At 58.9% G+C, this 57671-nt stretch carries 50 protein-coding genes, 3 tRNA genes, 1 other RNA gene and 3 pseudogenes (2 of these 57 running past the window's edge); 30 read left to right on the top strand and 27 right to left on the bottom strand.

The genetic code is table 11. The features are described from left to right. Positions 1 to 75: the end of an NAD-dependent succinate-semialdehyde dehydrogenase gene (locus tag EL217_RS08255; RefSeq protein WP_126319516.1), read on the top strand. The gene continues 1299 nt to the left of window position 1, outside the view; only the last 75 of its 1374 coding nucleotides appear in the window; the start codon falls outside the window, past its left edge; the stop codon is at positions 73 to 75. 206 nt (positions 76 to 281) lie between these two features. Here EL217_RS08255 and EL217_RS08250 read toward each other — a convergent pair. Next, positions 282 to 354 (bottom strand) — tRNA-Asn (locus tag EL217_RS08250). 251 nt (positions 355 to 605) lie between these two features. Here EL217_RS08250 and EL217_RS08245 point away from each other — a divergent pair. The 3 genes from EL217_RS08245 to EL217_RS08235 all read left to right on the top strand — a co-directional run bounded on the left by EL217_RS08245 (position 606) and on the right by EL217_RS08235 (position 2933). Then, the gene (locus tag EL217_RS08245) at positions 606 to 1322 is read left to right on the top strand and encodes a 6-carboxyhexanoate--CoA ligase (RefSeq protein ID WP_232018243.1); all 717 of its coding nucleotides are present in this window, start codon (positions 606 to 608) and stop codon (positions 1320 to 1322) included. Further along, a complete protein-coding gene (locus EL217_RS08240; RefSeq protein WP_126319514.1) occupies positions 1319 to 2488 on the top strand; it encodes an aminotransferase class I/II-fold pyridoxal phosphate-dependent enzyme in 1170 nt (389 codons plus the stop codon). The genes EL217_RS08245 and EL217_RS08240 overlap by 4 nt, the downstream gene beginning before the upstream one ends. Positions 2489 to 2549: 61 nt before the next feature. Further along, a complete protein-coding gene (locus EL217_RS08235; protein WP_126319512.1) occupies positions 2550 to 2933 on the top strand; it encodes a hypothetical protein in 384 nt (127 codons plus the stop codon). Between the two features lie 339 nt (positions 2934 to 3272). Here the strand turns inward: EL217_RS08235 and EL217_RS08230 are convergent, their stop codons facing one another. The 8 genes from EL217_RS08230 to EL217_RS11360 all read right to left on the bottom strand — a co-directional run bounded on the left by EL217_RS08230 (position 3273) and on the right by EL217_RS11360 (position 13299). Beyond that, complete coding sequence (locus EL217_RS08230) at positions 3273 to 4340, bottom strand: Wadjet anti-phage system protein JetD domain-containing protein (protein WP_232018241.1); 1068 nt, start codon at positions 4338 to 4340, stop codon at positions 3273 to 3275. 52 nt (positions 4341 to 4392) lie between these two features. Then, positions 4393 to 7764 carry an ATP-binding protein gene (locus EL217_RS08225; protein ID WP_023030434.1) on the bottom strand — a complete coding sequence of 1124 codons (3372 nt, stop codon included), beginning with the start codon at positions 7762 to 7764 and terminating at the stop codon, positions 4393 to 4395. Then, complete coding sequence (locus EL217_RS08220; protein ID WP_005278162.1) at positions 7757 to 8407, bottom strand: DUF4194 domain-containing protein; 651 nt, start codon at positions 8405 to 8407, stop codon at positions 7757 to 7759. The genes EL217_RS08225 and EL217_RS08220 overlap by 8 nt, the downstream gene beginning before the upstream one ends. Further along, the gene (locus EL217_RS08215) at positions 8407 to 9876 is read right to left on the bottom strand and encodes a DUF3375 domain-containing protein (RefSeq protein WP_126319507.1); all 1470 of its coding nucleotides are present in this window, start codon (positions 9874 to 9876) and stop codon (positions 8407 to 8409) included. Before EL217_RS08215 ends, EL217_RS08220 begins: the two co-directional genes overlap by 1 nt. Positions 9877 to 10001: 125 nt before the next feature. Then, entirely contained in the window at positions 10002 to 10421 is a 420-nt protein-coding gene (locus tag EL217_RS08210; RefSeq protein ID WP_126319505.1) for an organic hydroperoxide resistance protein, read from the bottom strand. A gap of 153 nt (positions 10422 to 10574) precedes the next feature. After that, on the bottom strand, positions 10575 to 12164 hold the full coding sequence (locus EL217_RS08205; protein ID WP_126319497.1) for a PTS ascorbate transporter subunit IIC: 1590 nt from the start codon (positions 12162 to 12164) through the stop codon (positions 10575 to 10577). Between the two features lie 10 nt (positions 12165 to 12174). Then, the gene (locus EL217_RS08200; protein WP_126319495.1) at positions 12175 to 13002 is read right to left on the bottom strand and encodes a PTS sugar transporter subunit IIA; all 828 of its coding nucleotides are present in this window, start codon (positions 13000 to 13002) and stop codon (positions 12175 to 12177) included. Between the two features lie 87 nt (positions 13003 to 13089). Then, positions 13090 to 13299, bottom strand: coding sequence for a DUF5067 domain-containing protein (locus EL217_RS11360; protein ID WP_232018239.1), 210 nt, complete (start codon positions 13297 to 13299; stop codon positions 13090 to 13092). 359 nt (positions 13300 to 13658) lie between these two features. On the opposite strand from EL217_RS11360, the gene EL217_RS08190 reads away from it, so the two are divergent. Beyond that, positions 13659 to 13732 (top strand) — tRNA-Ile (locus EL217_RS08190). Positions 13733 to 14284: 552 nt separating this feature from the next. Here the strand turns inward: EL217_RS08190 and EL217_RS08180 are convergent. After that, positions 14285 to 14824, bottom strand: a complete 540-nt coding sequence (locus tag EL217_RS08180) for a hypothetical protein (protein ID WP_126319491.1) — start codon at positions 14822 to 14824, stop codon at positions 14285 to 14287. A gap of 151 nt (positions 14825 to 14975) precedes the next feature. Between EL217_RS08180 and EL217_RS08175 the strand changes: the two are divergent. The 7 genes and pseudogenes from EL217_RS08175 to EL217_RS08145 all read left to right on the top strand — a co-directional run. Continuing rightward, a pseudogene (locus EL217_RS08175) lies at positions 14976 to 15509 on the top strand (trimeric intracellular cation channel family protein); the annotation flags it as partial. A gap of 72 nt (positions 15510 to 15581) precedes the next feature. Further along, positions 15582 to 16774, top strand: a protein-coding gene (locus tag EL217_RS08170) for an IS3 family transposase (RefSeq protein WP_126319489.1) whose coding sequence is annotated in 2 segments (ribosomal slippage) — positions 15582 to 15861 and positions 15861 to 16774 — 1194 coding nt in all. Because the reading frame shifts where the segments join, the coding sequence is not laid out codon by codon here. A 38-nt stretch (positions 16775 to 16812) separates the two neighbouring features. Further along, positions 16813 to 17337: pseudogene (locus EL217_RS08165) on the top strand (trimeric intracellular cation channel family protein); the annotation flags it as partial. A gap of 107 nt (positions 17338 to 17444) precedes the next feature. Further along, complete coding sequence (locus EL217_RS08160; RefSeq protein WP_126319487.1) at positions 17445 to 19043, top strand: mechanosensitive ion channel family protein; 1599 nt, start codon at positions 17445 to 17447, stop codon at positions 19041 to 19043. A 171-nt stretch (positions 19044 to 19214) separates the two neighbouring features. Next, a complete protein-coding gene (locus EL217_RS08155; RefSeq protein WP_035108426.1) occupies positions 19215 to 20306 on the top strand; it encodes an alkene reductase in 1092 nt (363 codons plus the stop codon). A gap of 213 nt (positions 20307 to 20519) precedes the next feature. Further along, positions 20520 to 21314 carry a serine hydrolase domain-containing protein gene (locus EL217_RS08150; protein WP_172596723.1) on the top strand — a complete coding sequence of 265 codons (795 nt, stop codon included), beginning with the start codon at positions 20520 to 20522 and terminating at the stop codon, positions 21312 to 21314. 810 nt (positions 21315 to 22124) lie between these two features. Continuing rightward, entirely contained in the window at positions 22125 to 22541 is a 417-nt protein-coding gene (locus tag EL217_RS08145) for a hypothetical protein (RefSeq protein WP_126319483.1), read from the top strand. 75 nt (positions 22542 to 22616) lie between these two features. Here EL217_RS08145 and EL217_RS08140 read toward each other — a convergent pair whose 3' ends face one another. The 3 genes from EL217_RS08140 to aceE all read right to left on the bottom strand — a co-directional run bounded on the left by EL217_RS08140 (position 22617) and on the right by aceE (position 26599). Beyond that, positions 22617 to 23405 carry an HAD-IIA family hydrolase gene (locus EL217_RS08140; RefSeq protein ID WP_023017178.1) on the bottom strand — a complete coding sequence of 263 codons (789 nt, stop codon included), beginning with the start codon at positions 23403 to 23405 and terminating at the stop codon, positions 22617 to 22619. Beyond that, positions 23402 to 23701, bottom strand: a complete 300-nt coding sequence (locus EL217_RS08135; protein ID WP_126319481.1) for an acyl carrier protein — start codon at positions 23699 to 23701, stop codon at positions 23402 to 23404. Before EL217_RS08135 ends, EL217_RS08140 begins: the two co-directional genes overlap by 4 nt. Positions 23702 to 23854: 153 nt before the next feature. Next, a complete protein-coding gene (gene aceE, locus EL217_RS08130) occupies positions 23855 to 26599 on the bottom strand; it encodes a pyruvate dehydrogenase (acetyl-transferring), homodimeric type (protein WP_023017180.1) in 2745 nt (914 codons plus the stop codon). A gap of 358 nt (positions 26600 to 26957) precedes the next feature. On the opposite strand from aceE, the gene EL217_RS08125 reads away from it, so the two are divergent. Both EL217_RS08125 and EL217_RS08120 read left to right on the top strand, forming a co-directional pair. Beyond that, complete coding sequence (locus EL217_RS08125; RefSeq protein ID WP_126319479.1) at positions 26958 to 27356, top strand: DUF3052 domain-containing protein; 399 nt, start codon at positions 26958 to 26960, stop codon at positions 27354 to 27356. A gap of 67 nt (positions 27357 to 27423) precedes the next feature. Beyond that, positions 27424 to 27499, top strand: a tRNA-Val gene (locus tag EL217_RS08120). Positions 27500 to 27605: 106 nt separating this feature from the next. Here EL217_RS08120 and EL217_RS08115 read toward each other — a convergent pair. Then, positions 27606 to 28559, bottom strand: a complete 954-nt coding sequence (locus EL217_RS08115) for an SURF1 family protein (RefSeq protein WP_126319477.1) — start codon at positions 28557 to 28559, stop codon at positions 27606 to 27608. A 10-nt stretch (positions 28560 to 28569) separates the two neighbouring features. After that, entirely contained in the window at positions 28570 to 29061 is a 492-nt protein-coding gene (locus tag EL217_RS08110) for a low molecular weight protein-tyrosine-phosphatase (protein WP_023017182.1), read from the bottom strand. A gap of 93 nt (positions 29062 to 29154) precedes the next feature. Here EL217_RS08110 and EL217_RS08105 point away from each other — a divergent pair, with 93 nt between their 5' ends. The 5 genes from EL217_RS08105 to rnpB all read left to right on the top strand — a co-directional run bounded on the left by EL217_RS08105 (position 29155) and on the right by rnpB (position 34119). Then, positions 29155 to 30297, top strand: a complete 1143-nt coding sequence (locus EL217_RS08105) for a Nif3-like dinuclear metal center hexameric protein (RefSeq protein WP_126319475.1) — start codon at positions 29155 to 29157, stop codon at positions 30295 to 30297. Next, a complete protein-coding gene (locus EL217_RS08100; protein ID WP_023017184.1) occupies positions 30298 to 31017 on the top strand; it encodes a zinc ribbon domain-containing protein in 720 nt (239 codons plus the stop codon). Next, a complete protein-coding gene (locus EL217_RS08095) occupies positions 31014 to 32198 on the top strand; it encodes a bifunctional RNase H/acid phosphatase (protein WP_126319473.1) in 1185 nt (394 codons plus the stop codon). The genes EL217_RS08100 and EL217_RS08095 overlap by 4 nt, the downstream gene beginning before the upstream one ends. 332 nt (positions 32199 to 32530) lie before the next feature. Next, positions 32531 to 33595: an alcohol dehydrogenase AdhP gene (gene adhP, locus EL217_RS08090; RefSeq protein WP_126319471.1), complete on the top strand. Its 1065-nt coding sequence runs from the start codon at positions 32531 to 32533 to the stop codon at positions 33593 to 33595. Between the two features lie 68 nt (positions 33596 to 33663). Beyond that, an RNA gene (gene rnpB, locus EL217_RS08085) (RNase P RNA component class A) lies at positions 33664 to 34119 on the top strand. Between the two features lie 3 nt (positions 34120 to 34122). On the opposite strand, the gene EL217_RS08080 is transcribed toward rnpB, so the two are convergent. Beyond that, on the bottom strand, positions 34123 to 35397 hold the full coding sequence (locus EL217_RS08080) for a galactokinase family protein (RefSeq protein WP_126319469.1): 1275 nt from the start codon (positions 35395 to 35397) through the stop codon (positions 34123 to 34125). A 251-nt stretch (positions 35398 to 35648) separates the two neighbouring features. Here EL217_RS08080 and EL217_RS08075 point away from each other — a divergent pair, with 251 nt between their 5' ends. Next, entirely contained in the window at positions 35649 to 35843 is a 195-nt protein-coding gene (locus EL217_RS08075; protein ID WP_005278227.1) for a hypothetical protein, read from the top strand. Between the two features lie 69 nt (positions 35844 to 35912). On the opposite strand, the gene EL217_RS08070 is transcribed toward EL217_RS08075, so the two are convergent. Beyond that, a complete protein-coding gene (locus EL217_RS08070) occupies positions 35913 to 37670 on the bottom strand; it encodes a CYTH and CHAD domain-containing protein (RefSeq protein ID WP_126319466.1) in 1758 nt (585 codons plus the stop codon). Positions 37671 to 37845: 175 nt separating this feature from the next. After that, entirely contained in the window at positions 37846 to 38886 is a 1041-nt protein-coding gene (locus EL217_RS08065) for a DUF2786 domain-containing protein (RefSeq protein WP_126319464.1), read from the bottom strand. Between the two features lie 195 nt (positions 38887 to 39081). Here EL217_RS08065 and EL217_RS08060 point away from each other — a divergent pair, with 195 nt between their 5' ends. From EL217_RS08060 to EL217_RS08035, 5 genes are all read left to right on the top strand, one after another. Continuing rightward, the gene (locus EL217_RS08060; RefSeq protein WP_005278236.1) at positions 39082 to 40419 is read left to right on the top strand and encodes a glutamine synthetase family protein; all 1338 of its coding nucleotides are present in this window, start codon (positions 39082 to 39084) and stop codon (positions 40417 to 40419) included. A 7-nt stretch (positions 40420 to 40426) separates the two neighbouring features. Further along, on the top strand, positions 40427 to 43486 hold the full coding sequence (locus EL217_RS08055; protein WP_126319462.1) for a bifunctional [glutamine synthetase] adenylyltransferase/[glutamine synthetase]-adenylyl-L-tyrosine phosphorylase: 3060 nt from the start codon (positions 40427 to 40429) through the stop codon (positions 43484 to 43486). Positions 43487 to 43582: 96 nt separating this feature from the next. Next, entirely contained in the window at positions 43583 to 43945 is a 363-nt protein-coding gene (locus EL217_RS08050) for a hypothetical protein (protein WP_126319460.1), read from the top strand. A gap of 1 nt (position 43946) precedes the next feature. Continuing rightward, on the top strand, positions 43947 to 44414 hold the full coding sequence (locus EL217_RS08045; RefSeq protein WP_126319458.1) for a hypothetical protein: 468 nt from the start codon (positions 43947 to 43949) through the stop codon (positions 44412 to 44414). A 406-nt stretch (positions 44415 to 44820) separates the two neighbouring features. Further along, positions 44821 to 45597 (top strand): AAA family ATPase, encoded by a 777-nt coding sequence (locus EL217_RS08035; RefSeq protein WP_126319456.1) that lies wholly within the window; start codon positions 44821 to 44823, stop codon positions 45595 to 45597. Between the two features lie 4 nt (positions 45598 to 45601). Here the strand turns inward: EL217_RS08035 and EL217_RS08030 are convergent, their stop codons facing one another. Beyond that, the gene (locus tag EL217_RS08030; RefSeq protein ID WP_126319454.1) at positions 45602 to 46909 is read right to left on the bottom strand and encodes an MFS transporter; all 1308 of its coding nucleotides are present in this window, start codon (positions 46907 to 46909) and stop codon (positions 45602 to 45604) included. A gap of 38 nt (positions 46910 to 46947) precedes the next feature. Here EL217_RS08030 and thrC point away from each other — a divergent pair, with 38 nt between their 5' ends. Genes thrC through EL217_RS08015 form a run of 4 tightly spaced genes read left to right on the top strand, consistent with a single transcriptional unit; the run spans position 46948 to position 49940 of the window. Further along, positions 46948 to 48390 carry a threonine synthase gene (gene thrC, locus EL217_RS08025; RefSeq protein WP_126319452.1) on the top strand — a complete coding sequence of 481 codons (1443 nt, stop codon included), beginning with the start codon at positions 46948 to 46950 and terminating at the stop codon, positions 48388 to 48390. 7 nt (positions 48391 to 48397) lie between these two features. Beyond that, on the top strand, positions 48398 to 48544 hold the full coding sequence (locus tag EL217_RS11245) for a hypothetical protein (protein ID WP_005278279.1): 147 nt from the start codon (positions 48398 to 48400) through the stop codon (positions 48542 to 48544). Beyond that, on the top strand, positions 48519 to 49364 hold the full coding sequence (locus EL217_RS08020; RefSeq protein ID WP_232018237.1) for a S1 family peptidase: 846 nt from the start codon (positions 48519 to 48521) through the stop codon (positions 49362 to 49364). The genes EL217_RS11245 and EL217_RS08020 overlap by 26 nt, the downstream gene beginning before the upstream one ends. Positions 49365 to 49394: 30 nt before the next feature. Then, complete coding sequence (locus EL217_RS08015; protein WP_005278283.1) at positions 49395 to 49940, top strand: NUDIX hydrolase; 546 nt, start codon at positions 49395 to 49397, stop codon at positions 49938 to 49940. Here the strand turns inward: EL217_RS08015 and EL217_RS08010 are convergent. The 3 genes and pseudogenes from EL217_RS08010 to glnA all read right to left on the bottom strand — a co-directional run bounded on the left by EL217_RS08010 (position 49937) and on the right by glnA (position 52953). Beyond that, complete coding sequence (locus tag EL217_RS08010) at positions 49937 to 50311, bottom strand: hypothetical protein (RefSeq protein ID WP_126319450.1); 375 nt, start codon at positions 50309 to 50311, stop codon at positions 49937 to 49939. The genes EL217_RS08015 and EL217_RS08010 overlap by 4 nt on opposite strands. Positions 50312 to 50341: 30 nt before the next feature. Continuing rightward, positions 50342 to 51230: pseudogene (locus tag EL217_RS08005) on the bottom strand (hypothetical protein). Positions 51231 to 51519: 289 nt separating this feature from the next. Then, positions 51520 to 52953, bottom strand: a complete 1434-nt coding sequence (gene glnA / locus EL217_RS08000; protein WP_126319448.1) for a type I glutamate--ammonia ligase — start codon at positions 52951 to 52953, stop codon at positions 51520 to 51522. A 118-nt stretch (positions 52954 to 53071) separates the two neighbouring features. On the opposite strand from glnA, the gene EL217_RS07995 reads away from it, so the two are divergent. Continuing rightward, positions 53072 to 53545 (top strand): RDD family protein, encoded by a 474-nt coding sequence (locus tag EL217_RS07995; protein WP_005278294.1) that lies wholly within the window; start codon positions 53072 to 53074, stop codon positions 53543 to 53545. Between the two features lie 153 nt (positions 53546 to 53698). On the opposite strand, the gene EL217_RS07990 is transcribed toward EL217_RS07995, so the two are convergent. The 5 genes from EL217_RS07990 to gcvT all read right to left on the bottom strand — a co-directional run. Next, on the bottom strand, positions 53699 to 54484 hold the full coding sequence (locus tag EL217_RS07990) for a DUF4191 domain-containing protein (RefSeq protein WP_023030462.1): 786 nt from the start codon (positions 54482 to 54484) through the stop codon (positions 53699 to 53701). Positions 54485 to 54566: 82 nt separating this feature from the next. After that, positions 54567 to 55631, bottom strand: a complete 1065-nt coding sequence (gene lipA, locus EL217_RS07985) for a lipoyl synthase (RefSeq protein WP_005278301.1) — start codon at positions 55629 to 55631, stop codon at positions 54567 to 54569. A gap of 136 nt (positions 55632 to 55767) precedes the next feature. Continuing rightward, positions 55768 to 56571 (bottom strand): lipoyl(octanoyl) transferase LipB, encoded by an 804-nt coding sequence (gene lipB / locus EL217_RS07980; RefSeq protein ID WP_023030463.1) that lies wholly within the window; start codon positions 56569 to 56571, stop codon positions 55768 to 55770. A gap of 118 nt (positions 56572 to 56689) precedes the next feature. Continuing rightward, positions 56690 to 57082, bottom strand: coding sequence for a glycine cleavage system protein GcvH (gcvH, locus tag EL217_RS07975; protein WP_005278306.1), 393 nt, complete (start codon positions 57080 to 57082; stop codon positions 56690 to 56692). Between the two features lie 45 nt (positions 57083 to 57127). Then, positions 57128 to 57671 carry the final stretch of a glycine cleavage system aminomethyltransferase GcvT gene (gene gcvT, locus EL217_RS07970; protein ID WP_023030464.1) on the bottom strand. Its footprint extends 569 nt past the window's final position, so only the last 544 of its 1113 coding nucleotides appear in the window; the start codon falls outside the window, past its right edge — the gene reads right to left on this strand; it ends in the stop codon at positions 57128 to 57130.

The following is a 57671-nucleotide window of genomic DNA, read 5'->3' as shown; positions in this document are numbered from 1 at the left end:
GGCTTCGGCCGCGAGCTCTCCGTCTTCGCGCTGGACGAGTTCGTGAACAAGCAGTACCTCTACATCAACGACTAATTACTCGTTGAGGCTCGCTCAGCGCTCCCTGAGCCTGCAGCGAGCGCATAGAGTGGAATAGGAAGGGGCCTAGCCTTGATTGGCTAGGCCCCTTTTCCTGTCCCCGTTGTGCTTAACCCCGACTTTCGGAACCCGGTCTGAATTCAAGGCTGTGTGGTGCATGCGAAAAATCCCGCTCAGCGCGATGCTAGGCGGGATGTACTGTGCTCCTCCAACTGGGCTCGAACCAGTGACCCTTCGATTAACAGTCGAATGCTCTGCCAACTGAGCTATGGAGGAATGTCCATGTTGTACGTCGAACGTGCCGTTCTCTGTGCAACGAGAATTAACTATATAGGCTAACGCCGTTTTCACACAAATCGCCTGGTTAACCGGAAAAATGAGAAGCTCAACGAGGGGCGAGGCGGGAGGCATCGGAAAGCGTATGGCCTGTGTATTCCTGTGTGGGAAGCGCCGCCTGGAGCCTGGCCGAGGTTGGCCAATTTTCTCTTTTCCTGAACACCGTTCAATACGTCCGGTACCCTCAGATTATGACTTATTTCTCAGTGCGAATGCGGTCTGATTCCGCAGGCCAGCACATTTCGGGAGCAGAGCGAATTGTTAGGGAACACGAGGTTCCGGCGGTCTGTGCAGCGTTATCCGAGCGTGCTTTGGCGCACCCGAAGGGAATGGCGGAAAATACCTTCATCACCGTGGAGGCTTTGGCTGAATCCGATATTCTGCACGTCCCTTCCGTAGGGGTAAAAGAAGAAGCGGTGCAATCGCCCTCGCAGGCTAGGGACGTCATCGAGGAACTATTGCGCCCCATGACCGCTTATTCCCAGGTAGTCATTGAAGGGACGTTTACCGCTAGGAATATGCGCGGTGCGATGCTCATTGCGGCCGATACAGGTAAGCGCTGCGAGCCAGACGCACAGCGCGGCGTCCGCGTAAGCCACATGGATGCGTACGGTGCTACAGAGGAAGAATTCAAAGGCAAGGATGCAGCCCGTGAAGCCATCGTTCTGGCGAGCAAGGTTGCCGCGCATCCTGACGTTCTAGCAGAAGTCTGCGTATCTGATGACCCGGCCTATACCACCGGTTACGTCTGCATAGATGACACGTACCACCGCCTTCCACACATTAAGGAACCTGGATCGGATGAGGGGGCACGGGCCTTCATGATCAAACCAGGAGCCGACATCGAAGCGTTGATAGATTATCTGGAAAACCGCGCCGTACTCGTGGATTTTGAGGCAGAACAGTGAACGAGAGCCTAGAGAAAGTCGCATCTGCTCGCCTCGATAAGTGGCGAGAAGACGGCCTGTGGCGCAGCCCTTCGGTCTTTGCAAGTGGGCAAGTCCCGGAAAGCTCCTTGCGGACGGACGCCGGGAAGATGGCCAAAGACGCGGTGCTCTTTAGCTCGTCGAATTACCTGGGCCTGGCAGAGCATCCGGAGATTAAAAGCGCCGTAAAGGACAGCGTTGATCACTACGGCGCAGGCTCAGGCGGCTCGCGTTTGACCACCGGTACGTCTGAATTACACGTTGCGGTAGAAGCCGCTGCGGCCCGGCTGACTGGGTATTCAGACTCGGTATTCTTTGCCACCGGGTACCAAGCCAATCTATCGACGTTGCAGGCCTTAGCCTCGCCCGAACTCACCATTATTTCCGATGCGCGCAACCACGCCAGCATCATCGATGGCTGCCGGCTCGCAAAGGCGAGTGGCGCCTCCCTCGTCGTCACGGCGCACCGCGATACCCGCGCTGTGGAAGATGCCTTGGCTAACAGGACCACCAAGTATGCCTTGGTGGTTACCGATGGCCTCTTTTCCATGGACGGGGTGCTCGCGCCCTTGCCTGAGCTATCGCGATTGGCGCGTGATTACGGCGCCTGGCTTATGGTCGATGATGCTCACTCGTTTGGCACCGTCGGCGACCGCGGCCTTGGCCTGCCAGAATATTTCGGCGTCCAGCCCGATATTCAGCTTATTACCGCTAGTAAGGCGCTTGGTGCAGAAGGCGGGATCGTGGCAACGAGTAAGCCGGTTGCGCAGCTCCTACGGCAACAAGCCCGGTCCTTCGTATTTTCTACCTCGCCCACGCCAGGAACATCGGCCGCCGTGCTCGCTGCGTTAAAGCTCATTGAGTCTGATCCCAGTCTGGTTAACCAACTGCAAGGCAATATTGCTTATTGGCACAACACACGCGGGACTACGCCACAGCAAGGGCCGATTATCCCCGTGCATGTGGGCGATGAGGCCGCCGCGATGGACGCTAGCGCTGCACTGCTTGACCATGGATTTATCGTCCCGGCAATCCGGTGGCCCACTGTTGCACGAGGCGCGGCGATTCTCCGCGTCACCCTCATGGCAACCCATACGCGGGCGCAAATCGATGCTCTCTGCGCAGAACTTGATCAGCTGGGTTTATAACCAAAACGCTCGGTGAGTGCGTTCAAGAACGAGGTTCTCCTCGCTTAGACTGGCAGGCATTATGAGCAGCTTCATTATTGACTATTCGTGGCTCCACGAGCTGGTGCTGTACGGGCGTGACGCCGAGCTGTCCGCTGCAATTACCGGTAACTGGGACATTATTGAAGCCGTGTGGGACTTGGAGGAAAAGCACGCTATAGAAGATGACTCCAGTTTCTTTGGCGGCGATAATTGGACCGCGCGCTTTGTCTCCGGCCTCGATGATGGCGGCCCCTTGGACGTGGGGCTATTGGACGAAGAAGATACTTCAGTAATGCTCGAGCTCTCAGTTACCGGTGACGATGAAGAGACAATGGAGCACGCGCTTATCGATGCCACCGAGACCATCACCTGGCACTTCTCCGACTGGGGTTTTGAAGACATAGAGTGGACTGCGATGCAATGAGAGATAGAGACGCCGCCGCAAGGTTTTACTAGCCGAGGGGCTCAACAGGTAATTTTACTCGCGTTCGTCTTGCTGCTGCGGAGAAAGAGGAATACGGTAACAACTATCAGAGGTGATAGTCCGCTTCGGAGAAGACGGGTTGTTGCTACTAGAAAAGGCGTGGTCACACGCGGTTTGAGGGTTCCTGCCTGGTTGGCGGGGACCCTCGAATAATGTAGGTCGAGGATTTAGTTTGAGCGCGATATCTCTAGAGATTCTAGGCTTGGCCGATAGGAGCGAGACCACGAAACTGGGTTCGCAATGGGTTGCGTCCTCTGATGAGATTGCCCAACCTAGAACCTAGCGTTGAAACGTAGATTGAATCGCGTCAGTGGCATGCGCGAATGGAATCCGTTCTTGTTCAATGCGTAGCTTGCCCTCGGTAAAGAGGAGGCGGGAGGCGCGCTGCTCTTCGGTGGTGAGGTGGCTAAGTATGGCGGAGCCATCACCAGGATCGGGGACCGCGAGGTGGCGGAACTCGGTGACGGTGGCGGTATCCATGAGGAGAGATTCCGTGTGGGGAAAATGGGCGCGCACGCCGTTGAGGATGCTGAAGCCGGCGGCGTCAAGGTCGCCCCAGTAGGTGATTTCGGCATCGTGGAGCCAGTCGAGGGCGTGGAGCTGGCGAGCGGCATTGCCGGCGCCGAGGATGGCGATGGTAGGTGGGGTGGCATCGGAAAGCAGGGGCAGGGCTAGGAAGGTCTGCTTGTTTTCTACGATGAGAACGCGCGGGGGAGCGGTGGGAAAGAGTTGTGCAGCCTGGGAAAGGGGAACCTCGATATCGGACAGCGCTGGGGCGTGGTTGAGGTAGCGCAGGCGCAGGCGGGCGTCGGTGCGGCGCAGCCCCAAATCTGTGATGCCGAAGGGAGATAGCAGCGCGAGTAAAAGGCGGCGGTGGGTGCCTATCCACTTGCCATCCACACCTTCGACCGGAACGGCGCGCTCCCACTCGCCGGAATTCGGATGGGCGCGCAGCCAGGTCAAGCATGGCTTTAAGCAGCGCAGATCGTATGCAGTTAAGTCCTTCCACTGGGGATAGGTGCGGTGCACGGTGTCGGTGAATGCAGGGGAGTCGGGGAAGATCGCGGCGATGTCGTATGCGCGCTGTTGCGCGCGGGAGTATTCGCCGCTGAGGCCTGCGGCCGCGGCGATGCGGGGCGCACCGGTAAGTACCGCGCGGGTGGGAACGGAATTGGTGCCCAGACCCGTGCGGGACCAATTGCGGGATTCGTAGTGGATCTCTTCTTGGTGCGGCCAGCGCTGCCAGGCGCGGATAAACTCCTGGGTGGCGGCGACATTGCGCGCGGCGGTAGCGGCTGTAGGCGGATGAAGCGGCCAGTCGATGCTCAGCGAATCGGAAGTCGACAAAGCCTCCGCAAAGTGGTTGCGCAGGTATTTTTCCGCATGTGTGTGCAGGTCACTAGGCATCCGCATTGGGGGACTCCGGGGATTCCTGGGGGTAGGTGGTGGCATCGATAAGCGAATAGCCCGTACGCGCCTGCGGGCGGCCCTGGATAATGGGCTCGTCGTAATTGACCACGATGGTGCCATCCACGTACGGCGATAGCGTCTGGATGAGTTTGAATGGCGTTGCCAAAATCATGTGGAAACCAAAGGACGCAAACACGGACATGGCGGTGCGCGTAAAGGCTGGGTCAGCGCGGTCGAAGGCCTCATCCAAAATGATGGAACCGTAGGTGGGAACGTCCTGGTCTGGTTCCGCCAATCGGAAGCGCAGCGCCGCAGCCAAACAGAAGAAGACCAACTTTTGGGCCTGGCCGCCGGAGAGGGAGGCAGAATCCTGATACGTATTGGCGGTCGTGCCATCGGGATAGCACTCGCGGCCGATGAAGCTGACATGCTTGCGGGTATCGAGGACCAGGTTGCGCCACCGAATATCCTCTGGCTCAGACGAGCCCAAGCGGCTGAGAATCTTGTCCAGGGCGTGGTAGCGCGCTACCGCAGCTTCAGGATCATCGGCGCTAATCTCCGCCAGGCTATGGGACGTTGCGGCATCAAGATCCCGCTGGAAGTCTTGCACCACCTGGCCCCGGGCATCCTTCACATCAATGCGCAGGGTGCGGTCCCCATTGAAGGGCGTGCGCTCCAGTGACTTATTAATAAACTCCATGCGCTGTTCGATATCGCTACGGGCATGGCGAAGCGAAGAGGCGAGGTGCGATAGGTTTTGCACCGTCGTGCCATTGAGCAGCTCCAAGAAATGAGCGCGAAAATCCGCCAAGCGGTCCGCGCGCAGGAACTTCAGCTTCTCCATGCCTTCGCCGGCGAAGCTGGCCTGCGGCTCCAAATCCGCGGCTTCTGCCGGCCACTGCGATAGGTATTTGTGGAGGACAGAGACAATCTTGGCATTCGTCTCCTCGATGCGGCGCGCGGCCCTACGCGCGGTTTCTTGCAGGCTGGCCTGCACCTCATCGCGCCGGGCATCGATGTCATCGATGGTGAGTTTTCTCCTGCCCTTGTGCAGGGCTTCTTCGACCGCCTTGGCGATGCCCTGATCCGCCACCGTGGGCACGGTTCCGATGCTTTGGCGCCGCCGGGTGGAGCGGTTCAGCTCGCCCTCCACGTTGCCGAGGTGTTTTTGTGCTTCGTTCAGTTGGGCGCGGGCGGCGGTGAGCTTTTCCTTTGCCTGCTCGTGCGCCGTGGCTAGGGCCTGCGCCTCTGGGGAGGAAGCCAAAGAATCGTACTGTTCTTGCAAATCGCGTTTGCGCGCCTCAGCGGAAGCGGTATCAATATCCTGGAACTTAGTCTCCAGTACGCGCTGCGCTTTATCGCGCTGCGTGCGCAGGATATCCATCTTCCGGTTGAGCTCGTGGACCTGTTTGGCCATGGCACGAGCAGTGGCTTTCGCTTCCGCCAATTGGGAACGCAGGAGTTCAATCTTGGCGGTATTGGTGGAACCTACTCGGTACCACCGCGTGCCTTTAAAACGCGTGCGATCATCCTTGATAAAGCGCGTCGAGCCATCCTTATCCTTGGGCCGGCTTTCCAAGCCATCGCGCGTGACGGCCGGGGTCTTGGTTACCTGTTCGAGCGCGGCCACCGAGTTGACGCATTCGTAGTTAAAACGGCTTGAAATATGGTGGCGCACCCACGGCGCCATGGGGTGATCCTGGAACTCCAATTTGTGGATGAGCTGTTGCGGGCTGCGCGCGGGCGCGGGCGCAGGAGCAAACTCGGGGATAGTGCGGTATTCGAGCCGGGTGCCCACATTGCGCGAATTGACCCACTGGTTAATGGCTTCCCGCGCGGTTTCCGGAACGAGCAGGGTGGCGGCGAATCCGTGCAGCAGTTTTTGGATCACCGGTTCCCACTCCGCCTGCTGCGGGGCGATATCCAGTAGCTCGCCAGCGAAGGGAAGCTCCGATTCGGCATAGCCAGTATCCCGCGCGAGTTGGGTGCGCAGCTCCACAAGGGCTTTATCGATATTGGTGCGCCGCGAGCTAAATGAGTGCAGCTCACTTTCTAAGGACGCGGATGTTGTCGCGGCATCGCGGGCGGCCACTCCGGCTTCTTGTTGCTGCTCAGTAAGCTGGGCCGAGTCAGTCTCGAAGTCCGCGATGCGCAGGCGGGCATTCGCCTGCAGCTCGGCGAAGCCGTGCGGGTTGAGCTCAAAGTGATCGGTCCACTGGTCGGCGGCAGCGGCAAGGTGGTGGAACTCCTTGGAGCGGTGCTCAATTTCCTTCTCCGCGGTTTCTATCTTGGCTTCTAGGGCGGCCAGCTCGCCGGCACTAAGTTGGGAGACGGCTACGGCGGCGCGGCGCTCGGCATCGTCAAGGTGCGTGACCTCCGCTTCGAGCGCCTCGGCCGCAGAGTGCGCCTCTGCCTGCTGGGCGGTCAGCGCGCGGATGCGATAGTCCAGTTCCTCTGCCACCAAGCGGGCGCGCACCGCCGGCAGCGCCTCATTCATCGCCTCAGCCGTGTACTTATCCGCTTCTGCAGTGGTGCGCTGGGAGTGCAATTGGGGCAGGGGTGCCAGCGTCTCAATCTGGGCCTTGACGTCCTCTACCCGAAGGTATGCCTGGCGCAGATCCTCAAATTGCTCCACCGCTTCCTCCGCCCGCTCGAAAGTAGACGGCGTATCCAGCATATAGTCCCGGAAGAGCTGGTCCAGGCTGGATAGTGACTTGGCAGACTGCGTGCGGTGCAGCAGGACCTGCCCCTGTTCGCTCTTGATGCCCAGGCGTTTGCGAAAGCGATCCGCAAACGTGGTGTACGTCGGCGTAAATGACGCACCAGGCCCCTTGTACATGGCCTTAATCTTGCGGGTATCCAGGTTGCGGGTGAGTAGGGGGCTGAGCTTATCGATGTCCTCATCTCCCTGCACCACCCCATAGAGCCGTTTAATTTGGCTCACCGAATTTTCACCGCCGTTGAGACGGAAGATGGCGATGAGGGTGTGCTGCGTGCCAGCCCCATTATCGTAGGTCAACGCCACCACCGAGTTTGTTGCGCCCTCACGCAAATACTCCGGGGCGATTTCACCCGTGTGCGCATTTTCTTGTTGCCGCCACGCCCCGCGAATATAGGAGACGAGGTTGCGCCCATTATGGCGCCCGAGGTCCTGCTGCGATGCCGCGTTGAACTTGAGGTCCTTCTGCGGAACCAATACCGCCGACATCGCGTCAAGCAGCGTGGACTTGCCCGAACCGGATCCGCCGGTGATGAGGAAGCCCTTGCGGGCTACCGGAATGGAAAAGTAGCCGTGAAAAGTGCCCCAGTTAATGAGCTGGATACGGCTGATGCGGAATTGATCTGGATACAGGTTAGTCATCGGAAGCCTCCTCCTGGTCGCCCTCGGATTCTGCGAGGCGGGCGTATTCATCCCGGATAGCGGTGACCGTGGCGGCATCGAAAAGCTGACGCAAGACGGGTGATACCTCGTAGCGCCCCTCAGTCTCGGTGGCACTCAGCAGCGAATATTCATTGCGGATGCGTTTAATCGCCGCATTGAAGCGGTTATTGAACCCGGCTTCATCGCGGTTATCAACCGCGCGGACGTAGCCAATGCCCTCCCGGAGATCTTCTACATCCACAATCACGCGTTCACCGGGCAGCGCCAAACCAAGTTCCTGGCGCAGGTTCAGCAGGATGGCGGTATCGATGTGCTTAAGCTTATCCGTGCGCAGCACCTGCGGGATAGGCAGAGTTTCCTCTTCTACCATCCGGGTAAACGCAAACCCTTCTCCTTCATCGACGACCAGCTCGAGGAATACCTCATGCAGGCGGGCGCGCAGGTTGTCTTCGTCCGAGATGATGGCGGACCATAAGACAGGTTCCTTGTGCGCTCGCACGAGCGGCCCCTTCAAGAGCTGCACCAATGCGCGGCGCGAGTTATAGGTCAGCGATCCTTTATCGCTTTCCCACAGCGGGGGCTCATGCGCCGAATCGACGCGGTGATTATCAGTAGCGCTCACTACAACTCCTCAACGGTGGTGCTATCGAAATACATAGTAGGGATATACGCCGCGCGAATGGTCCCATCTTCTTCGGTCCAGGTGACCTTTTCATGATCATCGTGCAAAGCCGGCAGCGGGTGCTGGTCTGCAATGTGTACCAAACCCACGACGCTGGCCAGGCCCTGCGTGGGAGGGCACGCCTGTAATACCTGGCCAATCGTGCACGGGCCCGCCTTGCCGACGGCCCCGCGAATCGCCCCATGCAATTCCTCGAAGTCAATTTCTGATTCGCGCACCAGCTCATACAACGCCTCCGCGTTCTCCTGGCCTGGCTGGAAGGCTTCCGGTGCTTCTTCCACGACCTCGCGACCCGGGTTGGCCAAGTGGATGCGCGATACGGAATGAATGGACATGCCGATGCGCTGCAGGGGAGTTTCCATGCGGTGAAAGGCTTTCAGCTCCGATGCCTGCGCTGCATCAATGGCCATGCCCCGTGCCTCACGCAGTAGCTCAATCATGCGCCGATCTTCTGCGAATTGTTCCGAAGAGACATAGTTGCGCAAGCTGCGCGCCAGGCCAGTCATCGTTTGATTGACCTCGAAGCTCGTTTCTTCCATATCGCGGAAGAGATTCCGCAGCTGCCGACGGTTCTCTGGCGCCAACTCTTGGCCGACCTCGCTTTCTAAAACTTGCTTAATCCACTGGTCTAGCCACGCGCTGCGTTCTCTATCCATGAGGTATGAATAGAATCCGCGGAAGCTGCGCCCCGCGTCCGAATCGGCGATGTGGTCTACGCCGCTGAAGATTTCCTCGAGCACTTCGCCGCGGTACCCTTCCGGATCCAGCAGCTGGCGGCGTAGCCTGTGATTGAGGGCTTCAAGTTCGTGGCGCACCCTGGCGAAATCGCTTGGCACCGCCATGGCCATGTTCAGCACGTCTTGGACGCGCTCCTCGGTCTCTGCCGCAGTTAGTCGTTCAAACTGCCCCAGGTGGGCCTTTTCAATTTCGCGGTCAATGCGGTCTCGCTCTGCCTCTAAGCTGGCGACGCGGCTCGAAATATCCTCATTCGTATCCCGCGCCAAGCGTTGTAGCGCCGAGCCGATAGATTCCACGCGCGATGCCGTGACCGTAGTAACCGGCGTTTCCCAACGTTCAACGGCCTCGAGCGCGGACAGTGCTTCCTCGCTCGGTTCCAAAGTCTCCCCGCGCGAGCTCTTGCCAGATTTACGGACTAGCCAACCAGCTTTTACCCAGTCATTGCAATAACTTTGCGGTGTGCGCGGCATTGAGAATTCACTGGCAAGCACCTCAAAATCGGTGACCATCAGCTCATATACTTCTGCCGCCGGCCGCGCGCGAGTGCCGCGGGGAAAATACTCAGTAATCAGCGCCAAAATCACCGGGGCATTATCGGCCGCCAGCAGCCGCACTGCCGCGGAATCATGCAATAACCGCCGCAGTGAAAGGGCGCGAGCTTCAACAGACATGATTCGATTTTGCCAGCTACGCCGGACACGTGCAGCGTAGTTTGACTCACTTATTCGAATCGGTGGATTCGCCCGCGTATGGTGCCCCTTGCGAGCCGAGGACTAAGAAACTGTATTAGTCCTGCTTAGTCCTGCGCAACGGTGACGTTGACGTCGATATTGCCGCGGGTGGCATTGGAGTAGGGGCAGACCTGGTGGGCGGCATCGGCAAGAGCTTGTGCTTTGTCGTGCTCCTGGGCGGGGATGATGACCTCAAGTTCAACGGCGAGCTTGAAGCCTTCGCCCTCCTTGCCAATGGACACACGGGCGCCCACGGAGGAATCGCCCAACTCTGCCTTCTCGCTGCGGGCTACCACCTGCAGGGCAGAGTGGAAGCACGCGGCATAACCAGCGGCGAAGAGCTGCTCTGGGTTGGCGCCGTTGCCATCGCCGCCCATTTCCTTCGGAGTGGCCATCTTGAAGTCAAGGTCAGAATTTTGCACTACGGCGCGGCCATCGCGGCCTGCCCCGGTAGCGAGTGCTTCAGTGGTGTAGAGGGGATCCATGATTACTCCTTTTCTAAAAGTGATTTTGTACTAGCGGTGAGTACAGCCGCCGATTGTACTCAGAATTGCTAACGGTGTTTTTCGAGGTCAGCTACCTAAGTGTCGTCAGGGCACGCTAGGAAAGGTGGAACGTCTCAAGTGTGCGGTGCAGGACTACTCAACCCGCGCCGGGGGAGTGGGCGCTCCTTCTGGTGGAAGTACCTTGGGGTAGCGCTTGGATTGGCTGGATTTCCCAGCACTCTCGGCGGTACCGCCAGTGGTGGGCGCGGTGGCACCGACTACGTCGGCCGTATTTGCCGGAGAAGGTCGATGGGGTGCCGGATCCCAGTGGGTATCGACAAGCTTGCGCTGGCATACCCAACCCACCGCGAGGATGACCAAGCCAATCACTGCGATGAAGATACCGCTCCATGCACCGCCGGCCTGGATGGACCAGCCGAGAAGCAGGCCAAGCCAGCCAAAATCGGCGTCGCCAAAGGTGGTGTGGGCGTCGCCGAAAGATCCCAGCACGCTAAGCAGGAAGGCGGGCAGGAAAGTAATGAGCAAGCCATTGGCAAAGGAACCCAAAGCCGCTCCACGGCGCCCGCCGGTGGCATTGCCGTACACGCCGGCCGCACCACCAGTGAAAAAGTGGGGCACGAGGCCCGGCAAAATGAGGGCGACGCCAAAAGCTGGGTTGAGCCATAGCGATAGCACAGCCAAGCCGACGAGCCCGCCGGTGAAGGAGAAAATGAACCCAATAAGCACGGCATTTTGAGCGTAAGGGAAGACAATCGGGGCATCGAGCGCTGGGATCGCGCCGGGAACTACTCTTGCCGCGATCCCTTGGAAGGCGGGGACAAGCTCACCCAAAATGGTGCGGACACCGAAAAGAATGACAGCAACGGCCACGCCAAACTGTAGGCCCTGCGTTATGGATTGCATGAGGTAATTGCCCACATCGGTGGCGCCATCCGGGAAGGCCGTGAAAGCCTCATCGGAGCCTGCACGTGCAATAAATAATACGGCGAGCACGAGGTACATCAGTGCCATGGAAAGGGCCGTAGCCACCATCGAATCGCGCAGGAAGCGCAAGCCCTCCGGGAGTTTGAGATCCTCAGACGAAGGCGACATCTTGTCGCCCTTACCGCCTACGGCCTTGCCGACGCCACCTGCGACCAAGTATCCCGCCGTGCCAAAATGCCCAATTGCCACGGAATCATCGCCGGTAATGCGGCGGGTAAAGGGGTGGGCTATAGCGGGCAAAGACACCATCAAAATGCCAAGCAGTCCCGCACCAAAGGCAATGATGACCCACGAAGGATATCCAGTGGCAACGAGCACCATCGTCAGCAACGTGGCCATGAAAAGTACGTGGTGGCCAGTGAGGAAGACATAACTAAGCGGTGTAATACGGGCCAAGATGAGGGAGACAACAAACCCCAAAATCATGATCCAGGCGACTTGGCTGCCGAAGCTATCTTGGGCGATACCGACAATGGCTTCATTAGTCGGCACCACTCCCTGTGCACCCGTCGCGCCGGTGATCATGGCACCCAGCGGTTCTAGCGAATCGGATACTAGGCCAGCACCGGCGCCGATAAGGAGGAAACCCAGCGTGGCTTTAATCGCGCCGCCGATGGTCTTGCCGGCGCCGCGCCCCATGGCACCTAAGCCGACGGCGGTGATGATGCCGATGAGAAAAGCAGGTACAGCGAGGATTTCGTTGACGAGAAAGTTGGCTATGGCCAGAAGAATATCCATGCGTTATTCCTTAAATGTCATAGAGCTCGCGAAGAGCCGCATCAAGTTCGGAAGTGGAAGTGAAATTTTGGATGACGTACACGGGAACGCCGACATCGCCCAGCGTGGCAGCGATTTCACCCGAGGTGAGCAAAAAGTCGGCTTCGCTAGCGCGGCCCTTCGCCGAAATGGTGTCTGTCGCCTCTACGTTGAGGTAGGGACCCCAGCCCCATTCATCCAAGACCTGCTCCAATGTATTTTTGAGAAAAAGCGAGGTTCCTAATCCGTTGCCACATACGGTTAGAATCTTTCCTTTGGATGCCACGGAGTCCTCTGCGGTTTCGTGGGTGGTTCCTGAAGAGGCTGTCGCCGCGGAAGTAGTACCACTTGGAGCAGAGGAAGGTTTTTGAGTTGGGGTATCTGAAGTGATGACCTTCCGTAGCTGTTCTTCAGTCTCTGCGCGGTCAAGGTCTTCCCGTTTGGTTGCTAAAAGCCTGGCCAGCTGTTTCATCGCTTCCACGTGCTCCGAGGAATTCTTGGCCGCGCACGCCACTACCAGATGTACGGGATCGTTGGAAGCATGGTGAAATTCCACTGGCTCTGAAAGCCGTACCCACGACAGTGAGGTTTCTTTTACCGCCTCTGATGGGCGCGCGTGTGCGAAAGCGAGCCCGGGCGCGACTACGATATAGGGCCCATTGTCCTCGACAGATTGGATCATGGATTCCGTGTAATCAGAAGTTACTGTGCCAGCCTTTTCCAAAAGTCTGCCCGACAGTCGGATTGCCTCCCTCCAGTCACTGGCAGCGCCGTGAAGATCCACAGCACCCGGCACCAGCAAAGAGTCCACTGTAGCCATTTATTTCTCCCGTCACATAGTTAGGGGTTATGAAGAAAAATCACTCTTTATTTTAAAGCGCGGGAGAAGGAAGGTAAATGGAAATGCCTACTTCTTGTCAGAAGAGTCCAGCTCAAACTTTTGGCGGCCAATTTCGCTTTGGCCAAAATTGTCTGTAGCTACAAGCTCTACTGGGGTGGCTTCATCATCGAGTTCGTAGGCGACTGCGCCTGAAGCGGTACCGCCTTGCTTGATCTTCTCAAGTAGGGAATCGGTGAGATCTGGATCGTATCCAGTAGATCGAGCGATTCTTGCCATTATCAAACGTCCATTCCACAGTGATGACGCCATCAGCAATGCTGGCTCCATCCAGCCATCTTCGGAAGCGCTGTCCTCCTGCTTCCATGTACCGATCACGGATTGGGATTGCGATTCAGCGGGTTCAGCCTGCTGGCCTTGTTGTGCTGCGTCTTTGTCATCATCAGGACTCGAGCACGCTGTGAGGACGAGGACAGACGTAAGAACGAGAGAAGGCAATAGCTTTCGCATATAAAAGTTTTACCCTAAGGGGGCGAAGAGGGGGTCAGAGCGGGAGAGATGAGGGAATTGGTCTTTCGCGAGCTATTGACTAATCTTTTGGGAGCGGAGTGTCGTAATCAACGGCATGACTTCCGTGTGGGGCTATAGCTCAGTCGGTTAGAGCTCCGGACTCATAATCCGTCGGTCCCGGGTTCGAGTCCCGGTGGCCCCACGGTAGAAGGAGGCGTCGGCAAGCAATGCTGGCGCCTCCTTTTTAGTATTCGGTGCGCACGCGCGGGTTAAACGACAAAATGTGTTGTTTTCCGGCGTGTCGGGGTAAACGACATTTTGTGTTGGTGGACTGCGTGGTTTAGGGCACGTGGCCTTTGCGTATTCCCATAGAGTGGTTGTAGGCACTGTCGAAAGTTGCTGGTCGGCCGTATTCAAGGCCGCTGGTGGCTTGTGTTTCTTGGCTGGCTAGGGTGTCCACTTTGGCATGTGGGTCTGCCCCCTGATGCGTCCACTTTCCTGGGTCGTCCTCTAGCGCGAGTGTCAGTGGCTTTACAGGCGTTCCATCGCCTTCGCTGGCGGATTGGTGCTTGTAGTCCCGTATTTTGGTGCACACCTCGCTACAGACGGGGCATCGAGGATGATTCTTACTCATCCATTCATCGTGAACCTCAGCGCTTAGCACATCAGCATGCCCCCGGCGGTATTTCAGGTCCGAGGCTGCGTTATCCCTCCGGATAAGTGAAATAGTCCTAATATCAGCAGGCCAGACGTGCTAATCATATAACTTCACCAACACATCCTGTCGTTTAGGCCGCACGCGCTTGGAGAAAATCGGCCTGGCGGTCAGCTCGATGCGGGTGCCGATATTTTCGTCTTCTTGGGACCTGCAATGGACGGATTTTTGATTCGTGGCCATGATGCAGTGGAGATCGTAACTCTCACCAGAGCTCGGGTTCTTTACGGTAATGTCGCTCTGCCAGGCTTCAGTAACGGTTGGATCAGGGGTTTCGAGCCTGTATGTGGCATCCATTGCGTGCTTATAAATGTCCAGGGCAAAGGCGCAATCGGTGGCGTCGTCGGCGATGATTTGTGCGTAATCGCGAATGCCGCACATGCCGCCTACCTGCGCAGCGAGTGCGGAATCATCGTCTTTCTCCGCTTTCTGCGGCTTGGAAAGCTTGGCAGTTGCGGAAGGCGCGGAATCGGTATCGAAGTCGGCATCGGCAAGCGCACCGCTGTCTGAATTGGTGCTGTGCGGGCTGGTATCGGTGAAATTGGGCTCGTCGTCAGCGGGGGGCGGACGAGCACCCAACCAGCAGGAGCGCCGGCAAGAGCGAGAGAATCTTTTTCATGCGGAATATCGGCAGAGATAGAAGGGGCATTAGAACAGGAAAAGTGTAGCACCGCAGCGCATGTGGGCAGGCGAATTGCGCGCGGGTGAGCAGTGCAGTCTAATAAACGGCATGACAGAAGTAGATCCGCTCATTGAGTCCCTCTATCGCTGGTCCGATGTCAGCGGTGTATTGCTGATGGGAATTATCGGCGGCACCATTGCGCGCAAGCGCGGATACGATATCATCGGGTTTTTCTTCATCGCGATGTTTTCTTCCCTGGGCGGGGGCATGGTGCGCGACGTACTTATTAATCGCGGCACGGTAGCGGCGATGAGCGAGCCGGAGTACCTGTACCTGGCGTTCACGGGCGCGTTGATTGCGCGCTTTGTCTACTTTAAGGGAAAGACCTGGGATTATATCCAGGCGCATGGCGATGCCGTGGTTTCTGGCCTGTGGGCCGGAACCGGCGCCGTGAAGGCTATTACCTATGGTCTGCCGCCGATTCCGTGCATCATGATGGGTGTGTTTACCGCTACCGGTGGTTCCATGATTCGCGATATTGCTATGGGGCGCGAGCCCGCCGTCTTTGGCGATAATCAGCCCACGGTGATCCCGGCCATTGCCTGTTCGGTAATCGTGCTGGCGGGCAACCACTTCGATATGGGACCTGACCCCCATTCGGTGGACACCTGATATCCAGCCCAGTCGGGCTGGGAAGAAAGGTAATCTACCACCATGTCCAGGTACTCCGAACAGTTCAAACGCGATGCCGTAGCCCTCTATGAGAACAACGAGGACCTCTCGCTGAACAAAGCATCAGCAGAGCTCGGCATCAACCGAGCCTCGCTGCATTCATGGGTCAAGAAGTACGGCACCGGCAAACGTGCCCGCATAAAAGCAGTGCACGATCAAGCCCAAGCGGCGAATGATTCTGCGCGAATCCGCCAGCTGGAAAAAGAAGTCTCTAAGCTGCGCGAAGAACGCGATATCCTGCGTAAGGCTGCTAAGTATTTTGCCGAAGAGACTCACTGGTGATCCGCTTCCAGTTTGTCGATGACCACCGAACCGAGTACTCGGTTAAGCGGATGTGCCACGTGTTAAAGCTCAATCGCTCCTCGTTTTACAAATGGGTCAAAACCCGCGAAAAACGCAGGTTAAAGATGTATTCCGATGGTCTTATAGGTGCAAGAATAAAGACCATCTTCGATGATGAGCATGGTCTTTACGGGGCTAAACGCATCGCCGCAAGCCTTAAGGAAGACACGGCGTATACCCCGGTCAATCACAAGAAAGTTGCACGCATCATGAAAGCCATGGGACTTCAAGGCTTTACTAAACGGCGTCGATGCATCACTACCAGGCGTAAGCCTGGTCACCGCGTCATGCCAGATCTAGTAGGCCGCAAGTTCACAGCTAAAGAGCCAAACCGCGTTTATGTCGGCGACATTACCTACCTGCCGTGTAAGGGTGGCAAGAACATGTACCTTGCCACGGTCATCGACGTCTACTCTCGCAAACTTGTCGGTCATGCACTCGCGGATCACATGCGGGTATCGCTGGTTATCGAAGCTTTGTCTCATGCCAGAAAAGTCCGCGGAAGCCTTAACGGGGCAATTTTCCATTCCGATCACGGCAGTGTGTATACCTCACAGGTATTTAGGGACCACTGCGCCCAACTTGGTGTACGCCAGTCCATGGGAGCGGTAGGTACGAGTGCTGATAACGCCCTGGCAGAATCGTTTAACGCCACCTTAAAGCGAGAAGTCTTGCGTGATCGGAAAGTCTTTGACAACCCAATTACCTGTCGCCAAGAGGTCTTCCGGTGGTGCATGCGCTATAACACGCGCAGGCGGCACTCCTGGTGCAATCTCGTAGCGCCTGATGTCTTTGAAACCAAGACTTCGGCTATACTGACCACAGCAGCATAGCTAGCCCCCGATGTGTCCACTTTCCGGGGGTCGGGCCCATGTTGGCCGTCGGCATGATCGTGGGGCCATTGGTCTCTATTTTCTTGGCGCTGCTGGGCATTTGGGCCGGGTGGCGCGTGCCCGCGAACCAGGAGTGGGCGCCGATTAATGATACGGCCGCGCAGGTCAAGGTGCTGGCGAAGAAGGCAGAAAACAAGAGCCGGGCGGTCGGGCGCAAGCTGGAGCCGCACCGCGTGCGCTCCTGGCGCCACCGGCAGATGGAAGAGGCGCTGCAGCGGCGCATCGAAAAGGAAGTGCGTTCCGGCAAGCGCCGCCAGGATGCGGCGGAAGAGGCCAGCGAGTTTTTGCAGTCCTTTGAATCGGACGTCGATCAGTTCAGCTCGGCGCCAGCGGAGTCCGAGGACATGGACTTTGGCGTGGACTTTAGCGGCGATTCCTATGAGGAAGAGGAGCAGACCTCAAGTGAGGAATCCCAGCGGCTGCTCGATACGATTTTGGAAGATGACAAGCTTACTGATGAGCTGATTGATCGTCTGATGGACCGCTACCAATCGCGCGACTAGCCTCCCAGGCCTCTGCTTGCCGATGCCCCCATCTTCCCACTCCCGCCTTCTTACTTCTGTCAGAAAACTGGCATCAATTTCTCAGCTAGGTGCCATATCCTTGAACCATGAACTTGAGGTATTTCTTTTTTGAGCTGTGGGGCCTCATCGTTGACCACGGCTTGCCGCTCATCGCATTCGTGATTATCGGCATTCTTTTGCCCCGCATGGGGCGCCTAGCCATCCGGATTATTGAACATAATTTGGATGAGCAAGAAGAATCCACGAAGGCGCGGCTGGCGCTGACCGGGGCCTTGGTCTACATCGTCCAAGCGGTTGCGTACTTCCTATTGGTCGCGGCCGCGCTGACTAATCTCGGCGTTCCGGCGCTGGGCGCTGCGGTGCCTGCGACGATAGTGTCTGCCGCGGTTGGTTTTGGCGCCCAGTCCGTGATTTCGGATTTCCTTTCTGGATTTTTCATCCTCACGGAAAAGCAATTCGGCGTGGGTGACTATGTCTCCTTTGCCGGCATTCCTGGGGTAGAAGGCGATGTGGTGACGCTGACCCTGCGCACCACGAAGGTGCGCACCCCTAGCGGTGAGTTGGTGACCATCCCCAATAGTTCCGCCGGCGTGGTGACCAACTATTCCAAGGAATGGTCCCGCGCGGTGGTCAATATCAATGTCCCAGTGCATGAGGGCGAGTCCCTGCCGGAGATTACGAGCCGCGTCAAGGAGATCTCGCAGCACGCTATTAAAGCCCCAGAGATCTCCGTCGACGTCGCCGGCGAGCTCACGGTCCTTCCCGCCACGCAATTGGTCAGCCCGCAGGTGGCCGGCCAGCCGTGGCAGGTGGGCTACCGCATCATGGTGACGGTGAATCCCGCCCGCCAGTGGTCCGTGGAGCGCGCCATCCGCTCGGCGCTGCTCTCGGAATTCTGGGACCACTACGGCTCCGCCATCGACTTTGATGAGCTGCAGGAGCAGAAAAAGAAGAAACCTGCGGGCCCAAAGCATGCCGCGGCGCAGTCTGCCAAAGACGCCTTGGACGCAGGGGAAGGCTCCCGCCCCGATACGCCAGTAGATGACCCCACGGCGGAAGAGGACTTGGTCCCAGAAGAAGTCGATCGTGCTGAGACCAAGGTCGATGAACAAGCAGTCACGACCGAAGCGGGCGAAGATGCCGCAGAAGATGACGAGGAATCGCGCCGAAAGATCTGGCGCACGATTCAGACCAGTACCCAATTCCAAAAGATCGCCACCATCGGCGGGCGCGTGCGAGCCTCCACCACCGGCCTCGTGGCGGCTCTGCTTGTCGTTGGCTTGCTCATCCTCGCGGCAAGCAACCCAGAGGAAGGGGAAGCCGGCTGGCTGTCGCCGGACTATTGGAAGGATCGCGATACGCAATCCTCTTCTGAGGCTCCAACGGAATCTGGGGAGAATGTGCCTTCGGAAGACCCCCTTACTACCGGCGCTCCAACGGAACCGACGGACGCTGACTCAACGCCCACGACCACCAATACGCCGACCGTTCCTAGCTATCCCAGCCAGGCGCCCAACTCCACGCCTAATTCCGGGGACGGGCACGGTAGCAGTCAGGATGGGCCCGCTGACTCAAACGGCGATGCTGGCGATGGCCAGGGGAATGGAGATGGAGACTCCGGTGCAGACGGAAATAGCGGGGCGGCGAATAGCCAGCAGACCGCGATTCCTTCAGAACCCCACTAAGCATCCCCACTAGGAGCTCATAGACGCCGCCTCATAGTCCGAGGCGGTGTCTTTTTCATTGACCTTTAACGGGTGCGGTGACCTCTAGTTTCTTTATTATTTCTATCGCAGGTGGGGCAACAACAGAATAAAAGGTGGAACAAATTTCAACCGCGAGCTGTTTCAGTAGACATGACATCATTATTTACACCTTTGGAACTTGGCCGTTATACGTTGAATAACCGCGTGACCATGGCGCCGCTAACGCGTCAGCGTGCAGGTCACAGCGGTGTGCCCAGCGAGCTACACAAGAAGTACTATTCCCAGCGAGCTAGCGCCGGGCTCGTGGTGACGGAGGGAACCTTCCCCGCTTGGACCAACCGCGCGTTCCCGGGGCAGGCGGGCATCGTTGATGATGAGCAGGCAGCTGGTTGGAGCGAGGTAGCCAACGAAGTGCACGACAAGGGCGGCGTCTTGTTCATGCAAATCATGCATGGCGGCCGCACCAGCCACCCAGATCTCATTGATGGCGCCCAGGCAGAGGCCCCGAGCGCGCTGGATTGGGACGGCCAGGTTCGCGGCTTTGCCGGCAAGATGGATGCACCGGTACCGCGTGCACTAGAAGCCGATGAGCTTCCACGAATCGTTGAGGAATTCCGCGCCGCCGCACGCCGAGCCGTCGACGCGGGCGTTGATGGTGTAGAGATCCACAATGCGAATGGCTATCTGCTGCACGAATTCATGGCACCGTCTGCTAACCAGCGCGACGATGAATTTGGCGGCAGCCCCGAAAACCGGTGGCGCCTGCCAGAGATGGTGATCCGTGCCGTCGTGGATGAAATCGGTGCAGACCGCGTAGGTGTTCGTTTTTCTCCGGCCCACGTCGTACAGGGCATTGTCGAAGACGATGAGACAGACATGTTGGCCACCTACGGCGGCCTGCTGGACGCCATCGCCCCGCTGAACCTGGCTTATGTCTCCTTCTTGCACGCAGAGCCGGAAGGCGAGCTCATCTCGGCCTTGGCACAGAAGGCCCGCGCCAATGGCGAAACCAAGGTTTTGATGAATGACGGTTTTGGCACCGTGACCACTAAGGAAGATGCACAGCGCGAGCTGGACCTCGACTATGTGGATGCCATTGTGGTGGGCCGCCAGCTCATTGCTAACCCGGACTTGGTGCGCCGGTGGGAAGAGAACCTGGAGCTCAATGAGCCTGACCAGGCAACGTTCTACGTCGGCGGCGAGCGCGGCTACATTGATTACAAGACTGCCGCGGACCAGTAAATAGTCCGCGGCAGTTGTAGGGAGAGAGGAGGGGGAAGTAGAGAACGCGAGTGATAGGGAAGGGGCGAAATATCCTTGAAAAAGGACCTTTCACTTTATATATCGATCGTGCAGGCATGGATCGTTAACAGTCACCCGCTAATTCTTTAAAAACTACTTCCTTCTTCTCCCACCGCAGCCATGCCCATGCTTGGTCCCAGTAGGCTAGTGGGCATGAGCGAGTTAGAACTTTTACGCCAGTGGCCCGTAGACAATGTCGCCGCCGCGTTATTGAAACGCGGCGATGTTCTCGATGAAATAGGAGATGTTTCCCGGGAGTTTCCGGTGGCATCAGTAACCAAGCTCGTCTCCGCCTACGCCATTATGTTGGCGGTTGAAGAAGGCGCGGTAGAACTAGAGCAACCTGCTGGTCCCGAAGGCGCGACGCTAGAGCACTTGCTCGCGCACGCTTCAGGTGTGAAATTCGATTCGCGCGAGCAACAAAAGCCGGTAGGCGAGCGGCGCATCTATTCCTCTGCCGGTTATGAATGGGCCGCAGAGATTGTTGAAAAGGCCACCGGCATCGAGTTTGCGGAGTACCTGCGCGAAGGCGTGTGCGAGCCGCTTGGCATGTCCTCCACGCGCTTAGAGGGTTCGGCAGGGCACGGGCTGGTTTCTACCGTGCAGGATCTCGCGGCATTTTCGGCCGAGGTCCAGGACCCGCAGCTCCTGCACCCCAACACCGTGGCCGATATGCGCCGCGTTCATTTCGGTGGCTTGCGCGGCATCGTGCCAGGCTACGGAAGCTTTAAGGATTGCACCTGGGGCCTTGGCTTTGAGATCCGCGGCGAGAAAGACCACTGGATGGGTGCCCTGCCTGCCGATGCCACCGGGCACTTCGGCATGTCCGGTACCTACCTCTGGCTGGCCGGCGACTACGCCATGGTCGCATTGGCGGACCGAGAGTTTGGCGATTGGGCTAAACCGCTGTGGAATGAAACCAATTCGAAGATCTGGCAGGCGCTATAAGGCCTCCATCGCAAAATCCCTTTAACGGGAAAACGAGAAAAGCTCCCCATTCCAATGGAGTGGGGAGCTTAAGCTGTTCTATTTAGAACAGGGTCTGACCGGAGAGGCCCTCGAAGAACATCAGGAACTGGGAGAAGATGCCGTCAACGAGGGACAGGAGGTTGAAACCGAGGTTGGACAAAGAAGACAGACCAGACATGGTTGTACCTTTCTTTTTGGGGATGGGTTCAAACCGGATTGTTTGAATTTATTTCAGTATAGGCATGGCTCTGGGATCGTGTCAAACTATTCCTTACCCTAAATTAAATTTATATAAACCATCTGTCCACGGATGCTGATCTTCTCCTAGAGGGAGGGGTGTGTGGGGAGTATGGCGACCGATTACCCCCGCAGGGGTCTTTTCGAGCAGGATTTTTCGGAGCTCTTTGCCTCTAGGGGGCGAGACGCGGTTTTCTTTTGCGGGTGTGGAGTGTGAGCACTGTAGGTTACTGTTCCTACTGGTAGCTGCCCTGCGTCTGACTCTTGTCAAGAAGTTACTTCAGGGAAACAGTTCAAGCGCGAAAACCTCACAAATTTCACTGTTGTAACTCCAATTTCTTCGGACACTTTAATCACAGTCTGGACTTTGGGTTGAGGTTTAGAACTTGGGGGTTGAAGTGAAAGTTGAGGGTTGTAGAGGGTGGTGTGGCGCAGGAAAATTGGGTGCAGACGCAAAAGACAGTTCGTTGGGGAAGACGAAGCTCGTCTTGCACTGCGCCGCACGCCACGCGTGTGCATCGCAGTGGTGATTTGTCGAGGGAGATATCGGCTATGAATACTTGCGTCAATACAGTGCCGGTTGATCAACCGGCCTCCAACTACACGTGGCCCAGCCGCAATGGTGCGGCCATCGTGGTCACTGGTGTGCTGAAAATTTCTGGGATGCCGCGTGCGTTGCGCCCAGAAGTAGAGCATGCCATGGATCGGTGCATTCGCACCGAATCGGAGTTCATCGTCCCAGGCGATGACCCGCTGACCGCCCAGTGGTGCACTCGGTGGTACCGCGATGAGATCTCTATGGAGGCGCTCGTGCGCGGTGAGGCTACGGGCCCGGGAATGGATTCTGGCGTCGGTATCGGCTGCCACCAGGTGCTCACCGGAACCGAAGCGGAGCTTGCCGCGCTCGAAAGCGCGGTGTGCTACCTTGCGCAGCGCTATGGTTTTAGCGCCACGGTGCGCTTTAGCTAAGGCGCTCGAGCGAATCGGCTCGAGCGCGGCCAAGTAAGCCGAGCCGCACGAGCTAGGTCGCGCGGCGGGAACCGTTTAGGATACCTCCTCGGCGAAGGGATCCATGATCTTATCGGGAATATCTGCAACCGACTTAAACACGGCGGTCGGGCGGTAAGGGTAGCGGGAGATTTCGCGGTCATCGGAAATGCCGGAGCGCACCAAAATGGAGCGCATGCCGGCCTCGAGGCCCGCCTTGACATCGGTATCCATGCGGTCACCGATCATGACGGTGTTTTCAGAGTGTGCGCCGATGTGGTTAAGCGCCGAACGCATCATGACCGGGTTGGGCTTTCCCACGTAGTAGGGCTCGCGGTGGGTAGCGGCGGTGATCAATGCGGCCACCGCGCCGGTTGCAGGAAGCACGCCCTCGGGAGCGGGACCCGTAACATCAGGGTTGGTGGCGATGAAGCGGGCGCCATTGCGGATGAGGTTGATGGCGGTGGTAATCGCCTCAAAGGAGTAGGTGCGGGTTTCACCGAGGACCACGAAGTCTGCGTCATCATTTGTGAGGATCCAACCGGCCTCGTGCAGGGCGGTGGTGAGGCCGGACTCTCCCACAACGTAGGCCTTGCTGGAGCTGGCCTGGGTAGCCAGGAAGTTTGCCGTCGCCGTAGCGGAGGTCCAAATGCGTTCGGCCGGAATATCCAGGCCGGTATTGCGCAGCCGCGCCGCCAAGTCGCGCGGGGTGGACATGGAGTTATTAGTGAGCACCATGTACTCAATGTCATTATCTTTTAGTGCCTGAATGAATTTATCGGCGCCGGGGATCATTTCCCCTTCTTTGATGAGTACGCCGTCCATATCGGATAGGTAAGAAATCATTGGTGGTCCTCCAAATAGTCAGCGATATCGCCGATGGTCTCGCAATTAAGCATTGTTTCCTCAGTAAGCCGCACCTTAAAGAGCTCTTCTGCACGCACGGTGAGCTCTATAAGCTCGAGGGATTCCACGCCGACATCGGAAAGCGCGGTGTCTCCGCCAAGTTCGGCCTCGGTCCCGGTGACTTTGATAATGAGGGCGATGAGCTCGCCCAGCGTATCCCGATCCGGGTCGTGGTCCTTATCTGAGTCAGAACCTTGAAATTTTGCCTGCAATTGGGCACTGAGGTCATTTGCCATAGTGCCCAGTGTAGTAGCGATTGGAGCGTGGCATTGGAGAAATAGGCGCACGCGGTACTGGGTAGGGGGAATAGGGCAAAAATAATAAAGGCGCTCCCAGCACAAAGCCGGAAGCGCCTGAATTAAAAGCCCGTTGTGAAGGCGGGGGCGAAATTACTCGCCGCTATTAGGTGCAGTTGGGTCATCCAACTTCAGCTCGGAGGCTGCCTTTTCCACAACGGAGCGCTCAATCTTGCCATCGCGGGCAAGGCCATCGAGCACTGCGACGACGATGGATTCCGCGTCGTTATTGAAGAAGCGGCGGGCACCCTCGCGCGTATCGGAGAAGCCGAAGCCGTCTGCGCCCAAGGTGATGTAGGTACCTGGGACGTAGGGGCGGATCTGCTCCTGCAGCTCAGTAGTGAAGTCCGAGACACCAACGAATGGGCCCTCGAAGTCCTTGAGCTGGGAGGTAGCGAATGCCTCGGAAGGCTCCTCGCCCTTGCGCAGCGCTTCCTTATTGCGGCGAGCACCATCGCGGGCCAGCTCGTTCCAGGAGGTCACGGAGAACAGCGATGCCTTGACATCGTAGTCCTCAGCCAGCATCTCCTGTGCGCGAAGAGCCTCGTGCACGCCAACACCCGAGGCCAGGATATTGGCCGGGGTGGAACCCTTCTCGGCGGTATTGAAGTGGTAGATGCCCTTGTGCAGGCCTTCCACATCCAAGTTCTCCGGCTCGGCCGGCTGGTGGACCGGCTCGTTGTACACGGTGAGGTAGTACATGACCGGCTCGTTGTCCTCGCCGTACATGCGCTCGATACCGCGGGCTACCAGGTGTGCAACCTCGAAGCCGAAGGCCGGGTCATAAGAAATGACCGCAGGGTTGGTGGCTGCCAAGACAGGGGAGTGGCCATCCATGTGCTGCAGGCCCTCACCGGTCAGGGTGGTGCGGCCTGCGGTAGCGCCGATGATGAAGCCGCGGCCCATCTGGTCGCCGGCGGCCCAGAAGGCATCGCCAGTGCGCTGGAAGCCGAACATCGAGTAGAAGATGTACAGCGGGATCATGGCCTCGCCCTGGGTGGCATACGAGGTAGCGGCGGCGGTAAAGGATGCTGCCGCACCGGCCTCAGAAATGCCCTCGTGCATGATTTGGCCATCGGTGGCCTCGCGGTAGGACAACATCAGGTCGTGGTCCACCGGCACGTAGTTCTGGCCGCGCGGGTTCCAGATCTTCATGGTGGGGAACCAAGAGTCCATGCCGAAGGTACGAGCCTCATCCGGGATGATGGGCACGATGCGCTTGCCCAGTTCCTTATTGCGCATGACCTCCTTGAAGGTGCGCACCAAGGCCATGGTGGTAGCCACTTCCTGCTTGCCAGAGCCCTTGCGCACGGAGCGCAGCTTGTCCAAGGAAGGTGCTTCCAATGGGGTGAAGTCCGTGCGACGCTCAGGCAGGAAGCCGCCGAGTTCTTTACGGCGCTCCAGCATGTACTTGATCTCCGGGGAGTCCTTGCCCGGGTGGTAGTACGGCGGCAGGTAGGGATCCTTTTCCAGCTCTTCATCGGAGAAGGGGATTTCCTGCTTATCGCGGAAGTTCTTGAGATCCTCCAGCGTCAGCTTCTTCATCTGGTGGGTAGCGTTGCGGCCCTCGAAGTTGTGGCCCAAGCCGTAGCCCTTAATGGTGTGGGCCAAGATGACGGTCGGCTTGCCGGAGCCCTTGTTCTCTAGGGCGCGGGCGTACGCTGCGTAGACCTTGCGGTAGTCGTGGCCGCCGCGGCGCAGTGCCCAGATTTCGTCATCGGAGAGGTCTTCTACCAGCTTTGCGGTGCGCTCATCGCGGCCGAAGAAGTGCTCGCGCACATAAGCGCCGTCATTGGCCTTGAAGGTTTGGTAGTCACCGTCAGAGGTGGTGTTCATGACGTTGACGAGGGCACCTTCGGTGTCCTTGTCCAGCAGCTTGTCCCAGCCGCGGCCCCAAATGACCTTGATGACGTCCCAGCCGGCACCGCGGAAGAAGGACTCCAGCTCCTGGATGATCTGGGTATTACCGCGCACTGGGCCGTCGAGGCGCTGCAGGTTGCAGTTAATCACGAAGGTGAGGTTATCCAGCTCGTACAGCGCAGCGGTTTGCAGCAGGCCGCGGGATTCTGGCTCGTCCATCTCGCCATCGCCCAAGAAGGCCCAGACGTGCTGCTTGGAGGTGTCCTTGATGCCGCGGGTTTCCAGGTACTTATTAAAGCGTGCCTGGTAAATGGCGTTCATCGGGCCAATGCCCATGGACACGGTGGGGAACTCCCAGAACCATGGCATCAGGCGCGGGTGCGGGTAGGAGGGCAGACCCTTGCCTTCACCGAGGGAGACTTCCTGGCGGAAGCCGTCGAGGTCTTCCTCAGAGAGGCGGCCTTCCATGTAGGCGCGGGCGTACATGCCCGGGGAGGCGTGACCTTGGAAGAAGACCTGGTCGCCGCCTGAAGGATCGTCCTTGCCCTTGAAGAAGTGGTTGAGTCCAACCTCGTACAGCGGGGCGGCACCCGCGTAGGTGGAGATGTGGCCGCCGACGCCAATGCCGGGGCGCTGCGCGCGGTGCACCATGATGGCAGCGTTCCAGCGGATCCAGCGGCGGTAGCGCTTTTCTAGTTCTTCATCGCCAGGAAATTCTGGCTCCATGTTGGTGGGGATGGTGTTGACGAAGTCCGTCGACGTCAGCGAGGGAAGCTCCACGCGCTTTGCGGTGGCGCGCTCCAGAAGGCGCAGCATCAGGTAGCGTGCGCGTTCTTGGTCAGAATGGTCCAGCAGACCATCGAGGGAATCCATCCACTCGCGAGTTTCTTCTGGGTCGCTGTCGTGAAGGTACGATGCAACACCATCGCGGATAAGCGGGAAGTTGGAATCGCCCTTGGCGGGGTCCTTCTCGGCCATGTAAACCTCCTAATTAAGGGTCTGCAGAGTTTATCTCCTACGATACGCGTTCCCAGATCGCGAGTGGGAGTCTATCCCGGATAAAACGCCGCGCTTGCCGATGCACCCCCTACCACCTGCGGTTTGCTTCCCTCACCCGGTGTGCAAACGTGGGTAGTAGGCCCCTAAACGGCGCTAGTTCTCCCACAAAACAGGCGCCGGTGTGAGCAGAAAAGGGCCTGCAAATTGGGGGAAAGGGGTGCTATAGCAAGTAAAAGACGGCCTGGGACGTTAAACTACATGTAATAACACACGCCCTCTGTGCCAATCATGGGCCGGGCGTGAGTAAGAATTCACCGGATAAGGAAGGAAATGCATAGTGGCTGACGCTGCAGTCAAGCTCGGAATCAAGGAAGGGCAAATCGCTCTAGAGCTTGGTTGGGACGAGGATTGTGACAACACAATCTCTGAATCGATCGAAGCCGTACTTGGTGAGGATTTCCTCGAAGAGGAAAATGATGAGCTGTGCGATGTAGTCCTTCTCTGGTGGCGCGAGGAAGACGGTGACCTCGTGGACGGCTTGGTGGATGCCAGCCGCCCCCTCGCGGACAACGGTTCCGTCTGGTTGTTGACTCCAGGTGCTGGCAAGCCGGGCACCGTCGAACCTGGTTTCATCTCCGAATCGGCGCAGCTAGCCGGCTTGGTGCAGACCAAAGCTGAGCGCTTTGGCGAGTGGCAAGGTTCCTGCCTGGTACAGCGCGGCTACACCAAAAAATAGCCTTCACCAGCTGATTTGTGTAGCTTCACAATCCTGCGCTACTGTACATAACAGCGCAAGGGCGCATGCGGCTTTAGCTCAGCTGGAAGAGCAATTGGTTTACACCCAATAGGTCGGGGGTTCGATCCCCTCAGGCCGCACCATTTTTCAAGTCTCGAGACATCGTTTTTAGAACGGTGACTCGAGCCTTTTCGCATTCGTGGCCGAAAGTAGGCCCGAGACGGGCCCATAACCAGCCAACGAAGACGGCTAGTAGCGCTCGCGGCGGCACTTTTTCAGCTTGGCGTAGTGGTCCGGCTTGGAATCGCCGTAGCGGGAGCGGTTGCGCAGCTCGGTGGCGAGAGGTGCCGGATCGGTGTTGGCATCGGCAGTGGCAGCGGCAGTGGCAGTGGTGCCAGGTTCGCCGTTGGAGGTGGGGGCATCGGCAAGCGATTCTGCATCCGCGTCGAGGGCCTGCATGGCGGCTTCTTCTTCGCGCAGGCGGCGGCGCTCGCGAATCTCGGACCAAATAAAGTAGCCCAATCCCAGCGGGGCCATGATGCCAAAGGCAATCCACTGGTAGCCGTAAGAAAGGTGGTTGCCGCGGTCGAGCTGCGGGATGGGCATGGCGTTGAGGACGCCCGGCTGGTCCTCGGAGAGCTGGATATAGTCTTGGCCTAAGTCAGCACCGATAAGCGAGCCCACCTGCTCGGTGTGGATGGAATAGACCTGCTGGTAGCCCTCCTGCGTGATGGGGGCGGTTTTGTGCTCGGCCTCATTCGAGCGCACCATGCCAGTAATCGTTACCTCCTCGGAGGGGGCGGGCGGAATATCCGGCACCGCATTGCCCTCCTCGGCGCTGACCCAACCGCGGTTAATCAGCATGGTCAGGCCCGCATCGGTGCGGAAAGGAACCAAGGATTGATAGGACGGGCCGGAACCGGCGGGGCGCAGGCGGAGTAGCACCTCATCCTCGGGCAGGTAGTGGCCCTTCAGAGTGGTGCGGGACCATTCATCGCCAGAGATGGCCCCATCATCGTCTACGACCTGGTCAATCGGCTGCGGATCGGCCTCGTAGGCGTGGGTGATGTTTTCATTGCGCTCCACAATGTCATCGTCCTTTCCCAATTGCCACGGGGCAAGGACACTAAAGGCCAGGTAGGAAAATGCCACCACGAAAAGCAGCATGAGTACCCAGCCAGGCTTGAGGAACGTCTTTAGCATGCCCCCAAGTCTAGTCGTGGTTTTCGCGAATCCAATCCAGCAGGCCGGGGACGGCGGCTTCGATATTCTTGCGCGCGGTTTCGAAGTCTTCTTCGCTGCCGTAGTAGGGGTCTGCGACCTCGGCGCCCTCCGGGGAATTGGGATCGAAGCTGCGCATCAGGCGGACCTTGTCAGAGTCGATGCCCAGATCGATGAGCGAATCATAGTGCCCGGAATCCATCGCGATGAAGAGATCGGCATTCATGTGCTCTTCGCCCAATTTGGATGCGCGGTGGGATGCCCCATCGTGTCCGGCGCGGCGCAGTTCTGCCACGGCCCGCTCATCCGCGCCTTGCCCCACGTGCCAGCCGCCGAGCCCGCAGGAATCCACGGTGGCGAGGAGATCGAGCATGTCATCTTCCATTTCATCGCGCACGATGATTTCAGCCATGGGCGAGCGGCAAATATTGCCGGTACACACAAAGACGAGGTAGAGACCCGAGTGAGAAGAAGATTCAGTCATGCGAAAACCCTTTGCGCAGATAGTACTGTAGTGCGGGAGACAGGATATAGCACTAGCGTAATTTACAAGAATCGAGCATAAAGGAGTATCCCCATGTCTGCTGTGCGAGTGGGCGATGTGCGCCGTGTTTTGGACCAGGCCTATCCGCCCCATTTGGCCGAAAAGTGGGATGCCGTAGGCCTTATTTGCGGCGATCCCGCAGACGAGGTGCGCACCGTCGCCTTTGCTTTGGACTGCACCCAAGAGGTTGCGGACCGCGCGGTTGAGCTCGGCGCGGATATGTTGGTAGTCCACCACCCGCTGCTCCTGCGCGGCGTGGAATCAGTGGCGGCCGATACGCCCAAGGGCAAGGTCGTACACACCCTAATTAAAAATGGCGTGGCGCTTTTTGCCGCCCACACCAACGCCGATAAGGCCCGGCCAGGGGTTAACGATAAGCTCGCGGAGCTCGTGGGCATTACTCCGGGTCGGCCCATCGTGCCGGAAGCCCCAGAGACCATCGATAAGTGGGGAGTGCATATTCCTGTAGGCAGTGCTGAGCAGGTAAAGCAGGCGCTTTTCGATGCCGGCGCGGGCCACATCGGCGCCTATTCCCACTGCTCCTTCGATATCGCGGGCAAAGGCCAATTCAAGCCGGAAGAGGGGGCGGACCCGGTAGAAGGGGACATCGGCAAGCTGCACCGCGGCGACGAGGTACGGGTGGAGTTTGTGGCTCCCTCCTCGCTGCGGTCCACGCTGATTGCGGCGCTGCACGAGGCGCACCCGTATGAGGTGCCCGCCTATGACATCGTGGAAACGGCCGGAAACGGTGACCTTGATACCGCGCTGGGCCTGGGGCGTGTGGGCGAGCTGCCCCGCGAGATGACCCTGCGGGAGTTTACGCAGCAGGTGGCCAATGCCCTGCCGGAGACCGCATGGGGCATCCGAGCCGCGGGCGACCCAGAGCAGACAGTGCGCACCGTGGCGGTCTCATCCGGCGCCGGGGATTCCTTCCTCAGCGCCGCTGCCAAGCTGGGCGTCGATGTCTATGTCACCTCCGATCTGCGCCACCACCCGGTGGACGAACATTTGCGCGTCGGGGGACCGGCCGTCATTGATACGGCCCACTGGGCCAGCGAATTTCCCTGGACAGCCCAAGCAAGCGATATCGTAGAAGCAGCATTAGAACTAGATACGGAAATTATTAGCCTGCGCACTGATCCGTGGACTATCTCCGCGCACCCAAAGGAGTCATAAGTGAAACTATCGCAAGAACTACAGCCGGTACTGCTGGAATTGGCCAACCTGGAACGCTCGCAAGGCATTGGCGGGGAAAAAGAGCTGCCAGAAAAGGTTGAGTATGACAAGGCGCAGCAGGAACACAAGCGCTTGCTCGATGCATCCGGTTCCGCGCAGATGGCAGTCGATGACATGGAAAATGAAATCCTGCGCATCCAGGCTGATGAGCGCAAGCTGCGCCGGCGCGAACGCGATGACAAGGGCCAGCTCGGTGCCGAATTGGATACCGAAAAGCGCAAGGACATCGAGCACGATCTCTACGCCACCAAGTCCCGCATCGCGGATCTGATGAGTGAGCTGCAAGAAGCTCACAATGAGATCCACGCGCTGCGCTCCAACTTGGACGTCCACGGCGCGCGCGTCTCGGATTCCGAGCGCAAGCTGGACATGCTGCGCCGCGCCGCCGACGCCGCCCAAGAGGCCGCGGATAACCAGCCCGATCCCGCCGTGCGCATCGCGGATTTGCGCGAACAGCTGCCTTCCGATGTCCTCGAGGAATACGACGCGCAGCGGCAAGAAAACGGCGTTGGCGCCGCGCAGTTTAAGGCCAACCGGGCCTGCGGTGGCTGCTTCATCGTCTTGCCGCCCGCCGATAAAAACGCCGTGCGCAATGCGCCTGCCGATGAGCTGCCACAGTGCAGCGACTGCGGTTCCTACCTGGTGCGCCTGGCATCATGAAGGTCATCATCTACGCCGATGGCGGCTCGCGCGGTAATCCTGGAGTAGCCGGTTCAGGCACCGTTGTCTACGCCGCCGATGGTGAGACGGTGTTGCGCGAAATCGTCTATGTCGTCGGCAAGAAAGCCAGCAACAACGTCGCCGAATATCACGGGCTGTTGCGCGGGCTGGAAGCTGCAGTCGAGCTGGGCGCGGATGACGTCGACTTTTATATGGACTCCCGGCTGGTCGTCGAGCAGATGAACGGCCGCTGGAAGATCAAACACCCAGACATGAAGCAGCTGGGTGTACAGGCGCAGAAGCTCATGCAGCAGCTCGGAAGGGTGAACCTGAGCTGGGTGCGGCGAAACGACAACAAAGTAGCCGATGCACTGTCGAATGAGGCTATGGATGCTGCTGCCGCCGGCCACGCGCCGGGTGTGGTGGACTGCGGCGATGATTCTGAGACTGGTGATACTGCCGCTGGCGCTGATGAACAGGCCGTGTCCGATACTTTTTCGGATGCTGGCGCTGCGAAAATTAGCACCGGCTCGCATGCCTCGTGGACGGGCGCGACCTGCCAGCCGACCACGTTGATTCTGGTGCGGCACGGGCAAACGACCTACTCCGCTGAGCACCGGTACTGCGGGCACAGCGATATTGAGCTGACCGAGACTGGCATGCAGCAAGCAGAAGCTTCGGCTGCCGCCGTGGCCGAACGCGGCGAGATTGATCTGGTGGTGTCCTCGCCACTGCAGCGCTGCCAGGTGACGGCGAAAAAGATCGCGGAAAAAACCGGTGCCCAGGTAGAAACGCACGACGCGTTGATCGAGGCAGATTTTGGCGACTGGGAGGGGCTGACCTTCCAACAGGCCCAGGATGACGATGCCGCGCTGCACGATGCCTGGATTACCGATGCGTCGCTAGCACCGCCAGCTGGGGAATCACTCGCACAGGTGCACCGCCGCGTACGGGAATTCCGAAAAGAACTCGTCGCCAAGCACCCCGGTAAAACGATCGCTGTGGTCAGTCACGTTAATCCGATTAAATCGTTGACCCGCCAGGCGTTGAATGCTGGGCCAGCGACGTTTAGTCACCTGTTTTTGGATCTTGCCAGCATTGGCGTCGTCAAGTTTTATGACGAGAACTCGCCGGTGGCATCGGCGGTACTCAGCGTGAACGAAACCGCGCACCTGCGCTGACGGTGATGTGAGCTTAGTTTTTACGCAGCTAGTACCGGGAACTCGATAAGCAGCGGCTACAGTTTTTGCCGCTGCCTTTCTTTCGCTTACTGCCTCCACCGTGTGCACCGTGTTCGGCTTGTACTAACCCCTCGTTGGTGAGCCTTATAAGCCGCCGAGGGCGTTAGGTGCAGCCACTCTTGATGGCAGGACAGGTGCGCAGCGAAATGAAAACAATACCCAATAAGTGATTTGCTTCACATTTTATTATTTTGTTTCTATACTGAAATTCGGCAGTTTGCTCATTAACCAGAGCTCATTGCTTGAGCTCACCAACCAGAGGAGGAGAAGCAATGACTACACCAACCAGAACCGCACAGTCCACACAACCACCGAAGGAATTCACGGCAGCAGTCGTGGAAGAATTCGGCCCTAATGTCACCGTCCGTGCAGAAAGACTCCCAGAACCCGGCGAGCACCAAGCACTCGTGAAACTCGAGGCATCCGGGATTTGTCACACCGACCTGCACGCTGCAGAAGGTGACTGGCCCGTAAAACCAGAACCACCGTTTATCCCCGGACACGAGGGAGTAGGGCGCGTCGTCAAGCTTGGGCCGGGTGAACAGTTCGTGAACGAAGGCGACCTTGTCGGCAACGCCTGGCTCTGGTCGACGTGCGGCGAATGTGAATCCTGCTTAACTGGCTGGGAAACCCGCTGCGTGAAAGCAGAGTACGGCGGCTATACCGTCGACGGAAGCTTCGGCGAATATATGCTCGTTGACACACGCTACTGCGCACGCATCCCGGAAGGTAGCGACCCGGTAGAAGTCGCACCGATCCTATGTGCAGGCGTGACCGTATACAAAGGTCTGAAAATGACCGAGACCAAGCCCGGTCAATATGTCGTCATCTCCGGTATCGGCGGCCTGGGGCACCTGGCGGTGCAATACGCCGACGCGATGGGCATGCGGGTTATCGCCGTTGATATTTCCGATTCCAAGCTGGAGCTGGCCAAGCGCCACGGCGCAGAATTTACCGTGAACGCCAGCGAAGTTGACCCGGTACAGGCGGTGCAGGACTTTACTGACGGTGGCAGCCACGGAGTGCTGGTGACTGCGGTGCACCCGGATGCTTTCGGGCAAGCCATCGAGATGGCTAAACGCGGCGGAACCATCGTGTTCAATGGCCTGCCATCAGGGGAATTCCCGGCGTCCATCTTCGACATCGTGCTGAAGGGGCTGACAATTCGTGGCTCGCTCGTCGGCACGCGTCAAGACCTGGCCGAGGCCATTGATTTTTATGCGCGCGGCAAGGTGAAACCAGATGTCACCGAATGCAGCATTCACGATGTCAACGACGTGTTCAAACAGCTGCACGACGGCAGCATCGATGGACGAAAAGTCATCCGTTACGACTAAGCGCCTTGCAGAGTGTTCCAGCAGATTTGCACAGGTGCGCGGCTATCGACGAAGATGGAGCGGGTGAATGAGCCGGCCGGGCGATCGCGGCTGACAAACTGTGCTGACAGCTGGTGGGCGCAAGTGAAAGTCGAGGAAAGTCCGGACTCCACAGAGCACGGTGGTTGCTAACGGCAACCCGGGGTGACCCGCGGGCAAGTGCAACAGAAAGTAGACCGCCTTGTGCCTCCACTTGCGCTTCGGCCCAAGTTGGGGACACAAGGTAAGGGTGAAACGGTGCGTTAAGAGCGCACCAGCATCGTCAGCGATGGCGGTGGCTGGGTAAACCCCACTGGGAGCAAGGCATCACGGCCCTGCCACGTTGCAGGGCCCGATCAGGCGTTTTAAGGCTGCTCGCTCGAGCCTGAAGGTAGCTGCTGGAACCAACCGGCAACGGTTGGTCTAGATGGATGTTCGCCGCGCGGCGTTCCGCTTGTCGGGGCGCTGCGGTTAGACAGAATCCGGCTTATAGGCCGGCTCATTCGCCCTTAATCTTCTACCTTGGCTGGCTCGCCTGCGGCCAGCTTCACCAGCAGGAAACCGTCTTCTGCCAGATCCGCCGCGAAGTTTTCCGCGCGGTTGTTGGGGACATAAGCAATAACGGCGCTAGATAACCCCGCATGCGCCGAGCGCGCGGCCACCGCGCCGCGGACCGTGACCAGCTCCGCGAGCTTTTCTGCGGAATCGAAGCCATAGATATTGGTCAGCGAGGCCTGCGATTGCAAGACGATGGGGAAGAGCTCGTTTCGGCGGTGCGAGCGCAGGTAGCGCACGAAGTGCTCCACGCGGGAGGTCTCTTCCTCATAAAATGCCATCCACTCGGTAGCCGCATTGATGCTGGGGCGGCCCTCCTCGCCGTAGACCTTGTGCACCGCCTTGAGCCACTCCACCACGCGCTGTTGAGCATCGGGCAGTAAGCGCAGCGACTCTGTGCCGAAGGAATGGCAGGCATCATCGATAAACTGCTGGCGCTGGCGGATGGCGTCAATTGCCTGTGATTGTTCTTCCGCAGTGTTCCCGGGCACCGCCACGGCGAAGGCCACCACGTCTTGGTCCACGACGTGGGGCGCGTGGGTGACCGAGCCATCGGCATAGTCGATGATGCAGACACCGTCGCCACTGCTGCGCAGCGCGGCGGTGTGGCGCGCGCGAAGGGCGGGCTTATGGGCAAAGGTGGTCACCGCCTGGGTGCAGACATCCGCAACGCGCACGCGCAAGGGAGCGTCGAGGTTATCTGTTGGGCCCATTAAGGCAAGCGCTACGGCAACATCCGCCGCCGATGCGGCGCCTAAGCCGATATCGTTGGGGACATCGCTCACGATGGTGATATCCGCCCCAGCCGTCTCCCTGGACAGTAACTGGCGGTTGACCATGGTGTGCACGATACCGCCGATGCGCGCGGCCAACCCACCTTCTGGTGCGGGCGGGATGACCGGTTGCCCTTCCGAGTCCGTCGTGGGCTGTTGCGCCGCAGCGAGCGCAGCTACCTCTTGAAGACCAATGGAATCGTGCGCTGGCTCCCCAATTGCTGGCACGTAGTGGACGGCCACGATGCCGTCCGTGCGCGAACTGACGGCCGCCGCCGCGCGGAGATCCGACAGGCTTGCGGCGACGATGCCCCCATAATGATCGATATGCTCACCAATGAGCGGCCAAGTCGCGGGCGCGCTGGCGACGTGGGTGGGTTCCGTTCCCACGATAGAGGCGTGTTGTTGTGCAACGCGCTCAGCGATAGGGGACTTAGGCGTCGACCACAGTGGCATGAAGGCAAAAGCTCCTTTTCCAATTCGGCGGATAAAAATCACGCGGCTACGTGGCGCGGGCTAGCGCCATGGACAAAGTAGCCGATAAAGCGGCTCCCTTGCTCTGCTTGACGGTGCAAGGGAGGCATGAAAAGAAATACTGCCCTCATATTCTAGCGGGCGCGTGTTTTCATGCATGGGTAGTGTGGGCACCAACCACAGGCGGGCGGCGCACACGTGCTGTCCAAAGTATATAGACGAAAGGGACTACCGTGGCGACTACAGCAGATGAGAAGTGGTATTACGACCCTTCCACCAAGGAAGTCAGCAAGGGCAAAGTATTCGGCTGGGAAAACCGCATGGGCCCCTATGGCACCCGCGAGGAGGCCGAGCACGCCATAGAAATTGCGCGCGCTCGCACCAAGGCCGCCGATGCCGCAGATAAAGAAGATGATGGCTGGGACTAGTTTATTTCCCAACCATCACCTGGCAGCTACCAATGCGGCCTAACGCGCCACAACTGGTGTCACGGCCCGTTACTTCTTCAGCTTTTTGCGTAGCGGCTTAAATGCGGCCTTGATGTCCTTGAAAGACTCGTTGTAATCATCCAAGGCGGCCAGGCCGATGGCGCGTTCGCGCTGGTACAGCAGGCCGTAACCAAAGGTATCTTCCCCGCGGCGGTGCGCGTTCTGGGATAGCTCGAGCAATTTATCCCGCGAGGTAACCGAGTCTTGGAAATCCCCCAAGACCGATTGCATCTTTTTGCAGGCCTTGTACAGACGCTTGGTCTTTAACTTCGTTGCGGAACCGGCTGCCTCTGCTGCGTAACGCAATTTCTTGGCTGCCTTGCGCATATCGTGGAAATAATCTTCGCGCTCGTGCAGCGAAAGCTCTGCGTTATCCCAGTTCTCCACGGCCTTCTTATGCCGCTTGACCAATTTCTTATAGGCCTTTTCTAGGTGGCGCGCCATTACAGCATCGACGTCCTCGGCCTCCGTATCGCCAGTGTTAGACGGTTCTTCCGTCTTCTTTTCAGCGTCCGATTCTTCCTCTGCGGGGTGCGTTTCCGCGGATTCTTCGGCAGAATTTTCGGCTGCATCCTCAGACGTATCCCCGTCAGCGTCCACGGTAGCGGAATCGTCTTCGCTGTCGGCATCTTCTGCAGACTGGGCACCGGCCGTCGGGGGATCCGCCAATAGGCGGTCAAGGGACTCGAGCAATTCGAGGTATTCCTCAGAATTTAGCGCGGCGATAACCCTGCGGTGCGCCCGCCGGTAGGCCGTTCCCATATCGCGGGAGATGTGTTCGCGGGTGGCGGCATCCAAGGTATCGGAGTCCTCGGACTCCAAGAGCTCTTGCCAGCGCTCTTCCACAACCTCTGCATCGCGGGCTACGCCCAAAATGCCGGCGAGTTCTTTGAGATCGGCTTCGATTTTTTCAATCTGTGGGCCGACGACAATGCCGTGAAAAGTCTGCAGGTGGCTGCGCAGCTCGCGGGTGGCCACGCGCATCTGGTGCACCGAGTCCCACTCATCGCGGCGAACGCGCGGATCGTAATCAATGAGCTTGTCCCGGTTGGCTTGCAGCGCTGTAATCACTGCGGCTGCCGGGGAATCCTCGTCAACATCCGGGGTTACGAGTGCTGGCGGTAGGGGAGCATTGTTGTAGGAATCTCCCAGGGCTGACTTCAACTTAGACGGGGAGGAGGAAACACGAGCCCCAGCGCCGATGAGAAGGGAGGTGGCGCGGCGAATGAAGTGGCTTCCCGCTTCGGTGCCTGGAAGCTCACCGGCAAGCTCTACCTCCCATTCGCGCCAGGATTGCTGCTGCCCGCCGGGCAGGAAGGAAAAGGCGGTGACGTGGTCATCGCAGAATTCCGCGACAGGATTATTGTGCTCATCCGCAAGCAGCATCTCGGTGCGGTTATTATCCACCTGCGCGATGGGGTTTAACTCGTTGTGGCGAACGATGGAACGCACCTGCCGTACCAGCTCTTGGGGTACCTCGTACTTGCCGTCTACCGGTTCTCCCAGCTCGGCATGGATCTCGGTCCGGCCACCCTCGCTGGGGATCTTGATGTGCCAGCCATCGTCCGTGCCGCCGGTGCGGCGGCGCAAGGTGATTTTGGCGTGTGTTAGGCGCAAATCTTCTGTGTCGTAATAGATGGCGGATAGAGCGTGGTGGCGCGTTTCTGCAATATGGTCAACGGATTCGAGTCGAGTGAGTTCAGGTAGTTGAGTCGATTCTGCTACGGCGAATTTTGCTTCTACTTCCAGGAAAGTCTGTGTTGACATTCACATACCCTTAAGCTTTTACAACAATTAATTTCACCTGTGATCCTACCCGTGACGCGCAGCGACCGCCTGAAAAATTTCGCAGCGTTTGCTGTGCGCACAGGTAGAAATGCGCAGCCGGCACCATGGGCTGAAAGCGGGTAGAAGAAGCCGCGGGGTGAGAGGGCCGCCGGTATTAAGAATCGATGCCAGTGGCAGGCCCACCCAAGTGAGACTTATCTGCGGCCGTGATGCCATCAGTGATGCCATGCAGGCTATTCATAGATAGCGAGGATGTGGTCAGGTTGGGAAATAGCCGGTCGCGGGTTTCCTCAGCATGATCGGTGCGGGCCTGGAGTGCAGGTAGCGTCTGGGTGGCGATGAGCTCCGCGTGGTGGCTGCAATAGGGAGACTCATCGAGTTTTTCTTCGATGCCGTCTTCATTGGCCAGCTCCAGCAGTTCCCCGATCCGGGCGGCATAGGAAAGCCGAAAGCTCCGGCGATAGGCCGCGGTGGTCTGTGTTGCGCGTGCAAACTCGGCACCCTCGCTATTGCGCATGTACCAATCGCATTGGCGGTTCAGCGAGGAGAACAGATCGGCGCAGTGGGCGGCGTCTTCGGGCGCGCCGATGATGCAGGCAAGGCCCTTTTCATGGATGAGGAGGGTGGTGCACCCATTGGCATTGGCGATGGTGCCCAACAAGGTGACCTGGTGTTTGATATATGGCGGGTGAACGTGCACGCGGTGGGAAATGAGGCTGGGCTGGTCCACGGTTAAGAGATCTTCGATGCGGTATTTCTGCTGCAGCGACTGGGCCTTAGAAATAAGCACCTCTGCCTCTTCTGCAAAGGACGTGGACTCGGCCTTGCGCAATAGCCCCAAAACCTTGTGGCGGATTTTATCCTGCTTGTCGCTAGAGCCGTCGGCCTGGCTGAGCTCGCCGCCGGCCAAAAGCTCGGTATCGCGCAAACGTGGCAGGTGCACCAGCTCTTTCATGATGGCGCGCAGCTTATCGCGGGGAATGAAATTTTCTTGCGGTGCTTCTAATTGCAGCCACGCTTTGCGCAGCGCGGGTGAGGTGATGCGGGCAGGTACGTGCGGGCTAGCGCGGTAGATGAGGGGATAGGAATAAGCGCCCAGGACGTGGCGTAAATCGTCCGGGGACCACCCGTATTGGGCGGCAGTAACTATGGCATCGATAACGCTGGCAGAAAGTTCATCAACGTGGGAGGTCATACTAGTTTCTTCCTCTAGAAAGGTTGTACAGGTGTTCGCTTGCCCCACTAGCAAAGCACGTCCACGAAGCCGTACCTGCTGCATTAACCCCCGATCGTTACCCCCTGAATACTCTGCCGACCTGCGAATCTGACCATGTGGAAATTGACTAATGAACTGCACACTGCCTAGCGGTGAGCCGGTAAGGTTTAGGGCATGAATAGCCAACACGAATTCGTCTTACGCACCGTTGAGGAACGCGATATCCGCTTTATCCGCTTGTGGTTTACGGATATCATGGGCGCCCTCAAATCCGTAGTGATGAGCCCCTCCGAACTCGAATCCGCCTTTGAGGAGGGGATTGGCTTTGATGGCTCTTCGGTAGAGGGATTTTCCCGCATCTCGGAATCAGACACCATTGCGCTGCCGGATCCCTCCACCTTCCAAATCCTGCCCTTTGATGACAACGAGCCGGACCTGCAAACGGCGCGCATGTTCTGCGATATTGCGCAGCCAGACGGCCAGCCCTCCGTGGTAGATCCGCGCCATATCCTGCGCCGCCAGGTCACCGAGGCCGCCAATGATGGATTTACCTGCATGGCCTCGCCAGAGATTGAGTTTTACCTGCTGGAACACAGCAAGGAACTGACAGACCTGGTCCCCACCGATAATGGCGGGTATTTCGACCAAGCGACACACGATACCGCGCCGCTATTTCGCCGCCGCGCCATGCTGGCGCTGGAATCGCTCGGCATCGCCACCGAATTTAGCCACCACGAAACCGCGCCGGGCCAGCAGGAAATCGATCTCCGCCACGCCGATGTGCTGACCATGGCGGATAATATTATGACCTTCCGGCGCGTTATTAAGCAGGTGGCCACGGATTCCAATGTACGGGCAACGTTTATGCCCAAGCCCTTTGAGGATCTCCCGGGCTCCGGAATGCACACGCACTTTAGCCTGTTCGAAGGCCAGTCCAATGCTTTCCACGATCCGGACGATGAATTTTCGCTCTCGCGCACCGCTAAGCAATTCATCGCCGGGATTTTGGAGCACTCTACGGAGATGAGCCCCATTATCAACCAGTGGCCCAACTCCTATAAGCGGTTGATGTTTGGCAATGAGGCGCCGGGTTCGGCCACATGGGGCGTGCAGAACCGTTCGGCGCTGGTGCGCGTGCCAACGTACCGCCTGACCAAGGAGGAATCGCGCCGGGTGGAAATCCGCTCCATCGATGCTTCCATGAACCCATACTTGGGTTATGCGGTCATCCTCGCCGCCGGGCTGCGCGGCATCCGGGAAGGCTACGAATTAGACGAGCCCGCAGAAGACGATGTCCACCAGCTCACCCACCGGGAACGCCGCGCCATGGGGTATAAGGATCTTCCCTCCAGCATGGATCAGGCCCTGCGCGAGTTCGAAAAGTCCGAATTTATGGCAGAGGTCTTGGGCGAGCACGTCTTCGAGTTCTTCTTGCGCGCCAAATGGGAAGAATGGCGCGATTACCAGCGCCAAATTACGACAGTCGAGCTGCGCAACAACCTGAACTTCTAGGAGAATAATGCGTCCTGCCACGGTGCCTTCGCCGGCGTCGCTGGGCCTTAGCCGGTCCCATGCCACACAAGACTTAGAACAACTGGGATGGAATAACCCGGAGTCCGTTGACCTTTTATGGACGCTGGCTGCGATCGGTGATCCAGATTTGGCGCTTAATAACCTCGTGCGCATTTACGAGCAGGCCCCGGAGCTCGATGCGGAAATCCGCAGCAACGAGCAAGTGCGGGTGCGCCTTCTCGCGCTCTTGGGTGCGTCGACGGCGTTCGGGGATCACCTCGCCGCGCACCCGGAGCTATGGGAGGAGCTGAAAAAGCCCCTCCCAGAGCCAGAAGAGATGCTGACTAGCCTGCTTGAAACGGTGGGGGCGCAGCCGGCAACGTTCGCTGCAGAGCTCGATGCTCCCGATCCAGCGAGGGACGATCTCAGTGCGCCGGGTACGTACCGCGCGAGCGAGGGCGAGCATAAAAAGGAGATGCGGACCCAGTACCGCACGCTGATGATGCGGCTTGCCGCGCACGATGTGGCGGGAACCTTCCACTCCCGCAAGGGGCAATCCCGCCCGCAGCCGGAGGTAAGCTTCCGGCAGGTCACCACGCTGACGACTGCGCTTGCCGATGCCGCCCTTACCGCCTCCCTTGCCGTTGCGGTGCGCAAGATCTACGGCGATGATCCGCTCGATGCGCAGCTTGCGGTCATGGCGATGGGCAAGTGCGGTGCCGGCGAGCTCAACTACATTTCCGATGTGGACGTTATCTTCGTCGGCAGCGAGGCAACGCCCAAGGCCACCAGGCTAGCTGCGGAGTTTAACCGGATTGGTTCCACGACATTTTTTGATGTCGATGCGAACCTGCGGCCGGAGGGTAAGTCTGGGGCGCTGGTGCGCACGCTGGATTCGCACGTGACCTACTACCGTCGGTGGGCAGAAACCTGGGAATTCCAGGCCCTGCTCAAGGCGCGGGCGATGACCGGCTACCTGCCGCTGGGGCAGGACTATCTGGAACAGATTCGGCCGATGGTGTGGACGGCCTCGCAGCGCGATTCCTTCGTGGAAGACGTCCAAGCCATGCGCCGGCGCGTATTGGATAATGTGCCGGATGAGCTCAAACATCGCGAGCTCAAGCTGGGCGTCGGTGGGCTGCGCGATATTGAATTCGCGGTGCAATTGCTGCAATTGGTGCACGGTCGCTCCGATGAATCCCTGCGCGCGTTGTCGACGGTAGATGCCCTCGATGCGCTTATCTCTGCAGGCTACGTGGGCCGCGAAGACGGCACGCAGCTCATCGAGGCCTATGAATTCTTGCGCCTTTTAGAACACCGCCTGCAATTGGAGCGCTTCCGCCGCACGCACACCCTGCCGGCAGACGATGATGAAGCGGGCCTGAACTGGCTCGCGGTGATTTCGGGGTTCTCCCCGCAGGGCACAAGGTCTGCGGTGCAGGGCATGCTTGCGCATTTGCGCCGCATTAGGATGCGCATTTCCGAGTTGCACTCGCGCCTGTTTTATCGCCCACTTCTCAATTCCGTGGTGACCATGTCCGCCGATGAGCTCAAACTTTCGCCCGAGGCGGCAAAGCTACAGCTTGCGGCATTGGGCTATAGCTCGCCGGATCGCGCCTTCGAGCACCTGACCTCCTTGGCATCCGGGACGTCGCGCAAGGCACGCATTCAAGCTATCTTGCTGCCCACCTTGATGGAGTGGTTGGCAGACACCGCGGACCCGGATATGGGGTTGCTCAATTACCGCAAGCTATCTGAGGTCGCCCGGGATAAGTCGTGGTTCCTGCGGATTTTGCGGGATGAGGGGATCGTCGGCCAGCGCTTGATGCATATTCTGGGAACCTCACCATTTACCGCGGACCTTATTATCAGCGCCCCGGATTCGGTAAAGCAGCTTTCCGATGGTGCGACCGGCCCCAAGTTGCTCGAAACCAAGCCGGAGCAGGTATCTAAGGCGCTGGTTAATTCCAGCAAACGCCATGCGCACCCGGATAAGGCGGTGGCGGTCGCGCGCTCGCTGCGCAGGGTGGAGCTGGCGCGCATCGCCAGCGGCGATCTCTTAGGGATCATCCCCGTTGAGCAGGTGTGCCAAGAGCTGTCGACTATCTGGAACGCCGTTCTGGAAGCCGCCCTGCGCGCGGAGGTGCGGGCATGGCGGAACGACCACGAGGATGCGGAACCGCCGGCGCGCATTGCGGTGATTGGCATGGGCCGACTCGGCGGCCGTGAGCTTGGGTTCGGTTCCGATGCGGATGTCCTTTTCGTGGCAGAGCCTGACGCAGCAGACGATGAGGGTGAGGCCATGCGGTGGGCCATTGGGGTCGTCGATAAGCTGCGACGCCGCCTTGCCAAGCCCTCTGGGGATCCGCCCTTGGACGTTGACCTGGGCCTGCGCCCAGAGGGGCGTTCGGGTGCTGTGGTGCGCAGCATTGCCTCCTACAAGCGCTATTACCGCGAGTGGGGCGAGGCCTGGGAAATGCAGGCGCTGCTGCGCGCGGCCTTCATCGCCGGGGACGAGGAAGTGGGCGAGCGCTTTATGGAGATGATCGATGAATACCGCTACCCGGATAGCGGCGCGAGCCAATCCACCATCCGCGCCATCCGCCGCATGAAGGCCCGCGTGGATAATGAGCGCCTGCCAAGGGGAGCTGATCGCACCACCCACACGAAGCTGGGGCGCGGGGCGCTGACCGATATTGAGTGGACGGTGCAGCTGCTGATTATGATGCACGGGCACGAGCATCCCGCGCTGCGGCAGCCGGGGACCTTGCCGGTACTGGATGCGCTGGAAGAAAGCGGTGTCTTAAGCTCTGCTCAAACCAGTGACCTGCGAAAAGCATGGCTGATGGCAACGGATGCCCGCAATGCGTTAGTGCTGGTGCGCGGCAAGCGCGTGGACCAATTGCCTGGGCCGGGCCCACAACTGGCACAGGTGGCCGGCGCGGCCGGCTGGACGCCGGAGAATAACCAGGATTTCTTGGATACGTACCTGAAATTGACCCGGCACGCGCGCAAGGTGGTCGATGAAGTCTTCTGGGGAGAGGAGGAATCCTTCGAGCATTCTTAAAGTTGCCGCATAACTTGGTCTATACAGCGCTCATTCCCTTAACTTTTGAAGTATCGGACTCTAAAGTAGGAACAAGTTAGAGAAAGGATCTTTGGTATGTCATTTCAGCTGCAGCTTGATGTGGACTCCGCCACCGTTGGAGAATTGGCCGCCTTGCTTTCCGCCGCTCGCGCGGCAGGGGTACGCGATGATGACGCCCTAGAATTAGATGGCACCACGTTGACCATTGCGGTCTCGGCCCCGCAGACGGGCGCGTCCCGCGGCGGGCAGAACCTCGATGCGTTGCATCGCCAAGACGACCTTGATCGTGAGGGCGGTGCGGACTCCCGCTCGCGCGGGCGCGGCGACGGCATTGGGGAGGCCACGATTCGCTCGCTCATTGATATTTTGAATGAACGCGGCACTGGCAATTCCTCGCGCGGTAATGGTTATGGCTTCTTCGGAGGAAATTCGGATTAACATGGCTAAATCTTCGGGAGCCCACCGCAGGAAGCTTATCTACCTCTGGGGCTGTATCGCCGTGGCGACCATTATCGCCGTCGTCGTTGGCACGTGGGCAACCAGCCGCCATCACCCGCCTAAAGGGACGATGACCGTGGGTGATGCCGTAGCCGGGGGAGTGGTACAGGAAGAAGCGCCCGCTCAGGTTAATGGTGCAGTAGGAGGCGATGCGTCTTCGGAAGCCAATCGCGTGATGTCGCTGGCGAAGGCGTTGGGCATTCCCCTGGAATCGGTGCCGCGCGATATTACCCAGAATAAATCCGGAAAGTCTGATGTCCGGCAGTATCTCGAGCGCGAATTAAAGAGCGCCGTGGCCTCTGGTGAGTTGGATGAAGACGATGAAAAGGCCATCATCGGTGCCTTCGAAAAGGGGATTGTCATCCCTGCCAGCGATGGCATCGTGGCCGAAAGCGCCCCAGCGAATTAGGCCAGTGCTATGGGCACTGGAATGCCTGCGAATGGTCCCTAAGAAGTTTCAGGAAACCGGCAGACTGACGGCATGGCCTTAACAGCTCGTCTCCCTAGAGTTATCCCATAACGAAACGGTAACGAATAATGGTGTGCGTTACCGAGGGACTGGAGGAGACGATGACAATAAGCAATAGATTATCTACAACCTTGGCGGTGGCCGCAGCCATAGTATTTCCTATTAGCGGGGGATTGGCGATTGCCTTTGCGGTAAATACGGTTCCAGCAGAGACCATTGCCCAAGCCGCAACCGGGGATCCATTAATCCTGCACCTCAAGTCCGCACTCGAGGTAGCAACAGCACTAGCGAAGAGATAGCGTGCATACCCCAACTGTGCACCGCCGCTGCTGCTAAAGTTCCAGGCATGTTGGTTGATGCCATTCGCCTGAAATCCATGCCGCGGGATTATCGCCGCAGCCTGCCTGCCTTCGATTACCTAGCGGATTTAAGGCGCTTTTCCTTTACCCGCCCGGTGACGATTTTCGTCGGCGATAACGGCATAGGAAAATCCAGCCTCTTGGCTGCCATGGCAACGGATCTTGGGTGCTCTCCCAAGGGCGGCCGGATGGGGGATCCGGAAGCAATCTTGCCAGTAAGCCCGGTGGCTTGTGAGTGCACGGAGCTTATCCAGCGCGCCTACTTCCTGCGGGCGGAAACCCATGAATACCTGCTATCGCGCGAGCAATCCCCCGAGGAAACCGGCGGGCGTTCCACCCTGCCCACCCAGGTGGATGTGCAGGCCCGCTCGCACGGCGAGTCCGTCTTCGATGTGCTCTATGAGCGAGTTGACGGCGCTGGGGTCTATATTCTGGATGAACCAGAATCGGGATTGTCCGTCGTCCGGCAATTGGCATTGATTGCGGAAATCGCCCAGGCCGTTGACCGCGGTGCGCAGGTATTTATCGCCACGCATTCACCCATCCTATTAGGCTGCCCCAATGCCGATATCGTGGAATTAAATGACACCGGCTTTCAGCGCATTTCCTTTGACGAGGCCGAGGCCGTGGCCGCCACCAGGGAGTTCCTCGAAGACCCTGAGGGGACCATCAACTTTATCTTGGACCCAGACGCAGAAGATGCAGAGGCGGAGGATGCAGAGGCGGCCGACACCACGGTGGACGATGCCGAAAGACCCGAATAGACCGCTAGGTTACTTCCACGATCCTTACGGATGGCCCCGCATAGCCGCCGCGCCGGCGCAGGATGTGGGTGATGACGACACCAGCCATGCCGCACAGCCATACGGCGAGGACTGCGAGTGAGGCGGAGGTGAAATCGGGCATGGAGTAATTGGGGGCATCGGCAGAGTGATCCAAGACCATGCCGAATAATTGCGCGCCCAACATGCCGGAGGTAAACCCGCCCATATTGCCTAAGCCAGTGGCGGTGGCGACGACAGAGCGGTCCATGTTTTCGCGAATGATGTCGAAGCCATAATTCGACGTCGGCGTGCATAGCGCCAAGATGAAGGAGACCGCGGTGATGGCCGCAAGGCCCCCGCCGGTGCCGAAGGCGAAGAATAATACCCAGGTCAGCATGTGCAGGCACACAAACCCGAGCGCGACCCATGGGCGGATATTCTGCGCGCGGGAAGAAATCCGGCCATGCAGTGGCCCGACAAGAACTAGAAATACGGCCAAGAGGGTGAGTACGAGGCTGGCCTTGCCCTTGGATAGTTCCATGCCTTGGGTCATCATGGGCATGCCCCACAACATGACAAAGACAATCAGCGGCAACATGCCGCTGTAGTGAATAAAGTATGCCTGCCAGGCGATGGGCGAGGTAAAGACCGCCTTTAAGCGGGCACCGATGCTGCTGCCTTGGGAATTGGGTGGTTCCTTCTCCAGCGGAATAACCCCGAGCTTCTCTGGGGAGTCAGCGACCGCGACGGCGGCGGCAATGGCGACGAGGATGCCCACTGCACCCAAGGTCACAAATGCCGCGGTCCATCCTGCAGTTCCTAGCAACCAGAGGAAGGGGACGGCGGAGATGAATTGGCCCATCTGGCCAATGGAGGAGGTCACCTGGGTAAACATCGGTGTGCGGTGTAGCGGGAACCAGTAGGGCAGGATGCGCATCACCGATAAGAAGCCCGTGGCATCGCCTGCGCCGATGAGCACGCGCGCGAAGATGGCTACCCCGTAATTGCTGGTAAAGCCGAGTATGACCTGGCCAACGCCCATAATGACGGCGCCCACGACGAGCAGGATGCGGGGGCCAAATTTATCGATCAGCATGCCGGTGGGGATCTGCGCGATGGCATACACGCCCAATTGCACGGAGGTAAATACCGCGATGCGCCCGGCATCGACGTCGAAGCGCTCGATGGCATCGAGGCCGGCTACGCCGAAGGAAGACCGCCCGGTGATGGCTACGAGGTAGACCGCCATGGCCGCGATCCAAATCATTAACGCCTGGGTTGTGATAACTTCTCTGGGATTTGGCTGCGACATGGCTGATACCTTACGCGTTAACTACTAGGATTCATCTTGTGAAGTATATTTCGACCCGTGATACCACCGGCCAGCCCGCATCCTTTACGGATATCCTTTTAGGAGGGCTCGCGCCCGATGGTGGCCTCTACCTGCCTGAAACCTACCCGCAACTAGATTCCGCCACGTTGGATGCGTGGCGCGATGTGGTTAAAACCGACGGCTATGCCGCCCTTGCGGCTGAGGTCATCAAGCTGTTTATCGATGATATTCCAGAGGAAGATCTGGATAAAATCGCAGCCCGGGCATATACCAGCCCGAAATTTGCCTCCCCAGAGATCGTGCCGGTCACTGAGCTTGGCGATGCCCTCTTTATCGGCCACCTGTCCGAGGGCCCCACTGCTGCATTTAAAGATATGGCCATGCAGCTTTTGGGCGAGCTTTTTGAATACGAGCTCGCTCGCCGCGGGGAGACGCTGAATATTTTGGGCGCTACCTCTGGCGATACCGGCTCTTCCGCCGAGTACGCCATGCGCGGGCGCGACGGCATCCGCGTTTTCATGTTGACCCCAGCCGGGCGCATGACCGCGTTCCAGCAGGCGCAAATGTTTGGCCTAGATGACCCGAATATCTTCAATATCGCCCTCGACGGTGTCTTTGATGATTGTCAGGACGTGGTAAAGGCCGTCTCCAGCGATGCGGAATTTAAGGCCAACTACCGCATCGGCGCGGTCAACTCCATCAACTGGGCACGCCTGTTGGCCCAGGTTGTTTACTATATTTCCTGCTGGATCAAGGTCACCGATAATAACGAGCAGAAGGTATCCTTTAGCGTTCCCACCGGTAACTTTGGCGATATCTGCGCTGGGCATATCGCGCGCAGCATGGGCCTTCCCATCGATCGCCTCATCGTGGCGACGAATGAGAATGACGTCTTGGATGAGTTCTTCCGCACCGGCAACTACCGCCCGCGTCCGGCCGCGGAAACCATGGCCACCTCGTCGCCGTCTATGGATATTTCCCGCGCCTCCAACTTCGAGCGCTTCGCCTTCGATCTTTTAGGACGCGATGCCGCCTGCGTTGCGGATCTCTTTGGCACCAAGGTCAAAGAAGGCGGGTTTAACCTTGAAGAAGAGCTCATCACGGCCGCGCGTGAAGACTACGGTTTCTTGTCCGGTTCCTCCACCCATGATGATCGCCTTGCCACCATCAAGGATGTCCACGAGCGCTATGGTTACCTGACGGATCCGCACACGGCCGATGGCATCAAGGTGGCGCGTGCGGCCCAAAAAGAGGGCGTGACGACGCCCATTATCTGCCTGGAAACGGCGCTGCCGGTAAAATTCAGTGAAACCATTACCGAGGCCATCGGGAGCGCGCCGCAACCACCAGAGCGTTTCGCTGACATCCTGGACGCGGAACGTCACGTGGCGGATCTGCCCAACGATGCGGCAGCGGTGAAGGACTTTATTACCTCGAGCATCAAGAACACGGAGGTGTAGCAACCACATGGCATTAGAAAACTTCGCCGGACCGGAGCACTATACCGAATTCGATCCGGAAAAATTCATCCGCGACTTAAAAGCACAAGCAGAGGCGGATAAGGAAGAACAGGACAAGGACTCTGCAGGTGACGCGGGTACGGATAGCCAGTAGCCTGCTGGCAGCAGCAGGGCTGTTTATGGTGGCATCGTGTAGCACCGATGCCACCCAGCAGCAGGATGGGGTGGTTGCGCAATCCACCGACACGCCACCGCCGGCGCCGCCGAACGAGTTTTATGAGCCCGCGGTGGTGCCGGTGCCCCCAGGCGCCGCGCTGAATTTAACCACGAGTGACCCGCAGCCGGGCGAGTACTTTAACTTCCAGTCCTGCACCGCGGCGTGGTCCTTCGCGCTTGCCGATGGCCGCACCATCGCCGTGACAGCCTCCCATTGCGGCAAACCTGGCGATAAGGTCTGGGCCGGAACCCAAGAGGGCGATTTTGTATACCCAGCCGATCCAGTAGGCGAGGTGATCTATTCGGATTTCTTTGCCGAGGAGACCAATCACTTAGACGTTGCCTTTATCGAGCTGTACCGCGATGCGCAGTACTTCACCCCAGGCGAGGTAGCCACCACCGTAGCCACGCAGCTGAACAAGTTGCCGGATGCGGTGTGCAAGCTGGGCAGTTCCACCATTGTGACCTGTGGGAACGTAAAAAACGCCGTGGATTCCACGCAGCTCAACTACCAGGGCCTAGAACACGATTCCAACGCTGCCTTGGCGGAGATGTGCAGTGCCGTCGGGGATTCCGGCGGGCCCGTTTACGGCGATGTGGATGGCCGGCAGACCATTGTGGGGCTGGTTTCTGGAATCACCGAGCCTTTGGACGAGGGGCATAGCTGCGAAGACACGCAACAAAACATCGACGTGGCCTTTACCACCGCACCGGATATCCAGGAATTGGCACTGAAGGTCCTCGGCCCCGTGGCATAGGATCAGGCACAATTGGCTACGCTAGGTGGTATGCCAACGCCTGATTATATTGTGAAGCTGCGCGAATCCATCGGCCACGATCAGATCTTCGTCCCCGCGTGCAGCGCCATCATTCTCCGCGATGTACCAACCGGTGCGGCCCTGTGGGAGGTGCCGTCCGTACTGCTAGTCAAGCGTGCCGATAATGCCGTGTGGACCCCGGTCGAAGGCATCTGCGAGCCGGGCGAGGAGATTACCACCACCGCCTTGCGCGAGGTCAAGGAAGAGGTGGGCCTCGATGCCAAGGTGGAAGCGCTCCTCGGTGTTGGCCAATCCGGTCCGGTGACCTATCCCAATGGCGATGAATGCATGTTCATGAGCACCGCGCTGCGCCTATCTGTCGCCGACGGCGCCGAGCCCGTCATCAGCGATGAAGAAAATACCGAAGCGCAGTGGTTCTCGGTGGCCCACCTCCCGGATAGCGTGTCGCGGCGCCATCGCCTGATGATCGCGGATGCCGTGGCGCACCTCAAGCACCCGCAAGGCTTTTCTCCCCGCATGGGCTGGATGAAGCGCAGCGAGCAGCCCGGGCTCTAGCGCGTTTCCTCCGCGCCTATGAGCAGTCGCTTTAACTCCTGCGCGCTGTTCGCTACGACCAGCTCTTGGGCGATGCACTCCCTGGCCTCTTCCACGTCTTCGTCGTAACCGCAGCAAATGACCGTGGCATCGATAGTCATCAGCAGCTTGCTGCGGCGCGCCAGCTCAAAAAATAGCTCGCTATCGTCTGGCCCCCATTCCCAGGCGGTGCCATAGAAATCCTGGGCGCCATCGCCAAGCCAGGAGGTTTCAAGCGCTAGGCTTGCTCGGAATAAAAAGACCCCGTCGCGCCGCAAGCCGGCGAGCACCTCCCGCACCCCGGCAAGGTCCGCAGCATCCCAGGCAATGAAGGTAATAGGCGAAGAGCTCATGGCCCGATGATAGACGAGGGAAGACATCACCTAGTGAGTCAGTTCTTTGCGTGTGCGGCCCTCCCAGAGCCAGCCTAAGAAGCGCGCTGAGCACAGGCACCAGTGAGCGATAAGCAGCAGGGGAATGCTCAGCGCGATAACGTCAAGCCATTCTGAACCATTGACCAATGCGGTCTGGTGCCCGCCCATGCTCACGGTGCCAGGCGGAAAGGTGCACGCCCACCACGCAGGGGGAATAGGGAACCCAGCGGGCTGCTTGCGGATAAAAGTTCACCATCGCATACAGCGATAACGGGATGGCGATGGCGAGCGCGATAAGCCCGTAGTACACGGAGACACTGCCGGGGTAGAGGATCTGCATTGCGGTAGTAGATTGCCCAACCACGCCCAGTGGCACCCACGCGGTGGCGGATTTTCCACCGCTAAAATCCACTTTGCCGTGCCACGCCGCCCAGTAGACGTAGACAAATACCGGGACTGCCGTCAGCAAAGACATAGCGAAGAGCGCGGTACCCATGATGTGGTAAATCTGCCCGTAATCGCGGGCCAACCACCCGGCTACCGATGCCGAAATCATTGGCCCTACCAAGGGGAGACCCCAGGTAAAGCGCGGCTCTCCATCGAAGCGAGTGAGCTGAATGCCCCACGTGATGACGGTGACGGGACCACCTACCCAAAAGCCGACGAGGCGGAATATTCCAATGTCCGTCAAACCGGATAATGCCGCCCCAAGCGCGAGGACGCCGATGAAAAACATGGACCATTCCGCCATGGTGGTCCGCTCAAACCGCGGACTGCGATAGCGCGCGTAACCGGCAGTCAGCACGACGAAGATGGCGCATGCAAGTGCGGCAAATACACCAGCGGCAACAAACATGTCTTCTTCAACCAACATGCGCGAGACGATGGAGGTGCCCATGAGGCTGCCGGCCCATGCAGGCCCAGGAGGGGGAAGTTGGTGGATTTTATCAGTCACTACCCAGATTCTAATTTCACCCGAATCCGCATACTAAGACCGAGCCGCTTTTTACCTGGTGAAAACCCTCATGTGTGCTGCAGAGAGCGTCCATCCTCAAAGTGGGCAGCGATTATGGCGAAGCTCTCGGATATACCTAGCAGTGCCACCGCAAACAAAAGAAAGCAGCCACCTAAGCATTGGTTAGGTGGCTGCCTGTAACGGAAGCTAGCTGAGAACTAGCAGCGACGATTTAGCAGTCGAAGTAGAGCTCGAACTCCTGCGGGGTGGGACGCAGGCGCACGGGGTTGATCTCGTTTTCGTACTTGTAGTTGATGTAGGTCTCGAGGAGATCCTCGGTAAAGACATCGCCCTCGGTCAGGAAGTCCATGTCTTCCTTCAGAGCCTCTAGGGAGGCCTCCAGGGAGGTCGGTGCCTGTGGGATGGACTCGGCCTCTGCTGGCGGCAGCTCGTAGAGGTCCTTATCCACTGGGGCGTGCGGCTCGATGCGGTTCTTCACGCCATCCACACCGGCCATCATCATGGCGGCAAAGGCCAGGTATGGGTTGCTGGATGGGTCCGGAGCGCGGAACTCGATGCGCTTAGCCTTCGGGTTGGAACCGGTGATCGGGATGCGGATCGCAGCCGAACGGTTGCGCTGGGAGTACACCAGGTTGATAGGCGCCTCGAAGCCAGGAACCAAGCGGTGGTAGGAGTTCAGCGTTGGGTTGGTAAAGGCGAGCACGGCGCCCGCGTGGTGGAGGATGCCGCCGATGAAGTAGCGGGCGATATCGGAAAGCCCGGCGTAGCCAGCCTCATCGTGGAAGAGGGGCTCGCCGTCCTTCCACAGAGACATGTGGGCGTGCATGCCGGAACCATTATCGCCGGCCAGCGGCTTAGGCATGAAGGTCGCGGTCTTGCCCCACTCCTGGGCGGTGCGCTTGACCACGTACTTGAAGGTCTGGATGTCATCGCCGGCGTGCAGCAGCGAGTTGAAGCGGTAGTTGATCTCGTTTTGTGCCGCGCCCACCTCGTGGTGGAAACGCTCGATCTCAAATCCGACCTCTTGCAGGTTGGCCACGATGTCATCGCGGACCTCGCTGTGCTTATCGTACGGCGGGGTGGGGAAGTAGCCGCCCTTTACGCGGGTCTTGTAACCGGTATTGGGGGTGCCGTCCAGGTTGGTCTCGTTATCGCGGTTCCACCAGCCTTCGTTCGAGTCCACCTCGTAGAAACCGTGCTGCATATCGGTGCCAAAGCGCACGGAATCGAAGAGGTAGAACTCGGCCTCGGCGCCAAAGTTACAGGTATCGGCGATGCCCGTGGACTGCAAGTATTCCTCAGCCTTGCGGGCAATATTGCGCGAGTCACGGGTAAAGGGCTCAAAGGTAAAAGGATCGTGGACGAAGAACTTGATATTCAGGGTCTTCGCCGAACGGAAGGGATCGATATGCGCGGTGGCCGGATCCGGCAGCAGCGTCATATCGGATTCTTCAATGGTGGTAAACCCACGAATGGAAGAACCATCAAAGGCCAAGCCATTTTCGGCATCTTCTTCAGTAAATTCGCTGGCAGGGATGGAAAAGTGGTGCTCGGTGCCGGGGACGTCCGTAAAGCGGACATCCACGAACTTTACGTCCTCATCCTGAATATATTGGACGATGTCCTGCACTGTCTCGAAAGACAAGATTGCCTCCTGTTTGTTGGCCGATGAATTATCTGCCTATAGCCTACTAGTTTTATCCGGCCGGTATGGCCAATAGCCTCGTTTCACTTCTGAGTGAGGGGCAACTAAATTGGTGAGCATGGCAGACAAGCGCACGTGGCTCGATGGGCCCAATATTCCGGGCGAATATGATGATGCAGGAACCCCCGGACGGTGGCCTGGTGAAAACCTGGGCCTGCCGGAATCCGGACCCGGATCCATGGCGTCGGTTGGCCGCCGCGCAGGCGCCGTTGCCATTGACTGGATCATTTGCATGCTGCTGGCCAACGTCATCCACATGGTCACCACGCAGCTTGGCGGCGTGTCCTTTTTAGGCTATGCGCTCTGGGCATTAATGGGCATCGTATGTGGCTGGCTGTTCGCACGCACCCCAGGCATGCTCATCCTCGGTATGGGCGTGGCCCGCCTGGACGTGCCGGGCGCGCAGGTGGGGCTCTGGCGCGCGGCCGTGCGCACGCTGCTGACCGGCGTCATCTTCCCAGCCGCCATGGTGGATGCGGACGGGCGTGGCATGCACGACCGTGCGACGGGCACTATCGTTATCAACTCTTAGCGGTGCGCGGGGATAAGTCCCGCGCACCGTATAGCCACGAAAACCACGACAGTCCCTGCAACCTTTCCCAATCGGGTGTTTGCAGGGACTGTTTGTGTTGTGAAACAAGGCGAGAGCTGAAAGCCCGGCCAAGGCGTGTGGCTAAAGCAGTGTTTAGCCCTTGCCCTTGCGCTGTTGCGCGCGGCGCATGCGGCGGTTCATGCCGGACATGTTCTGCGCCTGCTGCGGCATTGGGCCCTTGGGCATGCCCGGCATCGTCCCAGGCATGGAGTCCATGGCCTCAATGCGGCGGATATTGTCGTAGGTGGCGTTCTTATTGTAGTTGCGCGGCAGCTTCATGAGATGGTTGCGCAGCTTGGATACCGGCACCTCGTCTTCGCCGGTGCCGACGTAGACCTCATAGATCGGTACGCCGCCGGCAATCTTGTCCACGCGCTTTTTCAGCTGGTTAAGGGTGGGGCGAAGGCGGTTCTTATTGCCCTCGCACACGAAGATGACGCCCGCATTGCCGATGACCCGGTGGATAAGGTCCTGCTGGCGGGTGGCGGCGATGCCAGACTTTACGGACCACACGATGCCGACGGTATTGCGCAGCTGCTGCTCCAAGGCCCAACCGGCGGCGCCGGGCTGGTCTTCGACGCGCTTGTACATATCGCGTTCCAAGCGGCGGGTAAATAGGAACATCGCCAAAAGCGCACCCAAGCCCAAGCCGATAATCAGCATGAACCACTGGCCATTAAAGAGCAGGCCAATGAGGAAGAACAGTAGGCCGACGCCGAGGAAGGCGGCCAGCATGATAGGGATGAGAGCCTTATCCTGCTTGCGCTGCAAATTGAATGCCTGCCACAACTGTGACCAGGTTTGCTTACGCTTTTGGCGCTTGGCCGCGCGTTCTTGCTTCTTGGCAGCTTTCAGGGCTGCTTTGTCATCTTTCGCCATGGTTCCTACTTTAAAGGTCAGGTGACATAAATGTTAAACGGCCCCCGCAGATGGCGAGGGCCGAGTAAGAATATTCCGCGGTTTAGCGCACGGTTGCCGCGACCGAATTAGCATTGGCCGGAGTCTTGGCCATGCGGGTGGTCACCGGGGTTTCCTTGGAAGGGCCGTACTTATCCAGCAAAGTGGATGCCTCCTGGGCGGTAGCGCCCTGGGACGTTTCCTTCAGGTGCTGGAGGTTTTCCGGCAATTCCAGGCCGCGCTTTTCCATGGCCTGCACGTACAGGCGGCCGGCGCGGTAGGAGGAGCGAACCAGCGGGCCGGACATGACGCCGCCGAAGCCCAGCTCCTTGGCCAGCTTGGAGTGGGCCACGAATTCCTCCGGGCGCACCCAGCGCTCGATGGGGTGGAAGCGCGGGCCGGGGCGCAGGTACTGGGTGATGGTGATGATGTCACAGCCAGCCTCGCGCAGGTCGCGCAGTGCTTCCTCGACTTCGTCCTCGGTCTCGCCCATGCCCAAAATCAGGTTGGACTTGGTAATAAGGCCGTAGTCGTGGGCCTGGCGGATGACATCGAGGGAGCGCTCGTAGCGGAAGGCCGGGCGGATGCGCTTGAAGATGCGCGGCACGGTCTCCAGGTTGTGCGCGAAGACCTCCGGTTGTGCCTCAAAGACCTCTTCGAGCAGGTCTGGCTTGCCAGAGAAATCCGGGGTGAGGTTCTCCACGCCGGTGTGCGGGTTGAGCTCGTGGATCTTGCGCACGATCTCCGCATATAGCCACGCGCCCTCATCTGGGAGGTCATCACGGGTCACACCGGTAATGGTGGTGTAGTTAAGGTCCATTTCCTGGATGTTTTCGGCCACGCGGCGCGGCTCGTCGCGGTCAAGCGGCTCCGGCTTGCCGGTAGCGATATCGCAGAAGTCGCAACGGCGGGTGCACTTATCGCCGCCGATGAGGAAGGTTGCCTCGCGGGATTCCCAGCATTCGTGGATATTCGGACAACCGGCTTCTTGGCAGACGGTGTGCAGGGAAGCGCCGGCCACGCGGGACTTCATGTCCTCATAGCCCGGTCCGGTGCGTACCTGGTTGCGGATCCACCGCGGCTTTTGTTCGATGGGCGACTCCGCATTTTTCTTCTCAATGCGGAGCATCTTGCGTCCTTCAGGCTTTACAGTCACAAATACTCACTTTATCGATTAAAGATGGTGATGGCTAATAGCTCTTCTAGGTTCAAGGCGCGCGGGCGCACAACTATTCCACGCTAGCCCCAAACTAGGGCCACGGGGCTTAAGCCTGCGCTTGCCGACGCCGCTCCCGCGCCTTCTCATTCGCAAGCTTCGTGGGATCGGGCGCGGAACCGAAACTGTGGTCGGCGACGGTGAGGCGGCCCGAGAGGGCATCATCAAGCGCCCGCAAAAGCGGTTTAGCGGCTTCCTCCATCGTGACCTCGCGGCCGAGTTCTAGCGACAGCGTGGTGATATCTGCATCATCGATGCCACAGGCCACGATGTGATCGTAATACTCCAGCGTATTGCTGCAATTGAGCGCTAGGCCGTGCATGGTAACCCCGCGGGTAATGCGGATTCCCAGCGCCGCAATCTTGCGATCGCGCTGCGAGGCGGAAGGATCTTTAGCCTGGGTGGTAGAAGGAACCCACACCCCAGAGCGGCCGTCGATGCGGCCTGCGGTAGTCACGCCCAGCTCGCGCACCGCCTGGATGGTGGCCTCCTCGAGGCGGCGGACATAATCGACAACATCGACAGGCTCCGCCAGCTTGATGATGGGGTAGAGCACCAACTGCCCCTCGCCATGCCAAGTAATACGCCCGCCGCGGTCCACGGTGATAACCGGCAGATCGTTATCCGGCATGTCCTCAGGCTGTGTGCGCTTGCCCGCGGTGTAGATATTGGGGTGTTCGACCACTAAGACCACATCGTCCTGCGTGCCCTGCGCGCGCGCCGCCGCCACCTCCGCCTGGTAATCCCATGCCTCTTGGTAATCCATGCGGCCCAAGTGGCGTATTTCAAGGGGGTTGTCCGAGGCGCGAATGGAGCGTTCAGCGGGAAAGAAAGGATCGCGTGGTGCAGTCATAATCTCTAGTGTCGTCTTCTTTGGTGGGGAAAAGCAAAGCGAGGAAAAGCAAAGCGGGAGAATGCCATGGCATCCTCCCGCCTTATTTTATGTTCGAGGGTGTCGAACGAACCGCCTTTTAGTCTAGGCCGTTAGCGGAGGCGTATTCGTCAGCCTCCATGAGCTCGCCTGCTTCATCCACCTCGACCTCGAAGAGCCAGCCTTCACCGAAGGGGTCGTTGTTGATGACGGCGTAGTCATCGTGCACGGCATCGTTGACGGCCTTCACGGTGCCGGTGACCGGGGAGAAAAGGTCAGACACGGACTTGGTGGATTCGACCTCGCCACAGGAATCGCCGGCGGTGACGGTATCGCCTACCTCTGGCAGTTCTGCGAAGACGACCTCGCCCAGGCGGTCTGCGGCCACGGAGGTGATACCGATGCGAACGGTCTTGCCTTCTACGGCGTCCTTGGCGGCGTTAACCCATTCGTGGTCTTCGGAGTAGGAAAAGTCTTGGGGCAGGTTAGACATGATATGGAGTCCTTTCGGGCTGAATATTTAGGGTGTGCGGGTGGCTTACTTATCGCGCTTGTAGAACGGCAACGCGGTTACCTCAAAAGGATAACGCTTGCCGCGGATTTCTACCTCGACTGCGGTGCCCGGTTCGAGCTCCGCGCTGGTATCGAGCAGCGCAATGGCCACTGGGTGGCCAAGAGTGGGGGAGGGCTGGCCAGAGGTGACGGTGCCGACCTTGGTGTCATTGAGGAAGACCTCGGCGCCGGCGCGCGCGGCGCGGCGCTGATCCGAGGTGAGCCCGGAGATAACGACCTGCGGGCCTTCCTCGGCGCGCTTGCGGATGACCTCAGCGCCGACGAAGTCCGCTTCCTTTTTGGCAAAGGCGCGCGACATTCCCGCCTCTACCGGGGTGATTTCGCGGGAGAGCTCGTTGCCGTAGAGCGGCATGCCGGCCTCCAGGCGCAGCGAATCGCGCGCGGCTAGGCCGCACGGCTTGATGTCATATTCCGCGCCCGCCTTGAGCAACTCTTCCCACAGCTGCGGGGCATCGGAGTTGTAGACGATGAGCTCGAAGCCATCCTCACCGGTATAACCGGTGCGCGCG

The sequence above is a fragment of the Corynebacterium segmentosum genome, assembly GCF_900637825.1.
Taxonomy (GTDB): domain Bacteria; phylum Actinomycetota; class Actinomycetes; order Mycobacteriales; family Mycobacteriaceae; genus Corynebacterium; species Corynebacterium accolens.
This window is presented reverse-complemented; position numbering and strand designations above follow the sequence as displayed.

Coding starts and splice junctions, on each gene's coding strand:
- EL217_RS08160 (WP_126319487.1), top strand. CDS start 17,445: ATGAACTTGAGGTATTTCTTTTTTGAGCTGTGGGGCCTCATCGTTGAC.
- EL217_RS08060 (WP_005278236.1), top strand. CDS start 39,082: ATGAATAGCCAACACGAATTCGTCTTACGCACCGTTGAGGAACGCGAT.
- EL217_RS08030 (WP_126319454.1), bottom strand. CDS start 46,909: ATGTCGCAGCCAAATCCCAGAGAAGTTATCACAACCCAGGCGTTAATG.
- EL217_RS08200 (WP_126319495.1), bottom strand. CDS start 13,002: ATGGCTACAGTGGACTCTTTGCTGGTGCCGGGTGCTGTGGATCTTCAC.
- EL217_RS08055 (WP_126319462.1), top strand. CDS start 40,427: ATGCGTCCTGCCACGGTGCCTTCGCCGGCGTCGCTGGGCCTTAGCCGG.
- EL217_RS08065 (WP_126319464.1), bottom strand. CDS start 38,886: ATGACCTCCCACGTTGATGAACTTTCTGCCAGCGTTATCGATGCCATA.
- EL217_RS08145 (WP_126319483.1), top strand. CDS start 22,125: ATGAATACTTGCGTCAATACAGTGCCGGTTGATCAACCGGCCTCCAAC.
- EL217_RS08110 (WP_023017182.1), bottom strand. CDS start 29,061: ATGACTGAATCTTCTTCTCACTCGGGTCTCTACCTCGTCTTTGTGTGT.
- EL217_RS08015 (WP_005278283.1), top strand. CDS start 49,395: ATGCCAACGCCTGATTATATTGTGAAGCTGCGCGAATCCATCGGCCAC.
- EL217_RS11360 (WP_232018239.1), bottom strand. CDS start 13,299: ATGGCAAGAATCGCTCGATCTACTGGATACGATCCAGATCTCACCGAT.
- EL217_RS08010 (WP_126319450.1), bottom strand. CDS start 50,311: ATGAGCTCTTCGCCTATTACCTTCATTGCCTGGGATGCTGCGGACCTT.
- EL217_RS08150 (WP_172596723.1), top strand. CDS start 20,520: ATGAGCGAGTTAGAACTTTTACGCCAGTGGCCCGTAGACAATGTCGCC.
- EL217_RS08105 (WP_126319475.1), top strand. CDS start 29,155: ATGTCTGCTGTGCGAGTGGGCGATGTGCGCCGTGTTTTGGACCAGGCC.
- lipA (WP_005278301.1), bottom strand. CDS start 55,631: ATGCTCCGCATTGAGAAGAAAAATGCGGAGTCGCCCATCGAACAAAAG.
- EL217_RS08045 (WP_126319458.1), top strand. CDS start 43,947: ATGGCTAAATCTTCGGGAGCCCACCGCAGGAAGCTTATCTACCTCTGG.
- EL217_RS08050 (WP_126319460.1), top strand. CDS start 43,583: ATGTCATTTCAGCTGCAGCTTGATGTGGACTCCGCCACCGTTGGAGAA.
- lipB (WP_023030463.1), bottom strand. CDS start 56,571: ATGACTGCACCACGCGATCCTTTCTTTCCCGCTGAACGCTCCATTCGC.
- EL217_RS08135 (WP_126319481.1), bottom strand. CDS start 23,701: ATGGCAAATGACCTCAGTGCCCAATTGCAGGCAAAATTTCAAGGTTCT.
- EL217_RS08095 (WP_126319473.1), top strand. CDS start 31,014: ATGAAGGTCATCATCTACGCCGATGGCGGCTCGCGCGGTAATCCTGGA.
- EL217_RS08140 (WP_023017178.1), bottom strand. CDS start 23,405: ATGATTTCTTACCTATCCGATATGGACGGCGTACTCATCAAAGAAGGG.
- aceE (WP_023017180.1), bottom strand. CDS start 26,599: ATGGCCGAGAAGGACCCCGCCAAGGGCGATTCCAACTTCCCGCTTATC.
- EL217_RS08215 (WP_126319507.1), bottom strand. CDS start 9,876: ATGTCTGTTGAAGCTCGCGCCCTTTCACTGCGGCGGTTATTGCATGAT.
- EL217_RS08115 (WP_126319477.1), bottom strand. CDS start 28,559: ATGCTAAAGACGTTCCTCAAGCCTGGCTGGGTACTCATGCTGCTTTTC.
- EL217_RS08070 (WP_126319466.1), bottom strand. CDS start 37,670: ATGTCAACACAGACTTTCCTGGAAGTAGAAGCAAAATTCGCCGTAGCA.
- adhP (WP_126319471.1), top strand. CDS start 32,531: ATGACTACACCAACCAGAACCGCACAGTCCACACAACCACCGAAGGAA.
- EL217_RS07995 (WP_005278294.1), top strand. CDS start 53,072: ATGGCAGACAAGCGCACGTGGCTCGATGGGCCCAATATTCCGGGCGAA.
- EL217_RS07990 (WP_023030462.1), bottom strand. CDS start 54,484: ATGGCGAAAGATGACAAAGCAGCCCTGAAAGCTGCCAAGAAGCAAGAA.
- EL217_RS08205 (WP_126319497.1), bottom strand. CDS start 12,164: ATGGATATTCTTCTGGCCATAGCCAACTTTCTCGTCAACGAAATCCTC.
- EL217_RS11245 (WP_005278279.1), top strand. CDS start 48,398: ATGGCATTAGAAAACTTCGCCGGACCGGAGCACTATACCGAATTCGAT.
- EL217_RS08035 (WP_126319456.1), top strand. CDS start 44,821: ATGTTGGTTGATGCCATTCGCCTGAAATCCATGCCGCGGGATTATCGC.
- EL217_RS08210 (WP_126319505.1), bottom strand. CDS start 10,421: ATGGATCCCCTCTACACCACTGAAGCACTCGCTACCGGGGCAGGCCGC.
- gcvH (WP_005278306.1), bottom strand. CDS start 57,082: ATGTCTAACCTGCCCCAAGACTTTTCCTACTCCGAAGACCACGAATGG.
- EL217_RS08235 (WP_126319512.1), top strand. CDS start 2,550: ATGAGCAGCTTCATTATTGACTATTCGTGGCTCCACGAGCTGGTGCTG.
- EL217_RS08155 (WP_035108426.1), top strand. CDS start 19,215: ATGACATCATTATTTACACCTTTGGAACTTGGCCGTTATACGTTGAAT.
- EL217_RS08225 (WP_023030434.1), bottom strand. CDS start 7,764: ATGACTAACCTGTATCCAGATCAATTCCGCATCAGCCGTATCCAGCTC.
- EL217_RS08080 (WP_126319469.1), bottom strand. CDS start 35,397: ATGCCACTGTGGTCGACGCCTAAGTCCCCTATCGCTGAGCGCGTTGCA.
- EL217_RS08245 (WP_232018243.1), top strand. CDS start 606: ATGACTTATTTCTCAGTGCGAATGCGGTCTGATTCCGCAGGCCAGCAC.